The organism is Qipengyuania sp. CAU 1752, from assembly GCF_054482615.1.
On the sequence record NZ_JBTLRE010000001.1, the window covers coordinates 1517737 to 1573947 of the forward strand.

The 56211-nt window shown below is 60.3% G+C and carries 56 protein-coding genes, 1 tRNA gene and 1 pseudogene (2 of these 58 cut by a window edge); 18 read left to right on the plus strand and 40 right to left on the minus strand.

What is annotated here, in order from left to right; genetic code table 11:
- The 5 genes from ACXYL9_RS07410 to hppD form a co-directional block, all read right to left on the minus strand.
- A protein-coding gene (locus tag ACXYL9_RS07410; RefSeq protein ID WP_459038941.1) for an MFS transporter crosses the window boundary here: on the minus strand, positions 1-424 show its 5' end (the start). The gene continues 788 nt to the left of window position 1, outside the view; 424 of the gene's 1212 nt are visible here — the first part of the coding sequence; its start codon is at positions 422-424; its stop codon lies off the left edge, out of view.
- A 12-nt stretch (positions 425-436) separates the two neighbouring features.
- Positions 437-1348 (minus strand): mechanosensitive ion channel family protein, encoded by a 912-nt coding sequence (locus tag ACXYL9_RS07415; protein WP_459038942.1) that lies wholly within the window; start codon positions 1346-1348, stop codon positions 437-439.
- A 56-nt stretch (positions 1349-1404) separates the two neighbouring features.
- Complete coding sequence (locus ACXYL9_RS07420) at positions 1405-2544, minus strand: hypothetical protein (protein WP_459038943.1); 1140 nt, start codon at positions 2542-2544, stop codon at positions 1405-1407.
- A gap of 88 nt (positions 2545-2632) precedes the next feature.
- Entirely contained in the window at positions 2633-3205 is a 573-nt protein-coding gene (locus ACXYL9_RS07425; protein ID WP_459038944.1) for a VOC family protein, read from the minus strand.
- Positions 3202-4308: a 4-hydroxyphenylpyruvate dioxygenase gene (hppD, locus tag ACXYL9_RS07430; RefSeq protein WP_459038945.1), complete on the minus strand. Its 1107-nt coding sequence runs from the start codon at positions 4306-4308 to the stop codon at positions 3202-3204. The genes ACXYL9_RS07425 and hppD overlap by 4 nt, the downstream gene beginning before the upstream one ends.
- Here hppD and ACXYL9_RS07435 point away from each other — a divergent pair.
- The 3 genes from ACXYL9_RS07435 (at position 4307) to ACXYL9_RS07445 (ending at position 7475) form a co-directional block, all read left to right on the plus strand.
- Positions 4307-4861: an FtsB family cell division protein gene (locus ACXYL9_RS07435; RefSeq protein ID WP_459038946.1), complete on the plus strand. Its 555-nt coding sequence runs from the start codon at positions 4307-4309 to the stop codon at positions 4859-4861. The genes hppD and ACXYL9_RS07435 overlap by 2 nt on opposite strands.
- A 133-nt stretch (positions 4862-4994) precedes the next feature.
- Positions 4995-6080, plus strand: coding sequence for a pyruvate dehydrogenase (acetyl-transferring) E1 component subunit alpha (gene pdhA, locus ACXYL9_RS07440; protein WP_459038947.1), 1086 nt, complete (start codon positions 4995-4997; stop codon positions 6078-6080).
- A gap of 3 nt (positions 6081-6083) precedes the next feature.
- On the plus strand, positions 6084-7475 hold the full coding sequence (locus ACXYL9_RS07445; protein WP_459038948.1) for a pyruvate dehydrogenase complex E1 component subunit beta: 1392 nt from the start codon (positions 6084-6086) through the stop codon (positions 7473-7475).
- 27 nt (positions 7476-7502) lie between these two features.
- On the opposite strand, the gene ACXYL9_RS07450 is transcribed toward ACXYL9_RS07445, so the two are convergent.
- The 6 genes from ACXYL9_RS07450 to ACXYL9_RS07475 form a co-directional block, all read right to left on the minus strand.
- A complete protein-coding gene (locus tag ACXYL9_RS07450; protein WP_459038949.1) occupies positions 7503-8231 on the minus strand; it encodes a TadE/TadG family type IV pilus assembly protein in 729 nt (242 codons plus the stop codon).
- Positions 8232-8245: 14 nt separating this feature from the next.
- Positions 8246-8968 (minus strand): TadE/TadG family type IV pilus assembly protein, encoded by a 723-nt coding sequence (locus ACXYL9_RS07455; protein ID WP_459038950.1) that lies wholly within the window; start codon positions 8966-8968, stop codon positions 8246-8248.
- Positions 8965-10926, minus strand: coding sequence for a pilus assembly protein TadG-related protein (locus ACXYL9_RS07460; RefSeq protein WP_459038951.1), 1962 nt, complete (start codon positions 10924-10926; stop codon positions 8965-8967). Before ACXYL9_RS07460 ends, ACXYL9_RS07455 begins: the two co-directional genes overlap by 4 nt.
- Positions 10927-11017: 91 nt before the next feature.
- Positions 11018-11458 carry a TadE family protein gene (locus ACXYL9_RS07465; protein ID WP_459038952.1) on the minus strand — a complete coding sequence of 147 codons (441 nt, stop codon included), beginning with the start codon at positions 11456-11458 and terminating at the stop codon, positions 11018-11020.
- Positions 11455-11913, minus strand: coding sequence for a TadE/TadG family type IV pilus assembly protein (locus ACXYL9_RS07470; protein WP_459038953.1), 459 nt, complete (start codon positions 11911-11913; stop codon positions 11455-11457). The genes ACXYL9_RS07465 and ACXYL9_RS07470 overlap by 4 nt, the downstream gene beginning before the upstream one ends.
- Positions 11913-13481, minus strand: a complete 1569-nt coding sequence (locus tag ACXYL9_RS07475) for a pilus assembly protein TadG-related protein (protein WP_459038954.1) — start codon at positions 13479-13481, stop codon at positions 11913-11915. Before ACXYL9_RS07475 ends, ACXYL9_RS07470 begins: the two co-directional genes overlap by 1 nt.
- A 159-nt stretch (positions 13482-13640) precedes the next feature.
- On the opposite strand from ACXYL9_RS07475, the gene ACXYL9_RS07480 reads away from it, so the two are divergent.
- Both ACXYL9_RS07480 and ACXYL9_RS07485 read left to right on the plus strand, forming a co-directional pair.
- Entirely contained in the window at positions 13641-14294 is a 654-nt protein-coding gene (locus ACXYL9_RS07480) for an isoprenoid biosynthesis enzyme family protein (RefSeq protein ID WP_459038955.1), read from the plus strand.
- 44 nt (positions 14295-14338) lie between these two features.
- Complete coding sequence (locus ACXYL9_RS07485; protein ID WP_459038956.1) at positions 14339-14800, plus strand: EF-hand domain-containing protein; 462 nt, start codon at positions 14339-14341, stop codon at positions 14798-14800.
- On the opposite strand, the gene trmFO is transcribed toward ACXYL9_RS07485, so the two are convergent.
- Positions 14797-16164, minus strand: coding sequence for a methylenetetrahydrofolate--tRNA-(uracil(54)-C(5))-methyltransferase (FADH(2)-oxidizing) TrmFO (gene trmFO / locus ACXYL9_RS07490; RefSeq protein ID WP_459038957.1), 1368 nt, complete (start codon positions 16162-16164; stop codon positions 14797-14799). The two genes, ACXYL9_RS07485 and trmFO, sit on opposite strands and share 4 nt — an antisense overlap.
- A 77-nt stretch (positions 16165-16241) precedes the next feature.
- On the opposite strand from trmFO, the gene ACXYL9_RS07495 reads away from it, so the two are divergent.
- Complete coding sequence (locus tag ACXYL9_RS07495; RefSeq protein ID WP_459038958.1) at positions 16242-16904, plus strand: lysoplasmalogenase; 663 nt, start codon at positions 16242-16244, stop codon at positions 16902-16904.
- Here the strand turns inward: ACXYL9_RS07495 and ACXYL9_RS07500 are convergent.
- Positions 16885-17730 carry a TauD/TfdA dioxygenase family protein gene (locus ACXYL9_RS07500; RefSeq protein ID WP_459038959.1) on the minus strand — a complete coding sequence of 282 codons (846 nt, stop codon included), beginning with the start codon at positions 17728-17730 and terminating at the stop codon, positions 16885-16887. The genes ACXYL9_RS07495 and ACXYL9_RS07500 overlap by 20 nt on opposite strands.
- On the minus strand, positions 17727-20573 hold the full coding sequence (gene gyrA / locus ACXYL9_RS07505) for a DNA gyrase subunit A (RefSeq protein ID WP_459038960.1): 2847 nt from the start codon (positions 20571-20573) through the stop codon (positions 17727-17729). The genes ACXYL9_RS07500 and gyrA overlap by 4 nt, the downstream gene beginning before the upstream one ends.
- Before the next feature lie 303 nt (positions 20574-20876).
- Here gyrA and ACXYL9_RS07510 point away from each other — a divergent pair, with 303 nt between their 5' ends.
- On the plus strand, positions 20877-22262 hold the full coding sequence (locus tag ACXYL9_RS07510; RefSeq protein WP_459038961.1) for a hypothetical protein: 1386 nt from the start codon (positions 20877-20879) through the stop codon (positions 22260-22262).
- Between the two features lie 64 nt (positions 22263-22326).
- Here ACXYL9_RS07510 and ACXYL9_RS07515 read toward each other — a convergent pair whose 3' ends face one another.
- Genes ACXYL9_RS07515 through ACXYL9_RS07530 form a run of 4 tightly spaced genes read right to left on the minus strand, consistent with a single transcriptional unit; the run spans position 22327 to position 25005 of the window.
- On the minus strand, positions 22327-23052 hold the full coding sequence (locus tag ACXYL9_RS07515) for an NYN domain-containing protein (RefSeq protein ID WP_459038962.1): 726 nt from the start codon (positions 23050-23052) through the stop codon (positions 22327-22329).
- Between the two features lie 26 nt (positions 23053-23078).
- Positions 23079-23717 (minus strand): carbonic anhydrase, encoded by a 639-nt coding sequence (locus tag ACXYL9_RS07520; RefSeq protein ID WP_459038963.1) that lies wholly within the window; start codon positions 23715-23717, stop codon positions 23079-23081.
- Positions 23717-24025 (minus strand): P-II family nitrogen regulator, encoded by a 309-nt coding sequence (locus ACXYL9_RS07525; RefSeq protein WP_459038964.1) that lies wholly within the window; start codon positions 24023-24025, stop codon positions 23717-23719. The genes ACXYL9_RS07520 and ACXYL9_RS07525 overlap by 1 nt, the downstream gene beginning before the upstream one ends.
- Positions 24026-24027: 2 nt before the next feature.
- Entirely contained in the window at positions 24028-25005 is a 978-nt protein-coding gene (locus ACXYL9_RS07530) for a sodium-dependent bicarbonate transport family permease (protein ID WP_459038965.1), read from the minus strand.
- A 102-nt stretch (positions 25006-25107) separates the two neighbouring features.
- On the opposite strand from ACXYL9_RS07530, the gene lipA reads away from it, so the two are divergent.
- Together lipA and ACXYL9_RS07540 are read left to right on the plus strand one after the other, a co-directional pair.
- A complete protein-coding gene (gene lipA / locus ACXYL9_RS07535; RefSeq protein ID WP_459038966.1) occupies positions 25108-26061 on the plus strand; it encodes a lipoyl synthase in 954 nt (317 codons plus the stop codon).
- Positions 26061-26522, plus strand: coding sequence for a type II toxin-antitoxin system RatA family toxin (locus ACXYL9_RS07540; RefSeq protein ID WP_459038967.1), 462 nt, complete (start codon positions 26061-26063; stop codon positions 26520-26522). The genes lipA and ACXYL9_RS07540 overlap by 1 nt, the downstream gene beginning before the upstream one ends.
- Here ACXYL9_RS07540 and ACXYL9_RS07545 read toward each other — a convergent pair.
- The 3 genes and pseudogenes from ACXYL9_RS07545 to ACXYL9_RS07555 all read right to left on the minus strand — a co-directional run bounded on the left by ACXYL9_RS07545 (position 26483) and on the right by ACXYL9_RS07555 (position 28719).
- On the minus strand, positions 26483-26983 hold the full coding sequence (locus ACXYL9_RS07545; protein WP_459038968.1) for a CinA family protein: 501 nt from the start codon (positions 26981-26983) through the stop codon (positions 26483-26485). The two genes, ACXYL9_RS07540 and ACXYL9_RS07545, sit on opposite strands and share 40 nt — an antisense overlap.
- A complete protein-coding gene (locus ACXYL9_RS07550) occupies positions 26980-27552 on the minus strand; it encodes a hypothetical protein (protein ID WP_459038969.1) in 573 nt (190 codons plus the stop codon). The genes ACXYL9_RS07545 and ACXYL9_RS07550 overlap by 4 nt, the downstream gene beginning before the upstream one ends.
- Positions 27549-28719, minus strand: a pseudogene (locus tag ACXYL9_RS07555) (bifunctional 2-C-methyl-D-erythritol 4-phosphate cytidylyltransferase/2-C-methyl-D-erythritol 2,4-cyclodiphosphate synthase). The gene ACXYL9_RS07550 and the pseudogene ACXYL9_RS07555 overlap by 4 nt, the downstream one beginning before the upstream one ends.
- Positions 28720-28799: 80 nt before the next feature.
- Here ACXYL9_RS07555 and dusB point away from each other — a divergent pair.
- The 7 genes from dusB to hflX all read left to right on the plus strand — a co-directional run bounded on the left by dusB (position 28800) and on the right by hflX (position 37992).
- Positions 28800-29816, plus strand: coding sequence for a tRNA dihydrouridine synthase DusB (gene dusB / locus ACXYL9_RS07560; protein ID WP_459038970.1), 1017 nt, complete (start codon positions 28800-28802; stop codon positions 29814-29816).
- Complete coding sequence (locus tag ACXYL9_RS07565) at positions 29813-30886, plus strand: two-component system sensor histidine kinase NtrB (RefSeq protein WP_459038971.1); 1074 nt, start codon at positions 29813-29815, stop codon at positions 30884-30886. Before dusB ends, ACXYL9_RS07565 begins: the two co-directional genes overlap by 4 nt.
- Entirely contained in the window at positions 30883-32295 is a 1413-nt protein-coding gene (locus tag ACXYL9_RS07570) for a sigma-54-dependent transcriptional regulator (protein WP_459038972.1), read from the plus strand. Before ACXYL9_RS07565 ends, ACXYL9_RS07570 begins: the two co-directional genes overlap by 4 nt.
- A gap of 62 nt (positions 32296-32357) precedes the next feature.
- Positions 32358-34577: a sensor histidine kinase gene (locus ACXYL9_RS07575; protein ID WP_459038973.1), complete on the plus strand. Its 2220-nt coding sequence runs from the start codon at positions 32358-32360 to the stop codon at positions 34575-34577.
- A gap of 28 nt (positions 34578-34605) precedes the next feature.
- Positions 34606-35982 carry a nitrogen assimilation response regulator NtrX gene (gene ntrX / locus ACXYL9_RS07580; protein ID WP_459039876.1) on the plus strand — a complete coding sequence of 459 codons (1377 nt, stop codon included), beginning with the start codon at positions 34606-34608 and terminating at the stop codon, positions 35980-35982.
- A gap of 154 nt (positions 35983-36136) precedes the next feature.
- Complete coding sequence (hfq, locus tag ACXYL9_RS07585; RefSeq protein ID WP_459038974.1) at positions 36137-36673, plus strand: RNA chaperone Hfq; 537 nt, start codon at positions 36137-36139, stop codon at positions 36671-36673.
- 17 nt (positions 36674-36690) lie between these two features.
- On the plus strand, positions 36691-37992 hold the full coding sequence (hflX, locus tag ACXYL9_RS07590; protein WP_459038975.1) for a GTPase HflX: 1302 nt from the start codon (positions 36691-36693) through the stop codon (positions 37990-37992).
- A gap of 3 nt (positions 37993-37995) precedes the next feature.
- Here hflX and mazG read toward each other — a convergent pair whose 3' ends face one another.
- The 13 genes from mazG to ACXYL9_RS07655 form a co-directional block, all read right to left on the minus strand.
- A complete protein-coding gene (mazG, locus tag ACXYL9_RS07595; RefSeq protein ID WP_459038976.1) occupies positions 37996-38745 on the minus strand; it encodes a nucleoside triphosphate pyrophosphohydrolase in 750 nt (249 codons plus the stop codon).
- Entirely contained in the window at positions 38742-39893 is a 1152-nt protein-coding gene (argE, locus tag ACXYL9_RS07600; RefSeq protein ID WP_459038977.1) for an acetylornithine deacetylase, read from the minus strand. Before argE ends, mazG begins: the two co-directional genes overlap by 4 nt.
- A 127-nt stretch (positions 39894-40020) precedes the next feature.
- Complete coding sequence (locus ACXYL9_RS07605) at positions 40021-40194, minus strand: hypothetical protein (protein ID WP_459038978.1); 174 nt, start codon at positions 40192-40194, stop codon at positions 40021-40023.
- Complete coding sequence (locus ACXYL9_RS07610) at positions 40191-40958, minus strand: MBL fold metallo-hydrolase (RefSeq protein WP_459038979.1); 768 nt, start codon at positions 40956-40958, stop codon at positions 40191-40193. Before ACXYL9_RS07610 ends, ACXYL9_RS07605 begins: the two co-directional genes overlap by 4 nt.
- Positions 40955-41743, minus strand: a complete 789-nt coding sequence (locus ACXYL9_RS07615; RefSeq protein WP_459038980.1) for a TatD family hydrolase — start codon at positions 41741-41743, stop codon at positions 40955-40957. Before ACXYL9_RS07615 ends, ACXYL9_RS07610 begins: the two co-directional genes overlap by 4 nt.
- Entirely contained in the window at positions 41743-43314 is a 1572-nt protein-coding gene (gene metG, locus ACXYL9_RS07620) for a methionine--tRNA ligase (RefSeq protein ID WP_459038981.1), read from the minus strand. Before metG ends, ACXYL9_RS07615 begins: the two co-directional genes overlap by 1 nt.
- Entirely contained in the window at positions 43307-44260 is a 954-nt protein-coding gene (locus tag ACXYL9_RS07625; protein ID WP_459038982.1) for a DNA polymerase III subunit delta', read from the minus strand. The genes metG and ACXYL9_RS07625 overlap by 8 nt, the downstream gene beginning before the upstream one ends.
- Positions 44257-44895 (minus strand): dTMP kinase, encoded by a 639-nt coding sequence (gene tmk, locus ACXYL9_RS07630; RefSeq protein WP_459038983.1) that lies wholly within the window; start codon positions 44893-44895, stop codon positions 44257-44259. The genes ACXYL9_RS07625 and tmk overlap by 4 nt, the downstream gene beginning before the upstream one ends.
- The gene (locus tag ACXYL9_RS07635) at positions 44892-46049 is read right to left on the minus strand and encodes a D-alanyl-D-alanine carboxypeptidase family protein (RefSeq protein WP_459038984.1); all 1158 of its coding nucleotides are present in this window, start codon (positions 46047-46049) and stop codon (positions 44892-44894) included. The genes tmk and ACXYL9_RS07635 overlap by 4 nt, the downstream gene beginning before the upstream one ends.
- 32 nt (positions 46050-46081) lie before the next feature.
- Entirely contained in the window at positions 46082-47269 is a 1188-nt protein-coding gene (locus tag ACXYL9_RS07640; RefSeq protein ID WP_459038985.1) for a septal ring lytic transglycosylase RlpA family protein, read from the minus strand.
- Positions 47253-48218, minus strand: a complete 966-nt coding sequence (locus ACXYL9_RS07645; RefSeq protein ID WP_459038986.1) for a lytic murein transglycosylase — start codon at positions 48216-48218, stop codon at positions 47253-47255. The genes ACXYL9_RS07640 and ACXYL9_RS07645 overlap by 17 nt, the downstream gene beginning before the upstream one ends.
- Before the next feature lie 146 nt (positions 48219-48364).
- Positions 48365-49075, minus strand: a complete 711-nt coding sequence (locus ACXYL9_RS07650) for a sulfotransferase-like domain-containing protein (RefSeq protein WP_459038987.1) — start codon at positions 49073-49075, stop codon at positions 48365-48367.
- A gap of 35 nt (positions 49076-49110) precedes the next feature.
- Positions 49111-50028 (minus strand): aminotransferase class IV, encoded by a 918-nt coding sequence (locus ACXYL9_RS07655; protein ID WP_459038988.1) that lies wholly within the window; start codon positions 50026-50028, stop codon positions 49111-49113.
- A gap of 66 nt (positions 50029-50094) precedes the next feature.
- Between ACXYL9_RS07655 and ACXYL9_RS07660 the strand changes: the two genes are divergently transcribed.
- Positions 50095-50184, plus strand: a tRNA-Ser gene (locus tag ACXYL9_RS07660).
- 12 nt (positions 50185-50196) lie between these two features.
- Here the strand turns inward: ACXYL9_RS07660 and ACXYL9_RS07665 are convergent.
- From ACXYL9_RS07665 to ACXYL9_RS07690, 6 genes are all read right to left on the minus strand, one after another.
- The gene (locus tag ACXYL9_RS07665) at positions 50197-52050 is read right to left on the minus strand and encodes a cation:proton antiporter domain-containing protein (RefSeq protein WP_459038989.1); all 1854 of its coding nucleotides are present in this window, start codon (positions 52048-52050) and stop codon (positions 50197-50199) included.
- 30 nt (positions 52051-52080) lie between these two features.
- On the minus strand, positions 52081-52308 hold the full coding sequence (locus tag ACXYL9_RS07670) for a hypothetical protein (RefSeq protein ID WP_459038990.1): 228 nt from the start codon (positions 52306-52308) through the stop codon (positions 52081-52083).
- 59 nt (positions 52309-52367) lie between these two features.
- Positions 52368-53777 carry a dihydrolipoyl dehydrogenase gene (gene lpdA, locus ACXYL9_RS07675; RefSeq protein ID WP_459038991.1) on the minus strand — a complete coding sequence of 470 codons (1410 nt, stop codon included), beginning with the start codon at positions 53775-53777 and terminating at the stop codon, positions 52368-52370.
- Between the two features lie 168 nt (positions 53778-53945).
- A complete protein-coding gene (locus tag ACXYL9_RS07680) occupies positions 53946-54344 on the minus strand; it encodes an acyl-CoA thioesterase (RefSeq protein WP_459038992.1) in 399 nt (132 codons plus the stop codon).
- The gene (locus tag ACXYL9_RS07685) at positions 54337-54753 is read right to left on the minus strand and encodes a hypothetical protein (RefSeq protein ID WP_459038993.1); all 417 of its coding nucleotides are present in this window, start codon (positions 54751-54753) and stop codon (positions 54337-54339) included. The genes ACXYL9_RS07680 and ACXYL9_RS07685 overlap by 8 nt, the downstream gene beginning before the upstream one ends.
- Positions 54750-56039 (minus strand): pyruvate dehydrogenase complex dihydrolipoamide acetyltransferase, encoded by a 1290-nt coding sequence (locus tag ACXYL9_RS07690; protein ID WP_459038994.1) that lies wholly within the window; start codon positions 56037-56039, stop codon positions 54750-54752. The genes ACXYL9_RS07685 and ACXYL9_RS07690 overlap by 4 nt, the downstream gene beginning before the upstream one ends.
- Positions 56040-56191: 152 nt before the next feature.
- Between ACXYL9_RS07690 and ACXYL9_RS07695 the strand changes: the two genes are divergently transcribed.
- Positions 56192-56211, plus strand: partial view of a universal stress protein gene (locus tag ACXYL9_RS07695; protein WP_459038995.1) — the 5' portion only. Its footprint extends 430 nt past the window's final position; only the first 20 of its 450 coding nucleotides appear in the window; its start codon is at positions 56192-56194; its stop codon lies beyond the right edge, outside the window.

A 56211-nucleotide genomic window follows, 5' to 3' on the forward strand; every position in this document is an offset into this window, starting at 1 on the left:
TGACCTTGCCCAGCCGTTCGGCGGGAACGCGTTTCGAGGCGTAGGCCGGCAGCAAGTATGGCACGATAGTTACAAAGCCGAGCATGGTCGACGCGGCGACGAACACCGCGAAGCTCTGTGCCAGCGTCATTACGACCAGCGTCACCGTCTGACAGGCGGCGAGGATTATGGAGAGCGTGCGATTGCTGATCCGATCACCCAGCGGCAGGAGAAGGAAAATGCCGAGCGCGAGGGCGACCTGGTTGAGCGCCGGAACCAGGCCGATCTGCGCCGGCGAGACCTCGAAGTGAGCCGCAACATCAGCGATGATCGGATGGATGTAATATGCATTGGCGACCGTGATGCCGGTCAGTACCGCCAGCCATAGCTGATCGGTGCGACCAAGGCCGGGGGGGGGCTCTTCTGCTTGGTTTTCGTCACTCACCTGCGGCGGCTATCAGCTATCGTCGCTGCGCCCAAGCGGAACCGGTTCCTTGAAGGTGTGAGTGACATAAGGGAACGGAATTTCGATTCCGGCATCGTCCAGCGCCCGCTTGATGGCACGAATTACGCGGTCCTGTGTTTCCCACATGTCGCGCGGTTTGGAGCCTGCCCACCAGCGAACCTTGAAATCCACCGAACTGGAATTGAATTCGACCGCGAAGACATCGATGCCCTTTTCTACATCGATCGCCTCGACGCCCTCTACTGCCGTGCGAATGACCTGGGCAGCATGGTCGAGATCGGTATCGTAGGACACGCCTGCGACGATCTCGTGGCGACGCTGCGTCTCATCGGTAAGGATCTGGACCGGGTTTTTGAACAGCATCGAATTGGGGACCAGCGTAACCTCGCCCGACAGCTTGCGAACATATGTTTCGCGCAAGGTGATATGCTCGACCTTGCCAGTAATTCCTTCGCATTCAATTACATCGCCGATGCGCATTTTCTCGCGCAGCATGATCAGGACGCCGGCGAGGAAATTTTCGAATATGTCTTGGAAGGCAAAGCCGATGGCCACGGCCCCGATGCCGAGGCCGGCGATCATGCTGGCCGGGGTCAGGCCCGGCATGACGACGGTCAGGGCCACCATCAGGCCGACGATCCAGATTACCAGCCGGACGACCGTGTCGACGAGGTTCTTGAGGCTCGGCCGGATTTCGGACTTTCCCGTGATCCGATCGGCAATCTTGACTGCGAAACGGGCCACGAACCAGGTCAGCAGGAGTATCAACAGCGCGATGACTATATTGGGGAGCGCCCGGACCAACCCTTCGCCCATACTGACCAGTTGGTCCTGCAAAGTTGCCAGGGCGTTGACCGTCTGGTCGTAGGATTCACCCGAAGAGGTGGTAGTCGCTGTAGTCATGGATGCCCCGCTGCCGTTTTGGTCCTAACGAGGCTAGACCTTGAGTGTTCCGACCGTCAGCCGCCACCATTGCCGGTTTGCAGGACATAGACCGGACCGACGTCAACCGCTTCGCCAACGCCTTCAATCAGCAAACCCACTGCGGCGGTGCCCTTTTCGAGCTTGCGCGGGGCCTTCGTCACAAAGCGGACCAACTGCCAATTGGCTCCCAGCGCGATGGCGGTGCTGGACAGTGGGGCTGTGTCTCCGGCGGCAGCAAGGCTGACACCCAGAACGGCCTTTCCGTCGGCGCGTGCGGAAGTGACGGTCTTGGCCGCCAGCGCGACCAGAAGCTCTTCGCCTTCGGCGAGTTCCGCGGGTATGTCGATCACCACCAATACCTGGCCGGGCCGATCAGAAGATGTTGCTAAGCGTGTCGCCTTGCCGAGCCAGATTCCAGCTTCGTCGCGCTCCTCGAATGCGCCGCCCTCCGCAGCAACGGACCAGTCGCGATCAGTCGGATCATTGATCAAGGTGCCGCCGTCGCGCAGCGGAGCCGGCAATTCCGAACCCCTTGGCGCGGAAGGAACTGTCTTGGCTGCGGCGGGGGCGGGCTTGGGCTCGCCGACAATCGATCTGGCACCGGTGACCACGATGGCCTGACCGATCTCAAGAATCTGCTTAGTCCGTCCGAACTGCATCGCAACGATGCCGGTCTTGTTCTGCAGAGCCTGTTCGGCCTTTGCCGTCACCTCGTACCAGTCCCAATCGGTGCCGATCTCAAGGGTTTCCTCGCCAAACCCAGGGTAGGGTGGTGAGTCCTTCTGGAACCGAACCCGAAGCACACCCTTGCCATTTTCGGTCGCCGCCTCGACCGTGCGGGCATAAAAGCCAATCGTAACCTGCTCGCCTCGCTTCACCGTCCGGATCAGCGGGATGTTCGCTCCTGCTGTGTAGATGAACTCGCTGGCCTTGTTGACGTGAAACCGTCGGGCGGCGCCACCGGGGATCGTTTCATCCAGAAAGCTTTCTGCGTGAAATTCGGGGCCATAACTGTCCCAGTCGATCCGAGACGGGTCGTTTACGAGAGTGCCCGGAAGCTGGGCGTCAAGCGCTTCCAGTTCGTCTGACAGAGACTGCGCTTGCGTCGGAGAACCCGGCATCCCGAGCGCGAGCGCGAGGCATAGTGTCACGGCGACAGTGTTTTTGGAAAACATGAGGTCTCTCCCGGAAGACTGACTTCTGGGAACGTTAACAACGAGGGTTGACGAAGGCAAGCAGCCCCGGTGGTGCCTGCCTCGCCAATTAATCGACCTTGTTTTCCTTGCGCGCAATCTCGTGCAGCCAGTCGGCGTGGCGAGGCGCCTTCTTGGTCTTGCTCCATTCGTCGAGCATGACCGGTGCGACGCGTTTCAATTCGGCATATTGCTCGTCGGTGCCGATATCGGCGGCCAGCTCTACCCGGTGACCGTTGGGGTCGAAGAAGTAGATGGACTTGAAAATGCCGTGATGGGTCGGGCCGAGTACGTCGATGCCCTGTGCCTCGACATGCTCCTTCGCAGCCAACAGTTCCTCTTCCGATCCGACCCGGAAGGCGAGGTGCTGGACCCATTGCGGGGTATTTTCGTCACGTCCCATGTCCGGCTGATTGGGCAGCTCGAAAAATGCCAGGATGTTGCCGTTCCCGGCATCTAGGAAGACGTGCATGTAGGGATCGTAGTCGCCGGTCGAGGGCACGTGGTCCTCGGCAAAGGCGGTGGTGTAATCCATCCCCAGCACGCGGCCGTACCATTCGACCGTTTCCTTGGCATCCTTGCAGCGATAGGCGGCGTGGTGGACACCGCCCAGCTTGACGGGATGGTTGGTCTGATCGCTCACTCGGCCGGCTCCTTCTGGTCGACGTCGAGCACTCCGCGCTTGATCTGGTCTCGCTCGATGCTTTCGAACAGCGCCTTGAAATTGCCTTCGCCAAAGCCATCATCGCCCTTGCGCTGGATGAACTCGAAGAACACCGGGCCGACCTGTGCCTCGGCGAAGATTTGGAGGAGCAAGCGAGGCTGGCCACCCTCGGTGGTGCCGTCCAGCAGGATGCCGCGCATCTTCAGCTTGTCGACGGGCTCGCCATGCCCCGGCAGCCGCTCGTCGAGCATATCGTAATAGGTTTCAGGCGGCGCGGTCATGAAGGGGACACCGTAGTCCTTGAGCCGATCCCAGCAGCCAAGCAGGTCGTCGCAGATCAGCGCGATATGCTGGATGCCTTCGCCGTTGAATTCGCGCAGGAACTCCTCGATCTGGCCCTTGCCGCCTTCGCCTTCCTCGTTCAGCGGGATCTTGATCTTGCCGTCGGGCGCGGTGAGCGCTTTCGAAGTCAGGCCGGTATATTCGCCCTTGATGTCGAAGAAGCGAATTTCCCTGAAATTGAACAGGGTCTCGTAATAATCCGCCCAGTATTTCATGCGACCGCCATAGACGTTGTGCGTCAGGTGATCGATCAGCTTGAACCCGGCGCCTTCGGGGTATTTTTCGACGCCCGGCAGATACTCGAAATCGATGTCATAGATCGACAGACCTTCGCCGTTCTCGTCCGGATACCGATCGACCAGGTAAAGGATCGCGCCGCCTATGCCGCGGATCGCGGGGATGGAAAGTTCCATCGGGCCGGTTTCGACCTGGACCGGCTCTGCGCCGGCATCCATGAGGTGCTCCCAGGCTTCGGCCGCATTGCGGACACGGAATGCCATACCGCAAGCCGAAGGACCGTGTTCGCGGGCGAAATACCACGCCGCGCTATGCGGTTCGTAGTTGGCAAGCAGGTTGATCCCGCCCTGGCGCCACAGGTCCACGTCCTTCGAACGATGAGAAGCGACATGGGTGAAGCCCATCGCTTCGAACACCGGTTCGAGCTGACCTTTTTCAGGCGCGCAGAATTCCACAAATTCAAAGCCGTCAAGTCCTGCGGGATTTTCGAAAAGGTCTGCCATGGGTACTCCTGTCTGCATCAACTGGTTTCAAAAGAAACTATATCGCAAGTTGCGCCAGATTTCAAGTATGCGCCCGTTGTCGTCAGAGTGCACGAAGCATCAGCATTCACTGGCGAATCATGCAGGAATGGTGCACGGTTCGACTCGCGCCGGACTCGGCTCGTCGCAATTTTTGAAAGATGGCTTGATGCTGCGAATCAAAACTGATTCTGTCATCTGGATGACGCGAGAGGGACACCGCATAACCTTGCCAAGAGAGCAATTGACCCACGGGCTGGCGCTCGGCGCGTTGTTGCTCATGGCGGGATTGGCTCTTTTTGGACCTAGCGGCCTGCTGGCATGGGGTGAAAACCTCCAGTTGCTCGAGGAGCGAAAGACGCAAATTGCGATGCTGGCCGACGAACGCGATGAACTGCGCAAGAATGTCGATGCCCTGCATCCGGAGCGGGCCGATCCGGACAAGGTCGGCGAACTGCTCAAGAAAAATCTAAACGTCGTCCGGCCCGACGAGGTCGTGCTTGATCTTGCGCCGTCCGGCAAACCGGCTCACTAAATTCTCCCGCGCATAGGTATTTCCGTAGCGTCGAGCATGCGCAGGCGTTGCGCAGGCCGCGCGCTTGGCTCTATAGGCGCGCCAAGGCATCCACCCTGTCAGGTTGCCGCAAGATATTCGGAAAGGTTGCCCCTTGGCCAAAGCGAGTTCGCGCAAGACCCCCGCAAAGAAGAAAGCTTCTCCGGCACAGCATGACGATGATTTCGTCCTGCACAGCCTGCAGGACAAATTCGAGAAGGCCAAGCGCTACAAGGCAAGCGAAAAGGAGATGCTCGATTTTTACGAGCAGATGCTCCTGATCCGCCGGTTCGAAGAGCGTGCCGGCCAGCTTTATGGTCTCGGCCTGATCGGTGGCTTCTGCCACCTCTACATCGGCCAGGAAGCGGTTGCGATCGGTCTCCAGTCGGCGCTCGACGGTGACAAGGACAGCGTGATCACCGGTTATCGCGATCACGGCCACATGCTGGCTTACGGGATCGATCCCAAGGTGATCATGGCGGAACTGACGGGCCGCGAAGCCGGCATCTCCAAGGGCAAGGGCGGCTCGATGCACATGTTCAGCACCGAGCATAAATTCTATGGCGGCCATGGCATCGTTGGTGCGCAGGTGGCACTCGGCGGCGGGCTCGCATTCGCGCATAAATATCGTGACGACGGCGGATTGTGCCTGGCCTATTTCGGCGATGGCGCGGCCAACCAGGGCCAGGTCTACGAGACATTCAACATGGCGGCGCTTTGGAACCTGCCGATCGTGTTCGTTGTGGAGGACAACCAGTACGCCATGGGCACGGCGAGCAAGCGCAGCTCGGCCGAAACGCGGTTCTATCGCCGTGGCACCGCATTCCGCATCCCCGGCATGGAAGTGAACGGCATGGACGTGCTCGAAGTGCGCGCCGCCGCCGAGGTCGCCTTCAAGCATGTTCGCGAAGGCAACGGGCCGGTCCTGATGGAGTGCAACACCTATCGCTATCGCGGACACTCCATGTCCGACCCGGCGAAATACCGTACCCGCGAAGAAGTTCAGGACCAGCGTGACCACCATGACCCGATCGAAGGTCTCAAGAAGAAGCTGGTCGAATATGGCCAGAGCGAGGACGATCTGAAAGCCATCGACAAGCGCATCCGGGCACAGGTTGCCGAGAGCGCCGACTTTGCTGAAAATTCACCTGAACCCGGCCCCGACGAACTCTACACCGATGTCCTGGTGGGGGAGTATTGAGCCATGGCTATTGAACTCAAGATGCCCGCGCTCAGCCCGACCATGGAAGAGGGAACGCTCGCCAAGTGGCTGAAGAATGAGGGCGACACAATCGTGGCCGGTGACATCATCGCCGAGATCGAAACCGACAAGGCGACAATGGAATTCGAGGCAGTCGACGAAGGGACGCTCGGCAAGATTATGATCGATGAAGGCACCGAGAACGTAAAAGTCGGTACTGTCATCGCCATGCTGATCGGCGAAGGCGAGGACGCGTCCGACATTGAAGCCCCGGCCGCAGAAGTGAAACCGGTCGACGATGTGCCAGGGGAGGGCAAGGACGAAGGCCAGGACGAACCAGGTGGCGTGAGTGCTCCTGATAAACCCGCGCGCAAGCCGCAATCCGATCCCGCCATTCCCGATGGTACCAACATGGCCATTGTCAGCGTTCGCGAAGCGCTGCGCGATGCCATGGCCGAGGAAATGCGCCGGGACGAAACCGTCTTCGTCATGGGTGAGGAAGTCGCCGAGTACCAGGGGGCCTACAAGGTTACGCAGGGGCTGCTCGACGAATTCGGGCCCAAGCGAGTAATCGACACCCCGATCACCGAGTACGGCTTTGCCGGCATCGGTGCAGGCGCCGCGATGGGCGGCCTGCGCCCGATCGTCGAATTCATGACCTTCAACTTCGCCATGCAGGCGATCGACCACATCATCAATTCGGCTGCCAAGACCAATTACATGTCAGGCGGCCAGATGCGCTGTCCGGTGGTGTTCCGCGGACCCAACGGCGCGGCCAGCCGGGTCGGCGCCCAGCACAGCCAGAACTTTGGCCCGTGGTACGCCAGCGTCCCCGGCCTGATCGTGATTGCGCCTTACGACAGTTCCGACGCCAAGGGCCTGCTCAAGGCGGCAATCCGCAGCGATGACCCGGTTGTCTTCCTCGAAAACGAGCTGGTCTATGGTCGCAGCTTTGAACTGCCCGAGCTTGATGACCATGTCTTGCCGATCGGCAAGGCGCGGATCATGCGCGAAGGCAGCGATGTAACCATCGTCAGCTATTCGATTGCGGTCGGATGGTCGCTGGAAGCAGCGGACAAGCTGGCCGAAGAAGGCATCGACGCCGAAGTTATAGACTTGCGTACGTTGCGTCCGCTCGACAAGCAGACCGTGCTCGAAAGCCTGGCCAAGACCAACCGGTTGATCGTGGCCGAAGAGGGCTGGCCTACATGTTCGATCGCTTCGGAGATCTCAGCCATCTGCATGGAGGAAGGCTTCGACCATCTCGATGCGCCCATCCTGCGGGTGACCGACGAGGACGTGCCGCTGCCTTATGCCGCCAATCTGGAAAAGTTGGCGCTGATCGATGTCGCCCGTATCGTCGCGGCTGCGAAGAAGGTTTGCTACGTCGACTAGGGCCGGCGTCCGGCCAGCAGTCGCACGTCAGATTTCCTGCCAGTCCCAGCCGCCGTTGTCGAACCGGGGCGCAGTGGTGGAGCGATACTTGTCGAACTTGTCGCAGGTTTCGGCCGCGACAGGGTTCGACGGGTCTTTCTGATAGATTTTCGTCAGGTCGCGCTTGCCGCGCACGTTGAACGAGGATTCGACCCGGATGATCCGGTTTCTGATGACCGCGTCGGTGATGATTGGCTGGTACTCGTATTCGATTTCAACAAACATGACTGCATCGCCTGAAATGGCCATGACCTCGTCGCCCGTGGGTCCCATGCCCTTGAACGAGGGATCGCCTTTACCCTTTCCTGCATCGCCATAGGTAGAGCTGGCCTTGCGGAGACCCTTGCACCTTTGCCAATGGATGTATTGTTGGAGTTCATCGGGATCGTCTGGGTCGACTTCCTGGCTGCTCAAGACGACGCGTCCGTGCTCGAACAGGTCAAGCGAAGTCCCGAATTGCAGGTCGACGCCAACGAACAGGTCGATGATCTCATCCTCGTGGATCTTGCGGCTGTCGAGGGAGGAGGATTCCCCGATCCGTGTGGCATTGTCGGCCACCTGCATCGCGGCCTGGCTTACCTTCATGTGGGTGATGGCCAGGTTTGCCGATTCCAGCCCGTAAAGGCCCACCGTGAGAATGATCGGGGTCATCAATGCGAGTTCGGTGAGCGCAACACCGCTGGTGTCGCGGGCAAGCTTGGAAATCGCTTTCCGCATGAAAGAGCTTTTGACTAGCCGCACAAGATGATTCCCATCAGGCAAGGGCCGGAGGGTCCCTCCGGCGGAGGCGGGGGAGGGGGCGGCGGCGCGCTGCAAGTCGTGCCGATGCTGAAATTGCTGGAGCAGCTGTTGCCGTAATCCTCGAAGCCGGTGCACCGTTCGATCGGAGGGCTGCGATCATTCTGGCCATAGGGCTGATTGCGGAGAACGGTTACGCCCTCAATCTTGTTAGTCTTGGTCCAGCCCATCATGCTCGGCATGGGGAACAGTCGATCATATTCGATCGTGGCACGGAAAACGACCGCATCACGGGCGTTCCCGATCCCATCATCACCATTGTAATAATCGTGGACGCCATTTTCATTGGCATCTTCGTAGGGCTCGTCCTTGCTGCATTTTCCGTCTTCGTTGACATCGGTGTAGCGTTCCAGCTCGCCGATTTCGGTGTAGCTGCCGAAGTTGTGCCAAGTGAGCGTGACGGTCGAACCTGGCGAGATTCTCTCGACGCGATCCTCAAGCAGGTCGCGCATCTCGGTTCTCGTGGCTCCTTCCAGGGTAGAGTCGCGCCCGGCATCCTGCATCACGCCGCTGACCACGGTCTGGACATACATCCCGTGACCGAGTTCATAGAGGCCCATGAGCATGAACAGCACGGTTGGCGCGGCGAGTGCGAATTCGACTATGGTCGCGCCTTTTCGGTCGCGGGCAAGGGAAAGCAGCCAACCGCGCATCATTCCGTGATCCTCAAGTCACCGAGAGAATCCGCGATGTCTGTGAAAGCTGCATTCAACTGCGTGGAATCGCTCGCTTCGAAATAGCGTCCGTCGCCTGCGCATTCCTTCATCACCGGATTCAGCGTGGTGCCGAAGGCGATGACGAATACGCTGATGTTCATGTTCCGCGCCTGTCGACAGGCGATCAGATAGCGATCTTCAACCACCTCGGTGAGGCTCTTGGTGTCACCCGGCTTCCAGCGCCGCTGGTCAAGCGCATCGACGCCATAGGAGCCGTAGGCGATGTCATAGGGTTCGGTCTGACCGTCGGTCAGGAAGATGATCGCCCGGACAGTGTTGGAGCTGCCGAGGTTGGCATTCTCGGTGGCGAACAAGCCGTCGGGCGAGATCAGGCGAGCCGCCCAGATCATTCCGATATCGTGGTAGGTCGCGCCGAAGGGTTGGAGCGTGTCGAGATAGGTATTGAGCGCAGTCGCGTTCATTTCCGCCAATTTCGCCGCTTTTGGCGGGCAAACGGAGAACCACCAGGTGCCGGTCTGCACGAAGTTTTCGGTTGATGTAACTTCGGCCTTCGTGACCGAACCAGTGCCGTTTGAGCGGATCGAGCGGACATAGATAATGTCCTCGTAGCGTGGACGCCACTTGGTTTCGTTCCTGGACGGGTCGGGCACAAGGTTGATATCGAGATCGAGTGCTTTGGTGAGATCGACCGTGTCGGGGTCACCGATATTGTAGGTCGACCGCTCCTCTATGCAGGTTCCGACTTCGCTGCGCCAATTGGAAACGTCGCGCTTGATCGGCTTGTAATTGAACTGGAGCGTGGTGCTGTAATAGGGCTCGGTGATCTTCTGATAGGTCGACTTGTAGGCGGTGTAGGTGCGCCTCTCGATCAGGCAGGTCGTCCCTGATCTTGTGGTCCGGTAGTCCATGCCGTTTTGCAGCCGGTCATAATCGATCACAGTCCGGGTGCCGTCGGGATCGGTTACCGTCTGGGTGCTGGTGCCGGTCTGGGTGTCGTTTGTCACCAGCGTACCGGGCGGGGTCGCACCGTCACAGGTATAGGTGGTGGTGGTGGTCGTGGTCGGATTACTGCCGTTGTCCCCGCTACCGCCGCCTGTTGTGGTCGTTGTCGTGCGTGCTGTGGCTGGATAGGACGACAGCGTCTGCCAATCGGTCAACGTGCCCGAAACATGCTTCCAGTTAGCGGTATAGGTACGTGTCTTCACTTCCCTGTTGGTCTTGTCGAGCTCGCGTGACTGGTAAGACCAGTCGGTGACCATCCAATCGTCGCGCAGGAGATGGCCGACATTCACGTTGCTGGCATAGGGAACGAAGCCGTAACGTGTGCGCGTCCCGGCGCCCTTGGACCCTTCCACCTTGGCGTGGAAATTGCGGATCACCTGCTTGAGCGATTCAATGCGCGTCTGGCTATCGCCCGAATTGGTCAGCCGCATCGACCCAGTCACATCGAGCGCCATCATGATATCGACGTTGGGAATGCTGAGTTCGGCCTTGCAGGTCACTTCGATCGGAATGTCTTCAGCGCCGAACATCTGCATGACCACGGCTGGCACCTGGACGGCAGCCTCGCCGGACACCGCGAAATCTTTCTCGAGAAACATGGCGAAAGAACGACCCGTGGTCGCATATTCGCCGTCTTTGTAATTAATGTTGAAGAAGCGTGTGCCGATATCGGAGACCTTGGCCGGTATCTTGTCGTCCACGGACACACTGGAGCCCAAGTATTTGCGCGCCGCCAAGACGCCAGCGTCGCAGGCCTGTTGCAATCGCGAGCTGGCGAGGTAGGCGCGCGACATATCGACTGCACCGCCCACCATGGCAATCAGGGGAATGATCCCGGCCGCCATCAGCGCCAGCGTATTGCCGGCGCGGTCCCGCCCGAGCCGGGTGAGAAAGCCGCGCGGCCGATCAGTCGTAGGAGGCGAAAGGGATTTCATCACACTCTCGCGTCTAGTCGCAAGGCGTAAGGACATCCTGAATGGCGATGGTTAATTTGTTTGGATTTGCAGGCGCTCGGCGGCCCGCGGATCAGTCTATGACGAAGATCGGACGAGCGTGCGTCATCGTGGGGCTGGCCCAGCCCATGAAGGGCAAGACGGTTGGCACGGTATAGGCCAACGAGAGGCTGATCTCACGCGCACCGCTGACGCGTTGCGTTCCGGCATCCTGGATCGTCACTTGCAAGGCACCGCGGTCCAGGTTGAATGGTGAGCTAGTGGCAATGGCGATCGCTTCGGTTCGGATCACGGTATTGTCTGGAGTGTTATCGCGCTGGTATTCCACCGCTGCAAAACGCGCGGTTTCCGCCGAGACGCTGCGCATGGCGTTGAGCGCCTGCATCCCGATTCCGATCTGCAAAATGCCCAGCATAAGCGCGATGACGGCCGGGCCGAGAATGGCGAACTCGATCGCGACCGAGCCATCGCGGTTGCGGACAAGGCGCGAGATAAGGTCGGTCATAGCGATCATGATACCTGCACCGTTTTCGTTATGCTCAGCTGTACTGGCGAACCGATCCCGAACTCGGTCCAGGTCGGCGTGTAAGTATCGTTGATGACGATCTCGAGGAAAGTCGAGATCACTGCCGACGAGCCGCACGTTGTCTCGTCATCGGTCAGATCCTCGTCGTTGTCGCAGCGATACTTCTCCGCCAGCGTCACCTTGTTGTCTGCCAGCCCGGTGGATGTTTCGATAATATCCTCGATCGTATCGATATCACCCTGGTCATCGGGCGGGCTGGAAATGGCAATCGCGCTGGCTTCGGCAACCGCGGTTCGCAACTCGGTATTGCGAGCGACGATCTGGCTCGCCTCGAACCCACCAAGGCACATGATCACGAGGATCGGCGCGATCAGAGCGGTCTCGACGATCATCGCCCCGTCGCGGGCGCGCCAGAGGCGCTGCAAGGCGGTACCACTGTGCATCAGGCGACCAACCTGACCTGCGATTCGCGGGTCGAAATGTTGCTCGTCGGGGTGACGTTAACCGGACACAATGTCGTCAAATTGGCGGTACCCGTGATTTTCAGGGTTTTCGCCGCCAGTTCGAGGCACGTGCTCGAACCACGCATCGATCCCGAAATCGAGAGCTCGCTGTTGGGAGTATAGACGACACCGTTCATCACCGTATTGGTATTGCCGTTCAGCTTGTTGCCGGTGGCCGACGTCGAATTCGCATCCTCGAAGATCAGCATCCCGATCATCCGTTCGGCCTGGTCAGCAGCCACGCCGACAGCTGTCAGCTGGGCCACGGTGGTCATGGCCGTCAGGTTGATCCTGCCCCCGGTGATATCGATGCTCGCACCGTTTTTCAGGACGAACATCACGCCCGAACCTGTCAGCGAAGCGCCCGTCGCTGATAGCTTGAGGCTCCCCCCGTCAATCACATAGACCCCCGGGTCGAGGGACGTCGGACAAGCAATCACAAAGCTTGTGTAAGTGCCGGGCCGCATATTGGTGTTGCCGGCACTGTTATTGACCTTGTTGGCATAGCTTTTCGCGGTCTCACGGGTTTCTTTTTCCCACACCTTGCTGTTGCCGCGCCCACCGACCTGCGTGGAGCTTGTCGTTGTGGCGATCGAATTGGTCGGCTCGGTTGCGAACTGGACCCCGGTTTCGGTTGTGCTTGAAGTCGAACCCTGGCGAGGATTGGAATAGGTGATGGGTGTTGAACTGCCAGGGTTCGGCCCCTGCGAATAGCTGTAGGAGGTGGTGATCCGGATTGTTTCGTCTGCGGTCCAGTTCTGCGAGGCCGTTGCGCAGCTGAGCGAACGGGGCGTTGGATTGTCGGGCGCGGTCAGTCCTTCGTGCGGATCCGCGAGATCACCCATCCCCTCGACCACAACATCGCCACTCGAATGACCGTGGGCATCATCGACGCCGCCGCTGGTAATCGCGAATTCGAGGTCATAATTGCCCGCGCCGCCGTCGAAAGAAATGGCATCGCTCGCATCCGACAGCGCGCCCACACCACATTGTGCGGTCACGTTCGGACCGCCAGTGAACCATACAGCCTTGCCCGCAGAACTATCGAGAGCGAGGAGGCACGGCCTCCAACTTTCGGCTGGCTCGTGAATGGCAACCGCGGTCGCGCGGACGGTGGTGGCGCGGCCCAGGATATAGGCGCTAAACGCCAGTTCGCCGGTCGCACTTGCAGTAACCTGCACGGAGTTGTCGGTTCCGCCGTCGTAATCTTCGAGCGTGACCGTGGCACCGCTGTCAAAGGAATCTACCAGTTCGATATTGGACTGATACTCACGGTCGGCGCGATCGATGTAGCCTGATCCGCCAGGATCTTCCGCCTTCGCCCAAGCGCCTGCAATCGCGGCCTGGTCGACCGCGTGCTGCAATTCGCGCTTCCACAAATACCACTGTGCCGTATCGACTGCATAACCTGTACCGCCGACAAGGACGGGCATACCAAGCGCCACCAGCAAAGCAGCGTTGCCACTCTGCGAGCGGCCGAGCTTTTTGAAGAATGTGCGGATACCCATGGGGTCAAACCTTCTCAAATTGGAACAAGTCACACCTTGCACTTAGCGACACTGAGTAAGCGAGTTACGTAAGCAGACGGTTAAGATCGGCTTAGGAAAGGCACTTCGGACCCGTGCGAAGCTTGACTCGGCTTCCCCCGGCATCGGAAAGGTGCGGGCGTGGAAACCCTCGATCTTGCTTTGTTGCCTCCTCCGTTGCGCCTGGCTCTCGGCTATGCGGTGCCGGACTCGCGCCGGGCCATCGCCGCCGTGTTTGCGCTCGATTCCCGGCTCGCGCGGGCCGGGGCCGAAGCGAGCGAACCGATCATTGCGCAAATGAAGCTGGCGTGGTGGCGAGACCAGTTTGCCAAGCCACCTGCCGACTGGCCTCGTGGCGAGCCCCTCCTTGCAGAAATTTCTGCATTGGGACTCAAATCCGAACGTTTAATCGGGCTCGTCGATGGCTGGGAGGCGCTGATTACCGCTGAAAACCTCGACCCGCCCGCCTTGCAGGCCTTTGCCGCTGGCCGGGCGGCCTCATGGCTCGCCGTGGCGGAAGCGCTGGGCGAGGGCAACCATGCCGAGGCGGTGCTTGTGGCCAGTCGCCTCTGGGCCTTGGGAGAAATGGGAAGCCATCTCGAACCCGGTGGGCGCAACCTTGTCCGGTCGATGGAGTCCGACAACCTGCCAAGAGTACCACGGCTTCCGCGCAGCCTGCGTCCATTGCAGGTCCTCTCCGCGCTCGGCAGACGCGCAACAGCGCGAGGGCGTCCGTTACTCGACGGTGCTGCCGCACTTGCCCTTGCGCTTAGGGTTGGAATTTCAGGACGATAGGATAGGGTAACCGGCAGGGACGGCGCCTGGATAAGGGACGCACGATGAATCGCATGGTTCTCGGCGCGGTTGTCGCGCTGTTTCTCGCTGGTATCGGGGTTTTCTGGTGGCAAGGTCGGGCGGAAGTCGAAAAAGGTGCACCGCCCCCGCTTCCCGAACCGGTAGCAACCCCTGAGGCTGAGGAATTGCCCGAAGCCGATATCGAGGGGCTGGAAGGTCCGGCGCCGCCCGAAGCAAGCGAGCTGACCCGCGAACAGCGTCGGTTCTTCCGCTATGATCGCAACCGCGACCTGAAGATTACGCGCCGGGAAATGCTGTCCAGCCGCACTGATGCTTTTCGCAAGCTCGACACGGATGGCAACAACCTGCTGACCTTTGAGGAATGGGCCGTCACCACTGCGAACCGTTTCGATGGGGCCGATGCCGACGGCGACCGCGAGCTGACCCAGGCCGAATTTGCGACCACAGCACCCAAGCGGAGCCCCAAGAAACGCTGCAACTGCTAGGCAGGTACGCGTTCGAGCCCGGCGATCCAGGTACCAAGGTCTTCTTTCGCGCGCGAGGTATAGGCTTCCTTGCGCTGCTTCTTCTTGACCTCGTGCAGAGGCGGAAACAGTCCGAAGTTGATGTTCATCGGCTGGTATGTCTCGGCCTCGGCGTCACCCGTGATATGCGCCAGAAGCGCGCCCAACGCGGTGGTGCGCGGTGGTTCCCGCCAAGGGTCGCCCGCCAGTTCGGCCGCCGCCATCATCCCAGCCATGAGACCGACAGCAGAGCTTTCGACATAGCCTTCGCAACCGGTCACCTGGCCCGCAAACCGGATGTGCTCGCCTCCCTTCAATCGCAGCTGGCGATCAAGCACCATGGGAGAATTGAGGAATGTGTTCCGGTGCAATCCGCCAAGCCGCGCAAACTCTGCGTTCTCGAGCCCGGGAATGGTGCGAAACAGCTCGATTTGCGCGCCGTATTTGAGCTTTGTCTGGAATCCGACCATGTTCCACAGCGTGCCCAGCTTGTTGTCCTGCCTTAGCTGGACGACCGCATGGGGCCAACGACCCTGGGGAAATTCGGGCGTAGTATCGCGCGGATTATCAAGGCCGACGGGCTTCATGGGCCCGAACCGCAGGGTATCGACCCCGCGGGCGGCCATAACCTCGATCGGCATGCAGCCGTCGAAATAGGGGGTATCCTTCTCCCACTCGCGAAACTCGGTCTTCTCGCCGTCGAGCAGACCCTGGTGGAAGGCGAGATACTGCTCCTTGGTCATCGGGCAGTTGATATAGTCGCCGTCCTCGTTCGAGGCTTCGTTGCGCTTGTTCCAGCGCGACTGGATCCAGCAGATGTCCATGTCGATACTGTCGTGGTGGACAATCGGAGCGATGGCATCGAAGAATGCCAACCGTTCCTGCCCGGTCGCGGCAACGATGCTGTCGGCCAGTGCCTGCGCTGTGAGCGGGCCGGTGGCGACGATGGTGAGGCCGGTCTCGGGGAGAGCATCAACGCGTTCACGTACGATGGTGATGTTCGGATGCTCACCCAGCGTGCGCTCAATCTCGGCAGAGAAGACGTCGCGGTCGACCGCCATGGCGCTACCCGCGGGGACGCGGGCCTTCTCGCCTGCGCGCATTACAAGGCTGTCGAGCGCGCGCATTTCGTGATGCAACAGCCCGACCGCATTCTTGGTGTCATCGTCCGAGCGGAAGCTGTTCGAGCAAACCAGTTCGGCGAGCCCGTCAGTCTGGTGAGCCGGTGTCGTCTCGCCCGAACCGCGCATTTCCGACAGGCGCACGCGCACGCCGCGCTGCGCGAGCTGCCAAGCGGCTTCGCTGCCAGCGAGGCCGCCGCCGATAATGTGGACTTCATGGGTCATGGTTGGCGCAGTTAGGCTTGCCGCCCGGGTCCATCAAGCCCTAGCAGGGGGAGAGAAGGGCAGGGACGGGTACGCACATGTCAAAACACGCATTGATTGATCATCGCCCGTGGCTGTTGGCGAGCCTGGCAGCCGCGATCGCCTTTTACCTGCTGCGCGACAATCCCATTGGCGGGTTGTGGCTCATCATGCTCAAGGCCAGCGGCGTTGGCTTGCTGGCCGCCTATGCCTGGCGTCGTGGGGTAGGCGAGGATGGCCTCCTGCTGACCATATACCTGGCTCTGGGTGCGTTGGGGGATGCGCTGATCGAGATCGACCTTACCTATGGCGGCGCGGCCTTTTTCGCAGGACACATCGCTGCGATCGCACTTTTCCTGCGTCACCCGCGCGAAAACCCCACGGGCAGCCAGAAGGGAGCCGGGATTACGCTGTTGCTGTTTACGCCGCTCCTGTGCTGGCTGCTGTCGGGCAGTTTGCAGGTGGCGCTCTATGGCCTCGCACTGGGAGGGATGGCGGCGGCGGCGTGGTTGAGCAGCTTCTCGCGCTATCGCGTGGGAGTCGGGGCAGTGCTGTTCGTAGTTTCCGATCTGCTCATCTTCAGCGAGATCGGTCCGATCGATCTCGGACCGGCGCCCGAGCTGCTGATTTGGCCGCTCTACTATCTCGGCCAGTTCCTGATCGCGATCGGGGTGGTTCAAGCCCTGCTGGCAAAGCAGCTTTCTACGGCGTGGCAGCGATAGTCGTGCGGTGCAATTCGCGCCGGTGGCCTTCGTAGCCGCCGGTTGCCTTGTGCAGGACGGCGCGATTATCCCACATCACCAGCATATCCGGTTCCCAGCGGTGGCAGTATACGAATTCATCGCGGGTCTGCCATTGTGCAAGGTCTGACAGCAGGGCGAGTGCCTCTGACTGGTCCATCCCTTCGATGCCGATGATGTAGCCCAGCGTGGAATACAAAGCTTCCTCGCCGGTTTCGGGGTGAGGCCGAACCAGCGGATGGGTTTGTGTGCGATTGGCACTTTCGTCTGGGCGGATATCCATCGATCGTCCAGCGGCAACGTCCTTCTCTCCGTAAGTGCCGTCCGGTGCATAGGCGAGTTTGGCGCTGTGGATAGCGGTCAGCGAGCGCAAATAATCCTTTCGCTCGTCCGGCAATGCCGCAAACGCGCGCACCTGGTCAGCGAACAGCGTGTCTCCTCCCATGGGTGGAATGTCGACCGCCAACAAACAGGTTCCGGCAGGAGGGCTAGGCAGGAAGGTCCAGTCGCTATGCCAATTTTCAGCGAACAGTGGTGCCTTCTCGTCAGCTTCGCGACGGATTGCCGCGATGTGGCTGCGGCCCTCAATCGGCGCGAAGAACGGATCTTCGCCGAACCCGCCCATGGCGATGGTGAACCGCTCCAGCGCATCATCATCCATCCTCTGGTCCGCAAAGGCGAGAACGCGATGTTCGAGCCAGGATGCGCGAACATCGGCGATGGTGTTGTCATCAAAACCAGCGGCCAGGTCGAGGCCACGGATCGTGGCACCACAAGCCTGGCCGCTGGGTTCGACGGTGAAAGTCATTCAGGCGGTTCCTCGCCCTCATTGCTGTCGCGGTCCATGGTGGTTCCGGGCGCGGTTTCAGACGAATTTCGGCCGACCATCTCTTCCACGATTGCCTCTTCGGCTTCGTTCTCGGGCTCCGTCGTCTCGTCGATCAATGCCGCGCCGACGATTTGTTCTCCCTTCGCCACGTTGAAGATCCGAACGCCAGAGGACGTCCGACCCGAGATGGAATAGCCTTCGTGGTTCTCGAACCCGCCTTCGATCATGTGGCGGAATTCGATCGGCAGCCGGATCAGCTTGGCCTGGTCGGTCACCAGCATCAATTGCGAGCCATGTTTGACCGGGAAGCTGGCCACGACAGGGCCATTGCGATCAGGGTTGCTTTCGGGCGTGCCGATATTCGCCAGCCCCTGACCACCGCGACCGATTGTGCGATATTCATAGGCCGAAGAGATCTTGCCATAGCCGTTGGCAGAGAGTGTCAGGATAAACTCCTCGTTCTCCTCCATCGCTGCGAGCTTGTCAGTTTCCAGAGTCGGTGCTGTTTCGTTATTCTTCCAGACCGCCGAGCGCAGGTAAGCTTCGCGCGTTTCCATGTCCTCTTCGAGCCGGTCGAGTACAGCCATCGAGACAACCTTGGCGTCGTTCTTGAGCGTCATGCCACGAACGCCAATGCCGGTTCGGCTCTTGGTTTCGCGCGCATCGGTGGCGGCGAAGCGGATCGCCTTGCCAGCGTCGGAAGCGAGGAATATCTCCTGGCCTTCGCTGAGCAATTCCACACCTATCAGCCGGTCTCCGCTGCCATCAACGAAGCCCATGGCGTATTTGCCGTTGGTGGGCACATTGGTGAAGGCATCCATCGAATTGCGGCGGACCATGCCCTGTTCGGTCGCGAAGACGATATTGAGCGCGCCCCATTCTTCCTCGTCTTCGGGGAGCGGCAGGACGTTGGTCACCCGCTCGTCCTCGCCTAGAGGAAGCAGATTGACCATCGGCCGACCCTTGGTCTGTGGACCGCCTTCAGGCAGTTTCCAGACCTTGAGGCGATAGACCCGGCCGAGATTGGTGAAGAACAATACCGGGTTATGGGTGCTGGTGACGAACAGTTCGACGACAGCGTCCTCGTCCTTGGTTGCCATGCCGCTACGACCCTTGCCGCCGCGGCCTTGGGCGCGGAAGGTGGCGAGCGGAGTTCGCTTGATGTAGCCGCCATGGGTCACGGTCACGACCATGTCTTCGCGCTCAATCAGGTCCTCGTCCTCGAGCCCGTCCCACGCCGGGGCGATTTCCGAAACTCGCGGAGTGGCGTACTGCTCGCGGATTTCGACAAGCTCGTCGCGCAACACGCCATAGAGTTTCAGGCGGTCGCCCAGGATCGAGAGATATTCCTCGATTTCGTCGGCGAGTTCCTTGAGTTCGTCACCGATTTCGTCACGGCCCAACGCGGTCAGGCGATGCAGGCGCAGGTCGAGGATAGCCTTCACCTGCCGTTCGCTCAGGCTATAGGTTCCGCCTTCCTGGTCGGCGGTTGGTTCAATCGCTTCGATCAGCTTGATATACTGGGCGATGTCACCAATCGGCCACTTCCTCGAAAGCAGCTTTTCACGCGCGATCTGCGGATTGGACGATCCGCGGATCATGGTCACGACCTCGTCCATATTGGTCACCGCGATGACCAACCCGAGCAAGATGTGCGCGCGTTCGCGGGCCTTGTTCAGTTCGAACTTGGTGCGGCGGGTAATGACCTCCTCGCGGAAGGTGATGAAAGCGCGAATGATATCGCGCAGGGTCAGCACCTCTGGACGGCCACCCACGATGGCCAGCATGTTGGCCGGGAAGCTCGCCTGCGCCGGGGTGTAGCGCCAAACCTGGTTGAGCACGACCTCGGGCGAGGCATCGCGTTTCAGGTCGATCACGACCCGCACGCCTTCGCGCGAGCTTTCGTCGCGAATGTCGGAAATGCCCTCGATCCGCTTTTCCTTGGCGGCGTCAGCGATTTTCTCGACAAGACCCGACTTGCCGACCTGGTATGGGATGGAGGTAAAGACGATCGACTTGCGCCCTTCGCCCCTGCCGCTGCCTTTTTCCTCGATCTCGTGCCGTGCGCGCATCAGGACCGATCCACGGCCGGTGGTGTAGGCAGATCGTGCGCCGGACTGACCGAGGATCAGTGGCGCGGTGGGGAAATCGGGACCAGGGACATACTCCATCAGTTGTTCGCTAGTGATGGCCGGGTTCTCGATGAAGGCGAGGCAACCGTCGATCACTTCGCCAAGATTGTGCGGTGGGACATTGGTCGCCATGCCGACGGCGATACCGCCGGCGCCATTGACCAGCAGGTTGGGGAACCGCGCTGGCAATACCTGCGGTTCTTTCAACGAGCCGTCATAGTTGTCCGAGAAGTCGACCGTGTCCTTGTCTAGATCGTCGAGAAGGGCGTTGGCGACCTTGGCCAGACGCGCCTCGGTATAGCGCATCGAAGCCGGCGGATCGGGGTCCATCGAACCGAAATTGCCCTGGCCGTCGATCAACGGGACACGCAGCGACCAATCCTGCGTCATGCGGGCTAGCGCATCGTAGATCGCGCTATCGCCGTGCGGGTGATAATTGCCCATCACGTCGCCGACGATCTTGGCGCTCTTGCGATAGGGGCGCCCGGCGACGAAGCCACCTTCCTTGGATGCGAACAGGATCCGGCGGTGGACCGGTTTCAGGCCATCGCGGACATCGGGCAGGGCCCGGCTCACGATCACGCTCATCGCGTAATCGAGATAGCTCGTCTTCATCTCATCGACGATGTCGATGCGTTCATATTCGCCCATTGGGGCGGGCGGGGGCAGGGTATCTGTATCGTCGCTCAAAATCGTTCCGATCCGCTGGAAATGTGCGGGGTTGTTTCGCTGGTCAGGAGGCTAGGGGAAAGGCCCCATTCAGGCCACTCGCAAGGCCTCCAGATGGGGTCTTGTTGCGCCTTTTTCCACATTTACCTACAAGCGGACCAGAGAATACCGGCTGGAAAGCTGACAGGGCCATTCAATAGCCGTTCAGTGCGCATCCCTTACAAAGGGTGGCAATCAGTGGCGAAGGGGGTTGCCCGCGCGTTTTTTAACGTGCAGCCGCTGCCAGCAGTCAGTTTTGAACCATAATAATCGGGAGACACGCATATGCGTTCTATCACTCGCACTTCCGCCCGACCGGGCACTTCTATCGCCTTGGCCGTGGCCATGCTTTGCGGCACCGCAATTGGCGCCGTCGCCTTTGAATCGCCCGCCCACGCGCAGGACGAGAAGAAGGCCAAGCCGAAACTCTCCAAGGCATTCCAGAAAAGCTATTCCGGATTGGCCGCGCAGGTAAATGCAGAAACGCCCGACGAGGCCGCCATTCGCGCCGGCATTCCGGGTCTGTTGCAGAGTGTCGATACGCCCGATGATCGTAATTTTGCCGGTAACCTGCTCCTCACCGTGGGAAGCAAGTTCAGCGACCCGGCGCTCCGCTTGCAAGGCATCGACCTGATGATCGAAAGCGGCCAGGACAACGACCGCGTCGGCCTGTTGAGCTACGCCAAGTATCAGATCCACATGGAGCAGAACAATTACGATGCCGCACGCGCCTCGTTGATCGCCGCCCATGACGCAGGATACAGCTTTGAAGGTCGCCTTGCCGATGGCTCGACTTCATTGGTGACCTCTGGCGATTTGCGCCTGATGGCTGCTGAAACCTATTTCGAAGAAGATCGCTACGCCGAAGGCCTGGCTGACCTCAAGTCGTGGCTTGGATCGCGCGTTGCAGCTGGCCAGCCGATCGAAGAGCGCTGGATCCGTCGCGGCTTTGCGACTGCATTCAACAACCAGCTCGGACAGCAAGCGGCCGACTATGCCGAGATGTTCCTGACGCACTACCCGTCGACCAATGTCTGGGCGGATGCGGTGACGGTGCAGACGGGCTTCTTCGACTACGATTCGCAGGAAGTGCTCGACTTGATGCGTCTGGCTCGCCGCACCGGTGTACTTTCCGGTTCGCGTCTTGCCGACACCACTATGGCCCCTGATCGCCTCGATCTCATCAAGGGTTCGATGATCCGGTTCTATCTCGATTACGTCGAGGCTGCCGATTACCGTCGCCTGCCCGGCGAAGTGAAGAACGTGTTGGAAGAAGGTATTGCAGCTGGTGTGCTGAGCTCCGGTGATGTCACCATTGCCGATACACTGTCGGCAGCACGTGGCCGGATCAATACTGACAGGGCCGATCTGCCGGCACTCGAACGCGATGCCCGCCGGTCAAGCTCGGTCAACACCGTGATGGCGGCAGGCGACGCCTTCCTGAGCTATGGCGAAGCGGCCAAGGCGGAAGAGTTCTTCGCCAAGGCGCTGACGATGCCGGGTGTCGATACGCCGCGTATCCAGATGCGCCTCGGCATCGCCCAAGCTGATCAGGGCAAATTTGCCGAGGCCAAGGCAACGTTCGATGCCATTACTGGCAAGCGCGCGCAGATTGCTTCGCTGTGGTCGATCTATGCCGAGAACAAGATGGCAGGGAATGCCGGCGCGTAAGCAACCGATTTCCTAACAACCATGACGGCGCGGGCAGCAATGTCCGCGCCGTTTTCTTTGGCAGCTAACGGAGACGTTTGACCTTAGGCGAACTGCCCGTGTGGTCGACGTCGAATTGGTCGAGTGACTTGAACAGGTCCGACAGCCGTGTGAATCCGTAGTTGCGGACATCGAAGCTGGATCGATTGCCTGCAATTGCACCGACTTCGCTCATATAGGCGTAGCCATTCTCGTCGCGATTGGCCGCCTTCAGGGCGGTACCGAGAAGCTCGACGAGATCCTCGTCGATCTTGCTCTTCTTTTCCCCCACATTGCCTTTGGTCTTGGCAGGCTCGTCAGATGCCCCGCGGATCAGCGCATCGATATCGATGAACCGGGTACAGGCGGTCTTGAAAGCTTCGGGGGTCTTGGTCTTGCTGCCGAAGCCGTAAACAATCAATCCATCCTGCCGCAGGCGTGTAGCCAGCGGGGTAAAGTCGCTGTCCGAACTCATGATACCGAAGCCGTCGACCTTGCCCTGGTAGAGCAGGTCGATCGCATCGATGGTCATCGCCATGTCGGTCGCGTTCTTGCCTGCCGTCAGGTCGAACTGCTGCTGCGGCCGGATGCCGTATTTATGGGTAATCTTGTCCCAGTGCTGAAGGTTGTTCTTTGCAAAATTCCCGTAGGCCCGCTTGATATTGACCTGGCCCAGTTCGGCCATCACGGTCAGCACGGGGTCGATGCCCTTGGGTGTGGTGTTATCTGCGTCGATCAGCAGGGCAATGTTTTTGAGTTCGATGTCAGACATCGGTGTTTTCTCCGCAGGCACGTAATCTATTCGACGGGCTCGAACTGACCGTTCTCGGGGTTCAGAAGCCGCAAGATGCCATCGGCAATCGCAAAATGTGCACCACGCAAAACGAGCGAGTTCTGGGCTATCTTCTCGGCAACGAAGGGGAAAGTCAGCAAATTGGCGAGGCTCACCTTAACCGCCTCGAGTTCCATCGCCAGCTCCGCCTCTCGGGTGTCCGTTCCGTAAGTTTCCGCCACCGGAATGCGCGCTTCGTCGAGCAAGCCGATCCATTGCTGAACAAACCCGCCCTGACCAGGAGATGCATCCTTCATGGACTGGGTCAACGCTGCCTTGCACCCGCCGCACAGTCCGTGACCCATGACGAGGATTTGTCTCACTTCAAGGGTCTGCACGGCGAATTCGAGCGCTGCCGAAACACCGTGCTGGCCCGGGGTGGTCTCATAGGGAGGAACCAGGGCGGCCACATTCCGGACCACAAAGACTTCGCCCGGATCCACGTCGAAAATTTGCGCCGGTTCGACCCTGCTGTCGCAACAGCTGATGATCATGAGCTTGGGATGCTGGCCCTCTTTCAGCCGTTCGAAACGGTCCCGCTGGACGGGGTAAATATCCTGCCGGAACCTCTTGTATCCCTCTAGTATCTTGGCAAACTCTGGCATCAGAAGCGCTCTCCTCGGATCACCTCAACATCCCACATCGTCAGCAGCAGTCTGTGGCTGGTAAGAATCGGGGCAATGTCTTCGGCGAGGATCATTGCCTTTTCGTGAGGCGCGATGGTGAGGACGACAACCTTGTCGGTTCCCGTAACCCGCTCTTCGCGCCAAAGTCCGTCGCGACCCTTGCCCGACGTTACAGGCATAACGGTCCAGCCCGTGATGTCCGCGCGGTCAATCGCGTCGGTCACGGTCTTCAGCAGGGCGCTATCCGTAAGGATCTCGATCCTTTTGCGAACGACAGTTTCAATCATTTCTAACCAGTTCCTCCGCCGGCTAACATGGATGAGAGCGCACCGATCAAACCGATGTTGATCAGGACATTGAAGGGGAATGTCACGCTGAGAGACATGGTCAGATAAATGCCCGGGTCCGCTTCAGGCAGTGCCAACCGCATCGCGGCGGGAACAGCAATGTAGCTCGCGCTGGCACAAAGAACGCCGAGGGCTGCGGCCGATCCCGCATCGAGGCCAATAGCGGCCCCCAGCGTGGTGCCAAGAGCCCCGTTCACCAGTGGCAGCATGATGGCAACCGCGACAAGGCGCCATGTCAGGGACCGGGCGTCCATAATCCTGCGTGCTGCGATCAACCCCATATCAAGCAGGAAGATGCAAAGAGCGCCCTTGAACCCCGCTTCGAAGAACGGGCTGACCTCGGCGAACTTGTCGGCCCCGCCGATCATCCCGATTGCAAATGCGCCAAGCAGCAAGACGACCGAGGCATTGAAGAAGACTTCATGCAGGAGTTTACTTTTCGATTGGCCGCTGTCCGATCCCAGCCCGCGAGCAAGGAGCAGTCCAGTGAGGATCGCGGGCGTCTCCATGGCAGCCATAACGGCGACCATGTAGCCACCCGGGGGCGTTCCTTGCAATTCGAACACCTCAACCGCAGTCACGAAGGTCACCACACTGACCGATCCGTAATGCGCGGCTACCGCGCCCGCATCTATGCGAGAAAGTTTCGCGAAGCCCTTGAGAACGCCGTAGGCTACGATTGGCAGAAGAAAACTCGCGCCGATCCCAGCCGCCAGGGCAGCCAGCACGGTACTGTCGATTCCTGACTTCGAAACGGCTACGCCGCCCTTCAGACCAATCGCTGCCATCAGGTAAAGCGATAGGCCTTTTGCGATCGCTTCAGGTATTGCGAGATCGGACCGGGCAAATGCAGCCAGCAATCCCAAAACAAAAAACAGGATCACCGGGGAGGTGAATGTCTGGAAGGCGCTGAAATCCATGGCGTGGCTGCTAGCGGAGCTTTCTGGCCAAGACAATATTATCGCATCGACCACCGTCGGGTATTGTTGCGTGTTGGGCGGGTGCCGACTAAGTGGGCCTGCATGAACGATCTCTCCTCAGCTCCCGACCCCCAGGGCGAACGGCCCGCTCGCCAGAGGAAGCCCGACTGGATCCGCGTCAAGGCTCCGGTCAGCAAGGGCTATCACGAGACGCGCAAGCTGATGCGCGACCTCGATCTTAATACCGTGTGCGAAGAAGCGGCCTGTCCCAATATCGGCGAGTGCTGGGAAAAGAAGCACGCCACTGTCATGATCTTGGGCGATGTCTGCACCCGCGCCTGCGCATTCTGCAACGTCAAGACCGGCATGCCGCGGATCGTTGATCCAATGGAGCCGGAGAACGTCGCCATTGCTGCCGGCAAGATGGGCCTCGAGCATATCGTCATCACCAGCGTCGACCGCGACGATCTTCCCGACGGTGGCGCCAGCCAGTTCGTCAAGGTCATCAAGGCGCTGCGCCGGGAGACCCCTGGCACCACGATCGAAATCCTGACGCCTGACTTCCGCAACAAGATGCGCCCTGCGATCGAGGCAATCTGTGAAGCCGGCCCGGACGTTTACAACCACAACCTCGAGACCGTCCCGCGGCTGTATCCGACCATCAGGCCGGGCGCGCGCTACTACGCATCGCTGCGTCTGCTTGAGGAAGTGAAGGCGCATGACCCGTTGATCTTCACCAAGTCGGGCATCATGCTCGGGCTGGGTGAGCAACGGCTCGAAGTGCACCAGGTCATGGACGACATGCGCAGCGCCGATGTCGATTTCATCACCATGGGCCAATATCTCCAGCCGACGCCGCGTCACGCCACGGTCGAGGACTTCGTCACGCCAAAGGCTTTCGATGCCTATGGCGCGATCGCACGGGCCAAGGGGTTCCTGCAGGTCGCATCAAGCCCGCTGACCCGTTCCAGCTACCATGCCGGGGATGATTTTGCCGCGATGAAGGCCGCGCGCGAAGCCAAGCTGGCGAAGGAGCTTGCGAGGGCCAAGGCCTGATGCCCGGCATTCGCGACCAGCGCCACCTCACCTACTCGCCCGAGCAGATGTACGACCTGGTGGCCGATGTCGCACGCTACAATGAATTCCTGCCATGGGTCGTGGCGACAAGGGTGCGCAGCGATAGCGAGACCGAGATGGTTGCCGACATGGTCGTTGGCTTCAAGACCCTGCGCGAACGCTTTACTTCGCGGGTAGAGAAGGAACGGCCCAATCACATTCGTGTGCACTATGTCGACGGGCCGCTACGCGATCTCGACAACCAATGGCACTTCACGCCCGACGGGGAGGGCGGCTGCATCGTCGATTTCTGCGTCGACTTCTCGTTTCGTAACTTGGTTTTCGAGGCGCTGGCGGGGCAATATTTCGACCGCGCATTTCGACGTATGGTCGAGGCCTTCGAAGACCGCGCCGACGAACTTTACGGAAGTAGCAACTCGAGCGCACAAAGCGTCGCCTGACGGCGGATTTCCGCGCGCCCAAGGTCGCCGAAACTCTTGAGCTCACCTTCAGGTTCCCCACCTTCGCCGCGCTTGACCCGGGCGAACACCACAGTGCCGACCGGCTTGGTGGCAGTCCCGCCATCGGGTCCGGCGACCCCGCTCACCGCCACCGCGACATCGGCCTTGCTGTTTTTCAATGCACCTTGCGCCATTGCCCAGACACAGGCGATCGACACCGCCCCGAAAGTTTCGATAATGTCGCTTGATACTTCCAGGAGCTCCATCTTTGCTTCGTTAGAATAGGTCACGAAGCCGCGATCAAACATGGTCGAAGATCCGGGGATTTCCGTGAGCGCGCCTGCCACCAGCCCGCCGGTACAACTTTCTGCCACCGCAACCATTCGGCCTGCTGCCGCATTGGCTTCCACCACGCGGCGCGCCAATGTGTCGATGTCATCGGGCAGCAGGCTATCTGTCATTTCGTTGGGGTAGCCTGCGCGCCATTGCCAGCGCGAGCCTTTTTTCGCGCCAAGGCAGCGTCGCGTTGCTTCTCACGCTCGACCATATTGTAGACGAATACAGCCAGCTTGCCGTAGTTTTCTGCCGGCAATGGATCGAGGATTTCAAGACCGCGTTCGAGGTCGCTGCACAATTCTGGCTTCATCTCACCGACGACCATGGAGGTGATTAGACCATTGACGAAAGGCCGCAGGGCATCGTCGGGAAGGTTCGACATCATCGAGGCAGCGCGGTCGTTGCCCCCATCCTTGGCCGTCGCCATCTGCATCACAACCACTTTTGCCTTGGGCCAGTACGCTGCCGAACCGCTAGTGAATTTCGTGCTCAACCGGTCTGCATTGCGCAGTACATAGCCATTTTTCTGCAAATGCGGGCGGCATCCGGCGATGTAACCAGTGAACATGTGAGGCAGCGCGTAACGGGTAGCTGCCTCGACCTGCACCGGATCAAGATCCGGTGCCTTGGCATTGGCGGCAGGTGTAATGGCGAGCAGGCTCGCGCAAAGGCAAAGGGGGAGGGCGCGTTTCACTGGTTGGACTCCTGCTGTTCGGCCGAAAGGACTGTCGCGATTGCCTGAGCGGCAATGCCTTCGCCGCGACCGGTAAATCCGAGCCGTTCTGTGGTTGTGGCCTTGACCGAGACCTGAACGATGTCAACGTCCAACAATGTAGCAATTCGCTCGCGCATCGACTCTCGGTGGGGGCCGATCTTGGGCGCTTCGCAGATGACGGTGAGGTCGACATTGCCGATCCGGTAGCCAGCCTGTTTCACCAGCCCAGCTGCGTGTTCGACAAAGGCAGAGGATGCTGCCCCCTTCCACCGGTCCTCACTGGGCGGGAAATGCGTGCCGATATCTCCCGCCGCGATCGCGCCGAGCAGCGCATCCACGATGGCATGCAGCGCCACGTCTGCATCCGAATGGCCTGCAAGGCCCTTCTCATGCTCGATCCGGATACCGCCCAGCCAAAGCTCTTCTCCCGCAGCAAGACGATGAACATCATATCCCATGCCTACCCTGACCGGCAGTGCCTCAACCATCGAAATCCTCCGCGAATGTGAACTTGCGCAAGGCTTCCGAGCCTTCAACCAGGACCACCGTTCCGCCATTCGCTGCCAGCACCTGTGCGTCATCACCAGCTGTTGTGGGGCCCGTCCAAGCCCCATGGGCCTTGTGTATGGCAGCAAACCGGAATGCCTGTGGTGTCTGCACCCTCCTGAGGGACTCTCGTTCGGCGGTACCTGTCATTAGGTCACCCTTTGCAATCACCAGGCTATCGACCACAGGGAGGACAGGTATGGCCCCGGTGTGATCAGTCAGGGCAAATAGCAGGCTTTCAAGGATCGCCTGGGGCAAGTCAGGGCGCGCAGCGTCGTGGATCAGGACCCGTTCGGGTTTTCGCGTCGCCAAGCGATCGAGCGCCGCGGCCACCGAAGCTTGTCGTGTCGCGCCGCCGGTGACCAACTCGACACCGGGAATTCCCTCGAGCGACTTTCGTGCCTGGTCGTCAAAGCCCTGGGGGATCGCTATAACCAGCGGATTGGCACCCGCTGCCGAAAGCGTTTCGACAGAGTGCCGCAAGACCGGCTTCCCACGCCACGACGCGAACTGCTTGGGCAAGTCCTGTCCAGCACGAAGTCCCTTGCCGGCGGCAACCACGATGGCGGCGAAGGAGGGAAGGGGCGCGGGCGAACTCATCGCTGAACCCGCTACCGCCTTGCGCAGCGGGCTGCAATCCACTAGTGGCTGCACAAATTTTGAGCATATTGCACCGCAGCATGAACAGCCTTCCTCCGCCCCCTCCTCTCAAGCCGATTTCCGTCGGGCCGGTCGAGATCGCCACGCCTGTCGTGCTGGCACCGATGACGGGCGTTACCGACCTGCCGTTCCGTACGCTGGTGCGTCGTTTCGGTTCGGGGCTCAACGTGACCGAGATGATCGCCAGCGAGGCCGCCATTCGCGAAACGCGGCAGTCGGTCCAGAAGGCTGCCTGGGACGAAAGTGAAGACCCGGTCTCGATGCAATTGGTCGGCTGCGACCCGGCATCCATGGCCGAGGCTGCCAAGTTGCAGGAAGGCAATGGCGCGGCCATCATCGACATCAATTTCGGCTGCCCAGTGCGCAAAGTGGTCGGACAACTCGCTGGCAGCGCGCTGATGCGGGAGGTTCCGCTGGCGACGAAGCTGATGGAAGCGACCGTTAACGCGGTGAATGTTCCGGTCACGGTCAAGATGCGGATGGGCTGGGACCACGCCAGCCTCAACGCGCCTGAACTGGCGCGCATTGCCGAAGATTTGGGCGTGCAGATGATCACCGTACATGGCCGCACCCGCAACCAGATGTACAAAGGTCACGCTGACTGGTCCTTCATCCGCAAGGTCAAGGAAGCGGTATCGATCCCGGTCATCGTCAATGGCGATATCTGTGGGGTTCCCGACGCGGCCAAGGCGCTTGAGCAATCGGGTGCCGACGGTTTGATGATCGGCCGCGGTGCTTATGGTCGGCCTTGGTTGCTCGCACAGGTCATGCACTGGTGGCATACCGGTGAAATGCTCGAAAGCCCGAGCTTCGACGAGCAGTACGAAACGCTCGTCGAGCATTACCAGCGGATGCTCGACCACTATGGCCGCGATGCCGGCACCAAGATCGCGCGCAAGCATCTGGGCTGGTATACCAAGGGCATGCACGGCTCGGCCGAGTTCCGCAATTTCGTCAATTTTATCGACGATCCGGACCGCGTCCTGGGCGAAATCGAACGCTTCTACGAACCGTTTCTCCGGCGCCGCGCCGCATGATGGCAAACCCGGCGCCGCCTGACGCACAGGCGCAGGTCGCCGGGCTTGTTTTCGCGCTGATCCTGCTCGACCACACCGGGCGCATCGTCCAGGCAAATCCGGCAGCGGAAGACTTGCTGGGCCAGAGCGCTGCGCGTCTTGTCGATCGGCAGTTTCTTTCGCTGGTCGATATCGTTGACGAACGTGTGCTGGATCGGTTTGCAGAGAAGGACGTGGCGATGACGGCGAGGGGCCTGCCGATCTGCACGGCGGCGGGAGCAAAGCATGTCAACCTGACCATGTCGCCCGTGGCAACACATCCAGGCTGGCGGGTGGTGACATTATCCGATGCAGGCCAGGCGGATCTCGATCGCACGTTTGAACACGATCTTCCGGCTGCGCCATCGGTTCTCGCCCACGAGATCAAGAATCCGCTCGCTGCAATTCGTGGCGCGGGCCAACTGCTGTACCGACGTTTGCCGCAGGCCGACCGCTCTTTTGCCCGCATCATTGGCGAAGAAGTCGATCGCATAACCCGGCTGGTCGACCGGATGCAGGAATTGGGACGCAGCAGGGCCGAGCCGATGGAATCTGTCAATCTGCACGCAACGATCCGGGCCGCGTTGACGCTCGTCCGCTCGGCGGATGACGAGGGTGTGACTTACGTCGAGGAGTTTGATCCGTCGCTTCCGCCGGTCTGGGCGAGCCCGGATGCACTGCGGCAGGTCCTGTTCAACTTGCTGAGCAATGCCCGTGATGCCTGCCGCGCGGTTGAAGGGGGAGGCCAGGTAACCGTGCAAACCCGCTTCGTCAGCGGCCATGTCATGAACCTTCTGCGACCGGGTCGCGCGGTGCGTCTGCCGATCGAGCTCGTCATTGCCGACAATGGGCCTGGCATCGACCCGACGATCCGCGACCGGGTATTCGAACCGTTCGTCACTTCGAAAAAGGGCGGACAGGGGCTGGGCCTTGCCCTCGTGCGCAAGCTTGTGGGCGACATGGATGGCCGCATCGCACACGAGCGGGACGAAAGCTCCGGCTTCACGCGCTTCCGCATCAATCTCGCCATCGCATCGGAGAAAAAAGTGTGAGTGACCCTGTCCTACTTGTCGAGGACGACAATTCCATCGCCGCGGTCATTGTCGGGGCGCTGGAAGACGAGGGCTACGAGGTCGATCGCTGCGCGACAATTGCCGCTCGTGACAAGCTGCTGGCCGCCGGAAATTATGCTGCGATGTTGACCGACGTGGCTTTGGAGGACGGCGACGGGATCGCCTCGCTGGCGCAGGTTCGCAAATTGCACGCGGCTATGCCGATCATCATCCTTTCGGCCCAGAACACGCTTGATACGGCGGTCAGGGCGAGCGAGAATGGCGCCTTCGAGTATTTTCCCAAGCCATTCGATCTTGATGAACTGATCCGCGCCGTTCGCCAGGCTGCGGGAGCTTCGAAGGCGGCAGGGCCGCGCAACTCCGACGACCAGGGTAACCTGCCGCTGGTCGGCCGGAGCAAGGCGATGCAGGGCGTATTCCGGATGATTACCCGGGTCCTGCGCAATGATCTGACCGTGCTGGTGCTCGGCGAGTCCGGTACCGGCAAGGAACTGGTTGCCGAAGCCATTCACCAACTCGGCAAACGGAAGACCGGGCCATTCGTCGCGGTCAATGCGGCAGCGATCCCCCGCGACCTGATCGAAAGTGAGCTGTTCGGGCACGAGAAGGGCGCATTCACCGGCGCGATGGGGCAGTCGATCGGCAAGTTCGAGCAGGCAAATGGCGGCACCCTGTTTCTTGATGAAATCGGCGATATGCCGATGGAGGCCCAGACCCGCCTGCTGCGTGCCCTGCAATCGGGGCGCATCCGCCGCATCGGCGGACGACAGGATGTGGCTGTGGACGTACGCATTGTCGCGGCGACCAACCGTGATCTCGCCCCGATGATTGCCAACGGACAGTTTCGCGAGGATCTCTACTACCGCCTCAATGTGGTCCCAATCAATCTGCCACCCTTGCGAGAAAGGCGGGAAGATATTGGCGCGCTGGTGAGGCATTTCCTGTCGCTGGCCGAGACCGAGGGATTGCCGCAACGCCACATCGAGCCGAACGCCATCGCATGGCTCGAGCAGCAGGCTTGGCGGGGCAATGTGCGTGAGTTGCGCAACGTGGTCTACCGCTTGGCGCTGTTGTCGCGGAACGAAACGATTGATGTCGACCTGGTCGAAGAGATCTTGGGAGCGGAAAACGAGGGTAATCAGTCCACCCGATCGAGCAGCGTCGACCAGTCGATGCAGGACTGGATTGCGGAACACCGCCCGCAACCGGGAAGCCTCTATCGCGCAGCTTCGGCGGCGTTCGAAAAGCCATTGTTCGAGCACGCCCTGCGCGAGACACAGGGAAATCAGCTTCGTGCCGCACAATTGCTAGGAATCAATCGTAACACCTTGCGCAAGCGTCTCGGCGAACTGGGCATCGACGCCGAAGCGTTCTCGGGCCGAGGTTAGTTGCGCAAAAGCAACAGAAATGACTTGCACGAGTGCAACACCATCGTGGTAAATACGCCACGATGAGTCAGGAGAACAGCACGATTGAACGCAGCCCGCGCTGGTGGCGACAATTCATCGTCATCTCGCGCCGCGTCAACCTCTTCCTTTGGCTCGAATTGGCCTGCATCGCGGCATTTGCGGCGATGATGGGGTTGACCTGGTATACCTTCTCCAGCGCACCGCCTGATGGCCAGATGCTGCCGACGCGACAGGTGACTAGCCTGCTGATCGGCACATTGGTGCCGTCGATCGCTCTGCTCGTCCTTCTTGGGCGGCGGTTGGCCCTGCGCCGCGCCGCCGGCAGCACTGCGCGTCTCCACGTCCGGCTCGTGTTCCTGTTCTCACTGATCGCGGCGGTGCCAACGCTGATGGTGGCAGGTTTTGCGGCATTCCTGTTCCAGTCTGGCGTCGATTTCTGGTTTTCCTCGCAGTCGCGAGGTGTGATGGAAAACGTCAACCAGTTGGCCGAAGGCTACTACGCGCAGAACCAGGTCGGGGTGGCGCAGGAAACGCAGGCCATGGCAAGCGACATGCTGTTCCTCCTCGAAGGGAGGCAGCCAGCAGAACTCGCCAGCCAGGATTTCATCGACGACTACACTTACCAGATGCAAGCGCGCGACATCGCGGAATCAGCGATCTTGCAGGCTTTTCCCGGCGGACGGATCAATACGGCGGTCGCCATCGGCCTTGTTGAAGGCAACGATCCCCGAAAGGTAACCGCCGAAGCGCTGGAACTTTACCGCCGGGGCGAGACCCAGGCGGTCTTTGCCAGCTCCGAAAGGATCGAAGCGGTTTTTCCGATCGATCGATCGGCCGGGGTATTTCTCTACAATGCGCGCACCCCAGAATCGTCGTCGTTTGCGCAATGGGACCAGGCGCGTCAGATCGTGGATTCCTACCAGGCGCTGACGGCCAGGGCGCGCGCCCTGCAACTGCGATTCAATCTCGCCCTGTTCTTTGTCAGTCTCGCTCTGGTTGGGCTAGCGGTGTGGTTTGCACTGCGCTTTGCTGACCGGCAGGTCGAGCCGCTGACCGATCTCGTGGCAGCTGCGCGGCGTGTAGGGGCCGGCAATTTCTCGCTCCGCGTCGAAGGTCGAACCAGGGGCGACGAGATTGGCCTGCTCAACCGGGCTTTCAACCGGATGACCGCACAGATCGAGAAGCAGACCGACGCGCTGCTCAACGCCAATCACGAGCTTGCCGATCGCCGCCATTTCATCGAGACCATTCTTGAGTCCGTGACCGCAGGGGTGATCTCGACCGATGCCGACGGTCGCATCCTGCTGATGAACAGCTTCGCCAAGGATATCCTGCTGGAGAAGGACGAGCCGTCGTTGCGCGGTCGTTCGCTGGAGGAATTTGCCCCGCAGATGGCGCAACTGGCCGAAGGTAATGTGCCGAGCGGAATCATCAATTACTCCAAGGGAGCCGAACTGCTGACACTAGCGGTCAAGCAGACCCCTGCCTCAGGCGGCCATGTGATCACCTTCGAGGACATCACCCGCCAATTGCTCGACCAGCGCCAGGCAGCCTGGTCTGATGTCGCGCGACGGATTGCCCACGAAATCAAGAACCCGTTGACCCCCATCCAGCTTGCGACCGAGCGGCTCAAGCGCCGCTACCGCGACCAGATCGAAAATGATGCTGATCTGTTCGACGAACTCACTTCGACGATCGTCAGGCAGGTTGGTGCGCTACGCACCATGGTCGACGAGTTTTCGTCCTTTGCCCGCTTGCCCGAACCCGTATTTCGCGAAGAAGACGCGCTCGACCTGCTCAAGCAATCACTGTTCCTGCAGGAAGTCGCGCATCCTTCAATCGATTTCGCATTATCCCATGACGAGGATGGCCCACTGCGATTGGCCTGCGATCGCCACCAGTTCGGCCAGGCCCTGACCAATGTCCTCAAGAACGCTGCTGAAGCGGTCGAGGCTCGTGCACGTGAAGCCGGTGATGATTTCCGCGGCCGGATCGGGGTCGAACTAGAAAGCAGTGACACCGCGATCAAGATTGCCATCGAGGATAACGGGATTGGCCTGCCGCAAGATCGCGAACGGATAGTCGAACCCTACATGACGACGCGCGAGAAAGGCACGGGGCTTGGTCTCGCGATCGTCAACAAGATCGTCGAGGAGCATGGCGGCGACATGACCTTCGCTGCTGCCGAAAGCGGCGGCACCCGTGTAACCCTGAGTTTTTCCCGCAATCCCGTGCAGCCTGAAAGCAAGGCGGGCGAATGACTTGTCCCAGACCCAAGGAGATGCCGTGATGGCGCTCGATATCCTCATAGTCGATGACGAACGCGACATTCGCGACCTGGTCTCCGGCGTGCTCAGCGACGAAGGCTATGAATGCCGCACAGCCGGCGATAGTAGCAGTGCGCTTTCGCAGTTCGACGAGCGGCGTCCGAGCGTTGTCCTGCTCGACGTCTGGCTTCATGGCAGCGCGATGGACGGGCTGGAGGTTCTCGATGTCATCAAGGAGCGTGAGCCCGACATCCCCGTCATCATCTTTTCCGGCCATGGCAACATCGACACCGCCGTATCTGCCGTCGGCCGCGGGGCTATGGACTTCATCGAAAAACCTTTTGAGGCATCGCGGCTGCTGCACCTGGTGGCGAGAGCCACTGAAACCCAGCGCCTGCGGCGCGAGAATGTCCGCCTGCGCGAAGGCTTCGGCACCGGAGAGGCTTTTACCGGCAATTCCTCGGTCATCAATCAGGTCCGGGCGACCCTCAAGCGTGTCGCAAACACTGGCAGCCGGGTGTTGATCACCGGGCCTGCTGGAGCGGGCAAGGAAGTCGCTGCGCGGCTCCTCCACAGCTGGTCGCCTCGCGCCGACCATCCCTTTGTCTCGGTCAACAGCGCCCGCATCACCTCCGAGAGGTTCGAACACGAACTGTTCGGCGAAGAAGCTGCGGGCAAGCTGGTTCGGCCGGGGCTGCTGGAATTGGCCGATGGCGGAACGCTGTATCTCGACGAAGTGGCCGACATGCCGCTTTCAACGCAGGCGCGGATCCTGCGGGTCTTGACCGAGCAGAGTTTCGTGCGGGTCGGTGGCTCGCGCCAGATCGGCGTCGATGTGCGGGTCGTCTCTTCGTCCGCTCGGGATTTGCAGGAGGAGATCGATGCCAAGCACTTTCGCGAGGACCTGTTCTATCGTCTCAATGTGGTCCCGGTGACGATTCCATCGCTGGCTGAGCGGCGAGACGACATACCGGCGCTGGCCGAGCATTTCTTTACTCGGTACGCTGCCGAACAAGGCATACCCGCGCCCACGATCAGTGAAGAAGCCATGGCGGCCCTGCAAGCCTACGACTGGCCAGGAAATGTTCGCCAGCTCCGCAACGTCGTCGAACGCACGGTCATTCTTTCTCCGCGCGACCGGATGGAGGAAGTACAACCCGACATGCTGCCCAGCGAGGTGACCAGCGGAAAGCTTGGCGGGGCGACCGGAATGACCAACTTGATGGGAGTTCCGCTTCGCGAAGCCCGGGAAAGCTTCGAGCGCGAGTATCTGAGTGTGCAAATCCGGCGCTTCTCGGGTAATATCTCCAAGACGGCGAGTTTCATCGGCATGGAGCGTTCGGCACTGCACCGGAAGCTCAAGATTTTGGGTATGACCGAGCGCAAGAACGGCGAATAAGCGACGATCATTGCGCCGCATTTTGACAATCTGATTGAATCGGAGCGTCGTGGCCTCCATACTTGTTACTAGTATTGCCGGCATGTGGCGGTGGTGGTCCGCATGACCAGATCGCGGTTCCCTCTATGGGGACCGCCAATAAAAGGAGGCAGCTATGTCCGATGGTAACACCCTTTCAGCGCGTACCAAGCCAAGCGATAGCGACGGCAAGCAAGCCAAGCTGGGTAATCTGCAGGACGCGTTTCTCAACCTTCTTCGGCGCGAGAAAACTCCGGTCACGGTTTTCCTTGTCAAAGGAGTCAAGCTCCAGGGAATCGTAACCTGGTTTGATAATTTCTCGATGCTGTTGCGCCGCGATGGCCAATCGCAATTGGTCTACAAGCACGCCATCAGCACGATCATGCCAAGCCAGCAGATCGACGATGCGCAATTTGCCAGCCAGGACGGCAACAAGAAACAGCGCTTGCTACAGGATGTTTTTCTCAGCCGGGTCCGCGATGCTGAAGTCCAGGTTACAATGTTTTTGATCAACGGTGTGATGTTGCAGGGCCGGATCAGCGCCTATGACCTGTTTTGTGTCCTGCTGGAGCGGGATGGCTATGTCCAACTCGCCTACAAGCACGCCGTGTCGACCGTACAACCAGCTAGCGCGGTCGATCTGACCGACTGGGAAGAGGATGACGACGCCTGAGCTTTGATGATGACCTGATGGGCGAAGTCTCGCGCGGTGCGCGGGCTCTCGTCGTGTGCCCTGATATTCGCAAGGAAAGCTACGACCTCGATACCGAGGCGCGGCTCGAGGAGATATGTGGGCTGGCGATGGCGATCGGTATCGAGATCGCCGAGAGCTATGTGCTGCCTGTGCGTGATGTTCGACCAAACACGCTGTTCGGTTCGGGACAGGTCAAACGGATTGCTGCCGATTGCGAATTGCATGGAGCTGAACTGGTCGTCGTCGACGGCGCGCTCTCGCCAATCCAGCAACGCAATCTTGAGGATAAACTTGGACGCAAAGTTATCGACCGGACCGGTCTGATCCTTGAGATTTTCGGCGAGCGTGCTGCAACCGCCGAGGGACGACTGCAGGTCGAGCTAGCGCATCTCGACTACCAGCAAAGTCGCCTCGTGCGCAGTTGGACCCACCTTGAACGCCAACGGGGCGGCTTCGGCTTCCTTGGCGGGCCGGGCGAGACCCAGATCGAGGCTGACCGCCGGATGATCCGTCAGCGCATGGGCCGCCTGCGTCGCGAACTGGAGCAGGTTCGCAAGACCCGCAGCCTGCACCGTGACCGGCGGGGGAGGGCACCGTGGCCTGTGATCGCGCTGGTTGGCTACACCAATGCTGGCAAGTCCACCCTTTTCAATCGCCTGACCGGGGCGGATGTGATGGCCGAAGACCTGCTTTTCGCCACGCTCGACCCGACCATGCGGGCCATCACTCTGCCAGGGATCGAGAAAGCCATCCTGTCCGACACAGTCGGCTTCATCTCGGACCTGCCAACCCAGCTTGTCGCGGCGTTCCGCGCTACCCTCGAAGAGGTGACCGGGGCCGATATCATCCTGCATGTGCGCGATATAGCCAACCCTTCGAGCGGGGCTCAAAAGGCGCAGGTGCTGGAGATACTTACCGATCTGGAGGTCATCGATCGGGAGGACGGCGAAAGCACGATCCCGATCATTGAAATTTGGAACAAGTGGGACCAGCTTTCGCCAGAGCGAGCGGAGGAATTGGCTGGCGTGGCGAAGGATGCGTCGGATGTGATCCCGCTGTCGGCGACATCAGGCTGGAATGTGGATTTCTTGCAGGAACGGCTCGGTCTTGCCCTGACCGAGGCTGCCAAGACCTGCGAGTTCGTCCTGGCGGCAGGGGAGGGGCGCAAGATCGCCTGGCTCCATGCCCATGGCGAAGTATTGTCCGACGATGACGCGGGCGAGGGTGACGACGGTCCGGAGAGACGCATCGTCGTGCGGCTTAACCCGAAGGAACTAGGACAGTTCGAGACGCTTTGATATCTATTCTTCGGCCTTGACGGCTTGCCACAGTGCTTCCTGCTGGTCGAGCGAGAGACTGGCAAATCCACCTTCCGCCTTGCTCTCCATTCCACGAAAACGCCGTTCGAACTTGTCGTTCGCCGCGCGCAGGGCGTTTTCGGGGGCGATGCCGTAGGCGCGGACAAGATTGACCGCCGCGAATAGCAGGTCGCCGGCCTCTTCCTCGCGCTTGGCTTCCGGCGCCTCGGCCAATTCCTGCATTTCCTCGCGTAACTTATCTGCCGGGCCTTGCGTGTCGGGCCAGTCGAAGCCTGTGCGGGCGGCGCGTTTCTGCAGTTTGTCGGCGCGCAGAAGCGCGGGGAGGGCGCGTGCCACCCCGTCCATCGCGCTAGTCGAACCCTTGGCGTCGCGTTCGCTCGCCTTGAGTTCCTCCCATCTCCGCTCCGTCATGGTGCCGCCGCCGTCTCCGAAGATATGTGGGTGGCGAGCTTCCATCTTGTCGGAAATCGCTTTCGCCACGTCACCGAAAGAGAATTGGCCGCCTTCCTCGGCCATTCGAGAATGGAACACGACTTGCAGCAGAAGGTCGCCCAGTTCCTCGCGCAATTCATCCATTGCGCCACGCTCGATGGCATCGGCAACTTCGTATGCTTCTTCAATCGTATAGGGGGCTAAAGTGCTAAAATCTTGCGCAAGATCCCATTCACAGCCGCGATCGGGATCGCGCAATGTTGCCATGATGGAGAGCAAGCGGTCGAGTTGCGCGGTCATGTCAGTTCCCTTGCCAGATTGGCCATGAAACGTGCACCCCGTTCAAGCTGTTCGATGGCAATCCATTCGTCAGGTTGGTGAGCCTGCTCGATCGAGCCGGGGCCGCAGATTACCGAGGTGAACCCTGCGCGCTGGAACTGGCCGGCTTCAGCCGCATAGGAAACCTGCGCTGCCGGGCCATTGTCGCCAGTCAGCTTGCGGATGAAGGCTACCGCTTCTTCGTTTCCGCATGGTGTCAGGGGTGGGGCGCTGCTGCGCTGGCTCAATTGCACCCCGCATTCAGGAAAGCGCGTGGATAGCGCTTCATCCAGCGCTTCGCACCGTATGCGAAACGGTGTGATGATTTCCTCCGGATTTTCGTCGGGCGGACAGCGCAGGTCGAATACGAATCTGGCTTTTCGGGCAAGGATGTTTGCCGCTGTTCCACCATGCATCGTACCAATTGTCAGGGTCGCCTGTGGTGGTTCGAACCCGTTAGTGAGATCGGCCCGATCCTTGAGCTGGCGGGCGAGGGCAAGAAGTTCTCCCATCAATTCTGCTGCGATCATGTTGGCCGAGATGCCGTGATCGACCAAAGAACTGTGCGCCTCGTGACCTGTCACCTCGACTTCGAAAATGCTGATGCCCTTGTGCCCGACTATCGGGCGCATGCTTGTCGGCTCACCGATAATGGCCATGCGCGGTTCGGGCAGTTCAGCCCGCATCGAGTCGATCATGGCCGGAGCCCCCAGGCAGCCGACTTCTTCGTCATAACTGAAGGCCAGGTGGACCGGGCTCGCCGCGTCGCGAAACAGCGGCACATGCGCTAGCGCCAATGCGATAAAGCCCTTCATGTCAGCGACACCGCGTCCGATTAGCCTGCCGTCGCGCTCGATGACTTCCCACGGATTGCTAGTCCATGGCTGTCCATCCACCGGGACCACATCGGTGTGGCCGGAAAGGATGACACCGCCATCGCGCATCGGTCCGACGCTGGCGTAGAGATTGGCCTTGGTGCCTTCGGCGTTTTCGATCCGGCGTGACGAAACTCCATGGTCGCGCAGGAATTCTTCAACCCATCCGATCAAAGCCAAATTGCTGTTGCGCGATGTCGTGTCGAAGGCGACCAGAGTTTCGAGGATTGGACGGTAGGACAGTGGCTCAATCATGCGCGTATTCTGCATCGATTTGGTCGAGTGGGGAAGCCTAGGATCCGTGTGAGACCAACAATCACAGAATGATAATATATATTATGTTAAATCATACTAGGGTCCGAGGGAGCCCTTCTGCCTGACGTTACGCCAGTTCGAAGAAGCTGATGAAAAACACTACGGCGGCAAAGATGCAGCCCCATATCAGCACCATCCTGATGCCGGACTTCCAGTCCAGCCGATAGGATGCCAGCGCACTTGCAGCCAGGACCAGGAAGCCGGTCAAGGCAACCATCTGGACGATATCGTATTCACTCATGCTTCCACCTCAAGCCCGTCATAGCCGACGATCACGTCGTCGGGCACTTCATCGCACAAGGTCTGATAATCCATGCTCTTGTCCATGTGTGTCAGGATGAGCTTACGTGCGCGGCTACGTTGTTTGAACTCCAGCGCCATGGCGAGATTGGCGTGAGTCGGATGTGGATCTCGTCTCAGGCAGTCGCAAACGAGAATATCGACCTCGTCAAACAACTCCACCATCTCACCGGTGATTTCGCTGAAATCTGTCGCATAACCAATTGTATCTCCGCCACTTTCGAAGACGAATGCCGTGGACTCCGTCGGCCCGTGAGGCATTTGACACCAGTCCAGGCCGAAACCGGCATGAAGGCGCTGGTTCTCCAGCGTCTGCAGCGTCACGACCGTTGGATAGCCATATTCCCCGGCGAATACATAGCTGAATCGCGACTTCAGGCGACGCGCAGTTTCCGGACTGGCGAAGCCCGGAATGGGTGCCGCACGGCCATAGCGCAAGGAGCGGAGGTCATCGATGCCGTGGCAATGATCGGCATGATCATGGGTCCAGAACACACCATCGATGCTGTCGATACCATTGGATAGGAACTGCGCGCGCATATCAGTCGATGTATCGACCAGAAGTCTTTGACCTTGCTTGTTTTCTACCAATATCGAGACACGCGAGCGACGATTGCGGGGTTCCTGCGGGTCGCACTCGCCCCAATCGCCGTCGATGCGGGGTACCCCTGTCGATGTGCCGGTGCCGAGCATTATAACTTTCATGCTGAGGCCCCCTCCCCGGCTCGTGTGAACAGCGCATGGAAGTTTCGCGTAGTATCGTCCGCGAGTTTCTCGAGCGGGACCTGGCGCAATTCGGCCAGGAATGTCGCGGTGTCGCGCACGAAAGCGGGCTCGCACGGTTTGCCGCGATGCGGGACCGGAGCAAGAAATGGACTGTCGGTTTCGACCAGCAATCGATCGGCTGGCAAATCCTTTGCAATCGCCTGCAAGTCCTTGGCGTTCTTGAAAGTCACGATCCCTGAGATCGAGATCGTGAGCCCCATATCGAGGACCTTGCGGGCAAAATCGGCCGAGGCAGTGAAACAATGGATTAGGGCCGGGAAGGTGCCTCTGGTCATTTCTTCGGCGAGGATCTGCGCGGTGTCGTCCTCTGCATCGCGGGTATGTATGATGACCGGCAGCCCAGTCTGACGCGCAACTCCTATATGCATCCGGAACAGCGCCTTCTGCACCCCGCGATCGGACTTGTCATAATAATAGTCGAGCCCCGTCTCGCCGATCCCGATAACTTTGTCCTGCTCGGTTGCCGCGAGCAACCTGTCGCGTCCGAGATCTTCGTGTGCGTCCGCTTCATGCGGATGGATCCCCACGCTGGCCCATACATCGGGCTCGCGCTGCGCGGTGCCGACTACGGCGTCCCACTCGTCGATCCGCGTCGAGATATTGAGCATGCCGTGCACACCTGCTGACCGGGCCCTGTCGAGCACGGCCTGCTGATCCTCGACCAATCCCTTGTACTGCAAGTGACAGTGGCTATCGATCAGCATCAGCCGTCCTCATTCTCCGGAAGTTCAAGACGAGGGAAGAGCGGTGTCGGCTGGTCGATAGAAAATCCTTCTGAAACCAGCTGGTTGAACCACGCCTCTCCGGAAAGATGTTCGTAGTTTCGGCGGTCTGGGGGAACGCCGATCTGATCAAGCAGCGCTGCGGCTTTGGTCGGAATGACGGGCTGGATTGCGATGGCCAGGTCGTGGATGGCCAGCAACAGCGTCTGCAACGCCGCCTTCATCCGGTCTGGATCGGTCTTCTTGAGCGCCCAGGGAGCCTGCTCGTCGACATATTGGTTGCAGGCGTAGACCGCCTTCATCCACTCATCGATGCCGAAGGAAAACGCCAGTCGATCGAATTCTTGCGGTAGTGTTTCGCCGCATGCTGCCAGCACGGTTGCAAGCAGTTTCTTGTCTTCGCCCCGAGCCTCGAATTTTTCCAGCTTTCCGTCCATGTTCTTGTGAATCATGGACAAGGTCCGTTGGGCCAGATTGCCGAAACTGTTGGCGAGCTCGGCATTGGCGCGCGTGACAATCGCCTCCGGCGAATAGCTGCCGTCCTGACCGAATGCCACTTCGCGCATCAGGAAATAGCGCAAGGCATCGACCCCGAACTTATCCGCCAGCGCGAGCGGATCGGTGACATTGCCAAGCGACTTGGATTCTTTTTGCCCGCGGTTGAGAAGGAATCCATGGCCGAAAACCTGTTGCGGGACCGGGAGTCCGGCGCTCATCAGGAATGCAGGCCAGTAAATTGTATGGAAGCGGACGATGTCCTTCCCGATCAGATGCAAGCTGGCAGGCCAGAATTTGCGCCACAGCTCGGAATCGTCGGGATAGCCAAGCCCGGTAATGTAATTGGTCAGCGCATCCACCCACACATACATCACGTGGCCGGTGTCTTCGTCGCTAGCGCCCGGCACCTTGACGCCCCAGTCGAAGCTGGTGCGACTGACCGAGAGGTCGCGCAAACCCTGCTTCACGAAAGCGACCATTTCATTGCGCCGGCTCTCAGGCTCCAGAAAACCAGGTTTCTGCAGGAGGTCGAGCAAGGGCTGTTCGTATTTCGAAAGCCGGAAGAACCAGCTTTCCTCGACGGTCCACTCGACTGGCGTTCCTTGCGGGGAAAGTTTCTCCTCCCCTTCCCCGGCGACCAATTCGCTTTCGTCGTAATAGGCTTCGTCGCGAACCGAGTACCAGCCTTCGTAGCGGTCCAGGTATAGATCGCCCTTGGCCTCCATCGCTCGCCAGATAGCCTGGCTGGCACGGTGGTGATCTTCGTCTACCGTCCGGATGAAGCGATCGTAGCGCACGTCAAGTGCGTCACACATAGCCTTGAAATATCCGGACATTTCATCCGCAAGCGCGCGCGGCGCAATACCTTGCTCCTCCGCCTTGCGGGCCATCTTGAGGCCGTGTTCGTCAGTCCCGGTCTGGAACCGGACTTCGCGGCCGCGTAATCGCTGAAAACGGGCTATGACATCGGCAGCAATTGCCTCGTAGGCATGGCCGATGTGCGGGCGACCATTGGGGTAACTGATCGCGGTGGTGATATAAAAGGGTTCAGACATTGGCGCGCTCCCTATGCGGCGCAGCCGATGCGAGCAAGCTGCCGATTTCCATAGCCAGGAAGCTCGGGTCGTAATTGTAGGTCGGGGCCTGCCCGCCAAGAGCGACCAGATCCGCATGCGCATCGGCCAATGCAGCAAGGCCAGCTTCCGGGGTGCTGGCCATCTGCTCGGCCATGATTGATCGCGCGATTTCGAAGGTCGCTTGCAACCGCTCGCGGTCAGGCCGCGCGCCGATGGCGGCGGAAAGCTTCCCGCGAAGGCTGAAATCCGGGTCACCCGACGCGATGATGTCGCGCATCAGCACCGCAACGCTGGCCAGATCCTGTTCTAGAAAGGCCAGCGCGGCTCCGGGTGAGCCGCCAGCTGCTGCAATTGCAGCCTGCATGGCAACTCGATCGATTCCCGCAGATTGCCCTGCCAATATCTCTTCGATTGCAGCATCGCTCAACGGAGCGAATCGGATGATGCGGCAGCGCGAACGGATCGTGGGCAGCAGACGTGCCGGGCGATGGGTTACCAGCAGGAAGTACGTGCCCCTAGGTGGTTCTTCGAGGCTCTTTAGCAAGGCATTCGAAGCACTCTTCTCGAGATCGTCGGCAGGATCGACAATGACGGCGCGGTGTTCGCCCAAGGTGGGGCGCGTTGTGAGCCGCCGCTGCATCTGCCGGATTTGGTCGACGGTAATGTTGCGCTTGCGCTGGAAAGGCTTGCCGTCGGCGCGCTTACGCTCCTCCTTGTCATCCTTCGGCGATCGGTTGAGAATAATGATGTCCGGGTGTGCGGTTGCCTCCGGACCTCCCCCAACCAGCTTGTGCGCGGCCTCCAAGGCAAATTCGCGCTTCCACAGCCCCTGCCTTCCGGCCAGGATCCACCCGTGATGCATCCGCGGTCCGCTAAGTGCAGCGTCCCATTCCCTCCATGCCGCTTGGTGCCCCGGCCGCATCATGATTGCCCCTCGAGAAGGGGTTCGACAGCTGCCCAGACCTTGTCCTGAACCTGCTGGACCGAACCGTTGCCGTCGATGACAACGAAACCGTACTGGTCTTCTTCAGCGAGTTTCCGGAACGCTTCCGCGACACGGTTGTGATATTCAGGGCTGCGTCCGCCGATCGCATCGCTGGCACCTCCATCGCGCTGGGCGAGACGTTCGGAGATCAGCGTTGCATCGACGTCGATGAGGATAGCGAGATCGGGGCGCAAGCCATCGCTGCCGATCGCGTGCAGCGCCTGGATGCCGAGGTCGCCCACGGATCCCGCCCCGCCCTGGTAGGCCCGGCTCGAATCGACGAACCGGTCGCACACTACCCATGCGCCGCGTTCGAGCGCAGGCCGGATCAGCCGCTCGACATGGTCGGAACGCGCAGCGGCAAAAAGCAGCGCTTCGGCCCGCGCTCCCCATCCCTCTCCAGGCGGGTCAAGCAGAAGCGCCCGGATCGCTTCAGCACCGGGTGTGCCACCCGGTTCGCGAGTGAGCACGACCTCTCGCCCAGATTCACCGATTTTCTCGGCCAGCAGGCGGGCCTGGGTGGACTTTCCCGTACCTTCGCCCCCTTCTAACGCGATGAAGCATCCGCGGCTCATGCGAAAAGCCCAACGAGAGCATTTGTGATCCGCTGGAAGAAGCTGGCTTTCTCGACATCTTCTCCGGCCACCAGAGGTACGAAGGACGGAGGCATTCCCTCGACGTTGATCTGTAGCTGAGCAACTTGTTCACCCATCTTGACCGGAGCACGCAAGGGACCTTCATACCGGATAGCCAGGGTGACCGCGCTCCGTGCATCAGACGGAATAGCAACGTGTATCGGGTGTTCGGCCAGTAATGATACCGCGCGCGTGTTGCCGTCCTGGACACGTGCCTGCGCCACCTTTGTCGACGTGGGGAACAACGGCTTCACGTCGAAGGCGTCGAATCCCCACTCGATCAAGGCCCGTGCCGACTGATCGCGTATCCGCTCTTCGGACGCACCGGCCAATACCAGCAGCAGCCGACGACCGCCGCGCTCGGCAGTGCCGAGAAAAGTATAGCCGGCTTGGTTGGTATAACCGGTCTTGATGCCATCGGCCCCTTCCACGCGTCCTGTAAGCGGTTCGTGATTGTCCTGCGCCACGCCATTGGTGACCAGGCCACGATGCCCGAAATATTGGGCGAACCGGCGTGGGTGTCCAGTTACAATGGCCTTGCCGAGCCTGACCAGATCACGCGCGGTGGTGAAGGTGCGCCCTTCATCGGGCCAGCCATTTGGTGTGCCGAAACGGCTTTGCCGCATTCCGAGTGCGCGAGCATTTGCGTTCATCAGATTGACCCAATTGGCAACCGATCCGGCGGCCCCTTCCGCCAACACGATCGAACCATCATTGGCTGAAACGGTGGTGATCGCCATCAGCAACTGGTCCACGCTTGCCTCGTCCCCGGCCTTGAGAAACATGGTCGAGCCGGTGCGTTGCCATTTCTCGGCCGCGCTGTCGGAAAACACGAAAGACTGGTCCGGCGAAATCTTGCCTTGTTCGAACAGCTCGAACGCGGTGTAGGCTGTCATCACCTTGGTGACAGATGCCGGGACAAACCGCCTATCAGGAGCACGGGCATAAAGGGTCTGCCCGCTCGAAACATCGACAAGCAATGCGATCGGGATGTTGGAGTCTACCGGCGCTTCGCGCGCTGCGATTGCCGGGTGAGCGGTTCCCCACAGCACCAGCGCTGCCAATCCGAACAGATTTCCCCAGAATGACTTCACTATCGCTCCCGCCTATCGGCGGAGCCGATGGCCTATCCTGCTGAAAAGACGCGTGCGTCGCTATAACCCGCCGCCCGCACCTTGGCGAGCGCTGCCTCGGCCTGTCCACGGGTTGCGTAGGGGCCGGTGCGAACGCGGAAATACTTGCCGGATTGCATCACGAACCCGCCATCGAGGCTGCCAGCCAACCGTTCGGCACTGGCCTTGCTGGAAAATGCCGCTGCCTGAACCACGAAAGCGCCTTCTACCGCACGTCTGTCTGGGGCCGAAGCGTCAGGCACCGGGCGCGTGGCCCCGAGTAATTTCTCAGGCTGTGCGGGCTTGGAGGTCTGGGTGCCAGAGAGAGTGAAGCGCTGCACCTCGGGCGTCGGCGCGACAAGAACCGGGGTAGTCACCGGTGTTGGCTGCCCTGCCTTTGCTGGGGCTTTCGCTAGGGCCAGCGGTGGCAGGGGATATGCCCTGTTTGGCTCGCGCTGCGATTCGAAAACCGTATCAAAGGTCTTGGGTGCAGCAGCTTGAGCAGGCTGAGCTTTGATGACGTGCTGCGGGTCAGCTGAAGGCTGGGCAGCGGTTGATGCCGGCACATCGACCTGCGCATCGGCCATTGAACCGACCCGGGGACTAGTAGACCCAGCCAGGCTCGCCGCTCCCGTCGCGGGAAGCTTCTTGCGCAAAACCGCCAAGAGCGGCTCAGGTGTATCGAGACGCGCTGGAACAGCACCTCCGGAACGTAGTTGGGCGCGCTCGAATTCCTGCGGATTGACCCGCCGTACGCGGACCGGCGCTCCATTGGCGACGCCGAGTTCCGCACTTGCGCCAGCAGATAGGGCTACGAGGCGCTGCGAAGTCATCGGCCCTCGGCGTTCAACCCGCGCCAGAACGGTGCGACCGGTCTCAAGCGATGTCAGCTCGACATAGCTAGGTAGCGGCAACGTCTTGTGAGCGACGGATATGCCAGATCCACCCTCCCCGTCGAAGCTGGCATAGCCAACCGCATCATAGCTGTAGGTATCCTCGGGAGTGTAGATTTGCCCGTCAACGCTGAACGCTTCGCCGAGCACCTGCGGATAATCCGCTTCAGGTCCGGCCGTGGCACGTACACCTTCAATACCATCAGCACTGGCGAGGTCTTGCCGAGCCGTTCCGCCTGCACAGGCGGCAACCATCGCACTCAATCCGAGGGCAATTGCGGCTTTATGGACATCATTGGGCAATCTCATCGGCTAACAGCCCCACACTCATAGCGTAGTAATTGGAGCAGTTATATTCGAGGATAACTCGATAATTTGAGGTTAAGAGCCATGCGCGGGTGCCCGGTCCGTCGGGCTGGAACACCGATGTCAGCGTGTCTTCGGGCAGGTAAATCTGTGGCTGGACCCCGAGGGCCCGCCATTCACGCACGGTCTTCCATTGACTGTGCCGCTCGTGGACTCGCGGGCAGACTGGCGCGACAAGTTCAGTCCCATAGGCATCGACGTTGAAGCCGGACGGCAACGAAGCACGGACGCCCCATGGCTGTCCCGTCCGCCAGCCCGAATCCTGGAAATAGCGTGCGATAGAGGCCAGCGTATCGGCCCGATTGTAGAAGATATCAGCACGACCATCGCCATCACCGTCGGTTGCCAGGCGCAGATAGACACTTGGCAGGAACTGCGGGTTACCAAAGGCCCCTGCCCAGCTGCCAACCAGGTCGGACCGGGAATAGCCCTTGTCGGCAACCTTCATCAGCGCCACGAATTCGTCGGCGAACAATTCGCGCCGTCGTCCTTCCCACGCCAGAGTGGCGAGCGAGCGGGAGAGATCGAAATCTCCCCTGTAACTGCCGTAATTGGTTTCATGCCCCCAGATCGCCATCAGGATTTCCGCTGGCACGCCGTATTGTCCTTCGATCCGGCGATGGAGTGACCGGGTCGAGGCAAACATGTCGCGGCCCTTCGCAATGCGGGTCGGATTGACGTGGGTATCGAGATAGGGCTGCATCGCAGGGTAGCCCGTGCTGGTTGGAGTGCCCGGTTGGCCTCGATCAAGGCGGATCACCGTAGGATTGGGTGTCAGGCCAGCTGTCATCCTTTGCAGGGTAGCCTCGCTCACGCCTTCCGCCCTCGAACGCGCAATAAGCAATTGCAGATAGGCGTTGAACTCCATGTCCTGCGCGGAGACGGGGGCCATGGGCGCAGTAAGGGCAAGCGCTGAAAGCGAGAGTAGGAAATGTCTGAAAGGCATGGATATCCTTGTGTCACCTGGATGGCGAAACGCCAATGTCACTAAACGCGCTTTGCGACGAAAGGTTCGCACAGAGCGAGCGGCATGTTCTTTTACGGTCTTATCGCCCACCTTTTGAGTGCCTCGTAATCCTGACGGCAGCTTTCTGCGATAGCTTGGAACGATTGATCGAGGCTGGGCACAGATTCGGGGGGCGCGCCAAAACCGGTCGAGTCATTGACTGCGTCATACCAGTGTGTCCCCCAGATACCATCCTGCGCATGCGGCCCCCTGGACCAATGAAGCATGGAAGAATCCCACGGGATATCAAGTGCATGGCATAGTTTTGAAAGAACAGTTCGAGGATTCGTGAGAATATCAGTGCTATCGACGACGGGCGCCTGGGCTCCGGTCATCGCGCAAATCTTGTCAAAGTACTGGCGTTGCCTGGTCACACCGAGATGGTCGGCCGTGATTGCCTGGCGCTTGTTGGCATAGCTCGCTGCGACATGGACTGGATCGCGAATAAGGAAAGCGTGACGCATCTGCGGAAAATCGCCAATGCTTATTGGTCCCTCCATGTGATGTGGCATGTGCTTTTGATACCAGATCGGGCTCCCATCAGGAGCCGCGCCGCGCAGCGTACGGGCCACCGAACGCCAGTCACAGTCCATGTCGGCGATGACCTTATCAGCCATAGGTTGAGGGTCACCGGTTTGCTTGAGATACGCGCCATAAAAAGGTTCGTCGCTGACACAGGTATCGGCTCGGCTGGAGAAGCTGCGCATCATCGCGGTGGAGAGGTTGCGTGGCCCCGACCACATTGCAATCCTAATGGTTTCAGTGGCTTGCGATGACGTCACGACGCCACTTCGCTATCCATCAGTGCTTTGTAGCCAGCCTGCAATCGCTCAACCATCGGCCCCCTGCTCCGAGTTAGCTGGCGGCCGTCAACCTCTGTCACCGGGACCACTCCGGCGAAGGTGCCAGTTACGAAGGCTTCGTCCGCGCCATACACATCGGTCAACGAGAAGTTCTTCTCGAACACCGGGATGCCTTGTTCGCGGCAGATAAGGATGACATTGGCCCGGGTGATCCCGCCAAGACAGTAGTCGCCGGTCGAAGTCCACACTTCGCCCTTGCGCACGATAAAGAAATGGGTCGAGTTGCAGGTCGCGACGAAACCGTGCGGGTCCAGCATCAATGCCTCGTCGGCACCTGCCTGCGCCGCCTGGATGCAGGCGGTGATGCAGTTAAGCTTGGAATGCGAATTGAGCTTCTGGTCCTGGACGGCTGGATCCCCGCGCCGGACATGGACTGTGAAGAGGCGGATACCGCTTTCGATCGTGCTAGGCAGCGGAGCCTTGTACTCGGGAATGATCACGATCGTTGCAGGTGAGATGACGACGCGCGGATCCTGATAGGGGGTCGAGCGGATGCCTCTGGTAACCATCAGGCGCGCATGGACGCCCTCCGCCTCGCGCATGGCATTGGCGTCAATCGTTGCTTCCAACCGCTCGATCAGGGCTTCGCGATCAAGCCCGATATCCAGCGCGATGGCCTTCGCGCCTTCGAACAAGCGGTCGAGATGCGCGTCGAGGAACGCGAACTGACCCTTGTGGAGCCTCAGCCCCTCCCAGACGCCGTCGCCGAGCATGAATCCGCTGTCAAACACCGAGACAGTTGCCTCCTCTCGGGGAACCAACTCGCCATTGACGCTGATCACGATGCTCTGGTTGCGCGGGTCGGGCGCGAAGTCATGGGTGCCTTTTGCCATGATCCGATAGTAGGCCGCTGAAGCCGCGTGACAATAGCGCTTCAGGACGCTAGCCAGCCTCGCAGCGGACAGGTGGCAGAGCGGTTGAATGCACCGGTCTTGAAAACCGGCAAGGGTGCAAGCCCTTCGTGGGTTCGAATCCCACCCTGTCCGCCAACTTTTCCTTCTTCACCTGCGTTTCATGATCTGGTCCATCATGTCGCGCAGCTTGGGGTCCCATTCGCTCCGCAACTCCTTGAGCCGGGCGATCAGTTCATCGTTTTCCCACGCTGGGACATCGATGCGATAGACGTCGGCAATTTTCTCCATCGATGAGCGATCCATTTCCTCGAAAGCATCCGACATTGCCTGTGCGTTCTGACGATCGTGGCCCAGGGCCTCGAACGCAGAGCGCCCGATCCGGATGGCTCCATCATAGGTTTCGCGAATGATGTCGCGGCAGCCGAGTGCCCACAGTTTATAAACGTGGTCGCGGTCAATAGCACGGGCGATAACGTGGACATTTGGGTATGTCTGGATGACATGTTCCACCAGCCGGTCGATCTGATCTTTCTGGTCGAGCGCAACCACGATCAGCTTGGCATTGGCGATACCGGCGCTGGCCAATAGATCAGGTCTGGTGGCGTCGCCGAAATAGGCCTTGGTGTCGAATTTCTCGAGATTGGCGATGTGACGTGAATCATAGTCGATCAAGGTTGCGCGGTAGCCCGCGGCATTGAGCATGCGGTCAACAATACCGCCAACCCGCCCGCGTCCGGCGATGATGATATCGTTGTTTTCGTCGATCGCATCGGCTTCGCGCTCCTCATCCGTCTCGTAGCGCGGGACAATCACCTTTTCATAGATGATGAACAGCAGCGGGGTGATGAGCATGGAAAAGGCCACGACCAGCAGCAGGAGGCTCGCCAGCTCTGTGCCGAGCACTGCATTGCCGAGCGCGAAGGAAATCAGCACGAAGCCGAACTCCCCAGCTTGCGCCAAGCTCAGCGTAAACAGCCAGCGGTCCTGTTCGCGCAAGCTGAAGGCGCGGGCGATCAGGAACAGCACCAGCATTTTGGTGGCGAGCACAACGCCGGTCCAGAACAGCACTTCGCCAAGTTGGTGGCGGAGCTGGCCGAAATCGATCCCTGCACCCACGGTGATGAAAAACAGGCCGAGCAGCAGACTCTTGAACGGGTTGATGTCGGCCTCAAGTTCGTGCCGGAACTCGCTATTGGCGAGTACTACCCCGGCAATGAATGCGCCTAGCGCCGGTGACAGGCCAACCAGCGTCATCAGCAGCGCAATGCCGATCACGAACATCAGGGCAGCGGCAGTAAACAGCTCGCGCAGCTTGAGATCGGCGATGGTGCGGAACACGGGCCGCGTTAGATAGACGCCGATCAGGATAACGAGGCCCACCGAACCGACAGTCGCCAGGCCCGCCAGCCATGTCGGCAGATCTTCAACGAGGTTGAGACCGCCATGGCCGTGTGCACTCTCCCCGCCCTGCGCCACGGCGGCCAATTCGGGCAGTGCCAGCAGCGGCAGCAGCGCCAGCATGGGGATGACCGCGACATCCTGCACCAGCAGGACGGAGAAGCTCGCCTCGCCTCCCTGCGTGCGCATCAGGTTCTTCTCATTGAGCGTCTGCAGGACGATGGCGGTCGAGGACAGCGCAAGGATCATGCCGATGGCGAGCGCGGTCTGCCACGGATTGCCGCTGACATAGGCTATGCCGGCCAGCACAAGCGTTGTCGCCACTACTTGCGCCCCGCCAAAGCCAGCCAACCGGCGACGCATCGCCCACAATCGTTTGGGTTCAAGTTCGAGGCCGATGATGAACAGCATCATCACCACGCCGAACTCGGCGAATTGCTGCATCTGCGCGACATCGACATTGAGCACGCCGAGCAGGGGGCTCAGCGCCATGCCGGCGAGCAGATAACCGAGCACCGTGCCGAGCCCGAAGCGGGTCGCCAGCGGCACGGCCAATACCCCTGCCACCAGCAGGCTGAATGCGAGGACCAGGAATTCGCCCATCCCCGCGGCTTAGCGGGTCAGGCCGCCCGGTCAATCTTTGGCGGAACTGTCATCCTTGGGTGCTGGATTGACGACCGACCCCCTGGCGCTCTTGCTCTTGTCGACGAGCGAGCCGTCGTGCCGTTTCTCGGCCGGATAATCCTCGGCATCGACGGAGGACTGGTTCTCCAGGGCGTTGTGATCCTTGATCACGCGACTGTCGTTCTCATCGGCAGCGTCATCCTGGATCACCGGGTGGGTCTTGCGGTCATCGGTCATGGCATCATCCTTTGCCTGACCAACGCGCAGCCCTTGCTCGGCGTTCCAGAAGCCGACCGTCAGATATGCAGCGCGCGTCCATAAGCCGACAGCACGCTTTCGTGCATCATTTCGGACAGGGTCGGGTGCGGGAAGACGGTCTGCATCAGCTCGGCCTCGGTAGTTTCGAGCTGCTTGCCGACGGTATAGCCCTGGATCAACTCGGTCACCTCGGCCCCGATCATGTGCGCGCCCAGCAGTTCGCCGGTCTTGGCGTCGAACACGGTCTTGATGAAGCCTTCGGCCTCGCCCAGCGCGATGGCCTTGCCATTGCCGATGAAGGGGAAGTTGCCGACCTTCACTTCGTGCCCGGCTTCCTTGGCCTTGGCCTCGGTCATGCCGACGCTGGCGATCTGCGGGTGGCAATAGGTGCAGCCCGGGATGTTGTTACGGTCGAGCGCGTGCGGATGGACGTCCTTGTTGCCCAGTTCCTTGGCGATAGCCTCGGCGGCGGTGACACCTTCATGGCTGGCCTTGTGCGCCAGCCACGGTCCCGGCGTGCAATCGCCGATGGCCCACAGCCCCTTGGATTTGGTGCGACCATAGGGATCGATCTGGATAAAGCCGCGATCCATTTCTGCGAGCTTTTCCAAGCCGATATCTTCCGTATTGGGGACAATGCCGATGGCGACGATGCAGTGGCTAAACTGCTGTTCTGTGACCGTGCCGTCCTTGCCCTTGATCTTGGCCTTCACGCCTTTGGCATCGGATTTGATATCCTCAACACCAGCGCCGGTCATGATCGTCATGCCCTGCTTGGTCAGGCTTTTCTCGAGGAAGGTGGAGACATCCTTGTCCTCCACCGGAACCACCCGGTCGAGCATTTCGACCACGGTAACTTCCGCGCCCATATCGTTGTAAAAGCTGGCAAACTCGATTCCAATAGCGCCGCTGCCGATAACCAGAAGTTTGGTCGGCATTTCGGGCGGCGTCATGGCGGTGCGATAGGTCCACACCCGCTTGCCGTCGGCCGGGGCGAAGGGCAGGTCGCGCGCGCGCGCGCCGGTGGCGACGATGATGTGCTTGGCGGAGAGCTTTTCTTCGCCCTTCTCGCCCTTCACCGTCAGGCTGGTCGGGCCGGTCAGTCTGCCCTCGCCCATGTGCACGGCGATCTTGTTCTTCTTCATCAGGTGCGTGACGCCCTGGTTCAATTGCTTGGCGACGCCGCGGCTGCGCTTGACCACGGCCTCCAGGTCGGCCTCGATCTCTTTCGCCTTTAGGCCGTAATCGCCCGCATTCTGCATGTAGTGGAAGATCTCGGCCGAGCGCAGCAGCGCCTTGGTCGGGATGCAGCCCCAGTTGAGGCAGATGCCGCCGAGCAGTTCCCGCTCGACAATCGCGGTCTTGAGGCCAAGCTGCGAAGCGCGGATCGCGGCGACATAGCCGCCGGGTCCGGAGCCGAGAACGATGACGTCGTAACTTGCTGACATTGATCGATTACCCTCTGGAATGTCCTACAGGATGGAACACATGGAACACTGTCCTAGCGTTGAAATCGCGCCGCTGGCCGGAGCGGCGAAAAAGACGGATTTGGGTGCTGTCCTGACGGCCCTGCATGGCCGCCGCATTGGCACAGGCGCGCTGGTGTAGGACAGCGCTCACGCCGCGCCGCCCGAAGCAGATTCGGCCGCGATGCTGACCGGACGGGGCCGGTCATCATCGCCCAGCACCACGAATTTGAAAATGCCTTGCGCCACCTTGGTCGTCGCTTCGCTATTACGGGTCCGGGCGACCGCCTCGGCCGCAATGGTGAGCGAAGTGGTGCCGGTGGTGGTCACCTCGCAATAGACCGAAAGCTCGTCGCCTACCGCCATCGCACCGGGAAAGGCGAAATCGCTGGCCGAAACAACTACTGCCTTGCCCTTGCCCAATTGGCTCGCAAGCGAGCCCGCGCCCAGCGCCATCTGGCTCATCAGCCATCCGCCGAACACCCCGCCATAGGGGTTGAGATCGGTTGGCATGGCGGTGACGCGAATTTGGGGGGAGCGGTCAGGCATTAGATTTCCCAACCGTGCTAGTGCGCCATACCAGCGCTGCGATTGCACCCGACAGAAGGCCTAGGCCGCTCCAAGCGAACCACTCGAAAGGCTGCACACCAGATCGCAGGTGATGGCTCAAAACCCAGACAGTCCCAAGCGTTCCCCCGAACAGGGCCGCAATAGCTGTAAAGCCCAGACTCGAACCGTAAACATCCATGCGCCTCAAGCCAATGAAGCTCGCAACTGCAAATAGAGTGCAGCCGATGGCAGCGATCAGAATTGCCAAACCCCAAACCACGAGCATTGAACCAATGTTTCGGTCAGCGGGGTTCTCGAAGTAAGCTACTGCCCCGATAATTACCGCCAAAAGCGTCCCTGACGCCATCACAGCCATTGTGAACCTTGTGACCTTGATCGCGAAGTTCAAACCACCAGCCCCATTGGGTTTTCGCAGAGCTGCTTGAACGCCTCCATCAACTGCGCGCCGTCCGCGCCATCAATCGCGCGGTGATCGAAGCTGCCCGTGGCGCTCATAACCTTAGCGGGCACGATCTCTCCGTCCTCAACCCATGGGCGCTGCTCGCCCGCGCCGACCGCGAGGATCATCGCCTGCGGCGGGTTGATCACCGCGTCGAACTGCTTGGTGCCGAACATGCCGAGGTTGGAGAGACTGGCAGTGCCACCCTGGAATTCCTGCGGCTGCAACTTGCCTTCTTTGGCCTTGCCCGCGAGTTCCTTCATCTCGGTGCTGATCTGCGCCAGCCCCTTGCGGCCTGCATCGCGGATGATCGGCGTGATCAGGCCCGAAGGCGCGGCCACCGCGACCGAGATATCCTGCCGCGAATATTCGTACAACTCGTCGCCCTGGAAGCTGACATTGCACTTGGGCACGCGCTGCAGCGCGCGGGCCAGCGCCTTGATCAGCAGATCATTGACCGACAGCTTCACGCCGTCCGCCTCGAGGCTGGCGTTGAGTTCGCTGCGCAGCTTGAGCAGCGCGTCGAGCCGCACATCCACGGTGAGGTAGATATGCGGGATGGTCTGCTTCGCTTCGGTCAGGCGGCGCGCAATGACCTTGCGGACATTGTTGAGTTTCTGCGCTTCGTAGGGTGCATCCAGATCGCCGCCGAGCGTTGCAGGCTTGGGAGCCGGAGCCGCGCTGTCCGTCTTCGCCGGAGCCGCGCCCGGCTTGGCGTCTTCCACGTCCGCCTTGATGATCCGGCCACCCGGACCACTGCCGGTGACGCCCGAAAGGTCGAGGCCCTTCTGCTCGGCAATCCGCTTGGCCAGCGGCGATGCGATGATGCGGTCGCCGTCGGTCTTTGGTGCGGGCGTTGCTGCCGCTGCGGGTGCCGGTGTCGGCGCAGGCTTGGCGGCGCTGTCCTTGCTCTCGTCCTTCGCCTTGGCGGGGGCCGGAGCCGGAGCCGGAGCGCTGCCGCCCGATGCGCCCTTGGCGTCCTCGATATCCTCGCCTTCTTCGGCCAGGATCATGATGACTTCACCGACCTTCACGTTCTCGGTGCCTTCCTCGACGAGGATCTGCGCCACTGTGCCTTCGTCGACGGCTTCGAATTCCATCGTCGCCTTGTCGGTCTCGATCTCGGCCATCAAATCGCCGGCGCCGATCGTGTCGCCGACCTTGACGAGCCATTTGGCGAGCGTGCCCTCCTCCATCGTGGGCGAAAGGGCGGGCATCTTGATCTGGGTCGGCATGGGTCGCTGTGGATCCTTGGGCTTTGAAGGCTTGGTTGCCGCTACGCTTTGGCCAATTTGGCGCGCTGCGGCAAGGTTCTTGCCCAAAACTTGCAACGCATACGATTTCAGCGGATACCCGCGCCCGTGGGGACGCCGAGGGGCCTGAATACATGCAAGCATTTCTGGTAAT

Coding starts and splice junctions, on each gene's coding strand:
- ACXYL9_RS07615 (WP_459038980.1), bottom strand. CDS start 41,743: ATGCTGATCGATAGCCACTGTCACTTGCAGTACAAGGGATTGGTCGAG.
- ACXYL9_RS07520 (WP_459038963.1), bottom strand. CDS start 23,717: ATGCCAGAGTTTGCCAAGATACTAGAGGGATACAAGAGGTTCCGGCAG.
- ACXYL9_RS07485 (WP_459038956.1), top strand. CDS start 14,339: ATGAATCGCATGGTTCTCGGCGCGGTTGTCGCGCTGTTTCTCGCTGGT.
- ACXYL9_RS07455 (WP_459038950.1), bottom strand. CDS start 8,968: ATGATGCGCGGTTGGCTGCTTTCCCTTGCCCGCGACCGAAAAGGCGCG.
- ACXYL9_RS07525 (WP_459038964.1), bottom strand. CDS start 24,025: ATGATTGAAACTGTCGTTCGCAAAAGGATCGAGATCCTTACGGATAGC.
- ACXYL9_RS07500 (WP_459038959.1), bottom strand. CDS start 17,730: ATGACTTTCACCGTCGAACCCAGCGGCCAGGCTTGTGGTGCCACGATC.
- ACXYL9_RS07460 (WP_459038951.1), bottom strand. CDS start 10,926: ATGAAATCCCTTTCGCCTCCTACGACTGATCGGCCGCGCGGCTTTCTC.
- ACXYL9_RS07605 (WP_459038978.1), bottom strand. CDS start 40,194: ATGAGTGAATACGATATCGTCCAGATGGTTGCCTTGACCGGCTTCCTG.
- tmk (WP_459038983.1), bottom strand. CDS start 44,895: ATGAGCCGCGGATGCTTCATCGCGTTAGAAGGGGGCGAAGGTACGGGA.
- dusB (WP_459038970.1), top strand. CDS start 28,800: ATGAACAGCCTTCCTCCGCCCCCTCCTCTCAAGCCGATTTCCGTCGGG.
- ACXYL9_RS07435 (WP_459038946.1), top strand. CDS start 4,307: ATGGGTACTCCTGTCTGCATCAACTGGTTTCAAAAGAAACTATATCGC.
- trmFO (WP_459038957.1), bottom strand. CDS start 16,164: ATGACCCATGAAGTCCACATTATCGGCGGCGGCCTCGCTGGCAGCGAA.
- ACXYL9_RS07470 (WP_459038953.1), bottom strand. CDS start 11,913: ATGCACAGTGGTACCGCCTTGCAGCGCCTCTGGCGCGCCCGCGACGGG.
- ACXYL9_RS07645 (WP_459038986.1), bottom strand. CDS start 48,218: ATGGCCCCCGTCTCCGCGCAGGACATGGAGTTCAACGCCTATCTGCAA.
- ACXYL9_RS07650 (WP_459038987.1), bottom strand. CDS start 49,075: ATGTGGTCGGGGCCACGCAACCTCTCCACCGCGATGATGCGCAGCTTC.
- ACXYL9_RS07415 (WP_459038942.1), bottom strand. CDS start 1,348: ATGACTACAGCGACTACCACCTCTTCGGGTGAATCCTACGACCAGACG.
- ACXYL9_RS07680 (WP_459038992.1), bottom strand. CDS start 54,344: ATGCCTGACCGCTCCCCCCAAATTCGCGTCACCGCCATGCCAACCGAT.
- lpdA (WP_459038991.1), bottom strand. CDS start 53,777: ATGTCAGCAAGTTACGACGTCATCGTTCTCGGCTCCGGACCCGGCGGC.
- ntrX (WP_459039876.1), top strand. CDS start 34,606: ATGGCGCTCGATATCCTCATAGTCGATGACGAACGCGACATTCGCGAC.
- ACXYL9_RS07495 (WP_459038958.1), top strand. CDS start 16,242: ATGTCAAAACACGCATTGATTGATCATCGCCCGTGGCTGTTGGCGAGC.
- ACXYL9_RS07565 (WP_459038971.1), top strand. CDS start 29,813: ATGATGGCAAACCCGGCGCCGCCTGACGCACAGGCGCAGGTCGCCGGG.
- ACXYL9_RS07540 (WP_459038967.1), top strand. CDS start 26,061: ATGCCCGGCATTCGCGACCAGCGCCACCTCACCTACTCGCCCGAGCAG.
- hppD (WP_459038945.1), bottom strand. CDS start 4,308: ATGGCAGACCTTTTCGAAAATCCCGCAGGACTTGACGGCTTTGAATTT.
- ACXYL9_RS07655 (WP_459038988.1), bottom strand. CDS start 50,028: ATGGCAAAAGGCACCCATGACTTCGCGCCCGACCCGCGCAACCAGAGC.
- ACXYL9_RS07545 (WP_459038968.1), bottom strand. CDS start 26,983: ATGACAGATAGCCTGCTGCCCGATGACATCGACACATTGGCGCGCCGC.
- ACXYL9_RS07665 (WP_459038989.1), bottom strand. CDS start 52,050: ATGGGCGAATTCCTGGTCCTCGCATTCAGCCTGCTGGTGGCAGGGGTA.
- ACXYL9_RS07530 (WP_459038965.1), bottom strand. CDS start 25,005: ATGGATTTCAGCGCCTTCCAGACATTCACCTCCCCGGTGATCCTGTTT.
- hfq (WP_459038974.1), top strand. CDS start 36,137: ATGTCCGATGGTAACACCCTTTCAGCGCGTACCAAGCCAAGCGATAGC.
- metG (WP_459038981.1), bottom strand. CDS start 43,314: ATGTCTGAACCCTTTTATATCACCACCGCGATCAGTTACCCCAATGGT.
- ACXYL9_RS07625 (WP_459038982.1), bottom strand. CDS start 44,260: ATGATGCGGCCGGGGCACCAAGCGGCATGGAGGGAATGGGACGCTGCA.
- ACXYL9_RS07450 (WP_459038949.1), bottom strand. CDS start 8,231: ATGCGGAAAGCGATTTCCAAGCTTGCCCGCGACACCAGCGGTGTTGCG.
- ACXYL9_RS07445 (WP_459038948.1), top strand. CDS start 6,084: ATGGCTATTGAACTCAAGATGCCCGCGCTCAGCCCGACCATGGAAGAG.
- ACXYL9_RS07475 (WP_459038954.1), bottom strand. CDS start 13,481: ATGGGTATCCGCACATTCTTCAAAAAGCTCGGCCGCTCGCAGAGTGGC.
- ACXYL9_RS07610 (WP_459038979.1), bottom strand. CDS start 40,958: ATGAAAGTTATAATGCTCGGCACCGGCACATCGACAGGGGTACCCCGC.
- ACXYL9_RS07640 (WP_459038985.1), bottom strand. CDS start 47,269: ATGAGATTGCCCAATGATGTCCATAAAGCCGCAATTGCCCTCGGATTG.
- ACXYL9_RS07420 (WP_459038943.1), bottom strand. CDS start 2,544: ATGTTTTCCAAAAACACTGTCGCCGTGACACTATGCCTCGCGCTCGCG.
- ACXYL9_RS07515 (WP_459038962.1), bottom strand. CDS start 23,052: ATGTCTGACATCGAACTCAAAAACATTGCCCTGCTGATCGACGCAGAT.
- ACXYL9_RS07465 (WP_459038952.1), bottom strand. CDS start 11,458: ATGATCGCTATGACCGACCTTATCTCGCGCCTTGTCCGCAACCGCGAT.
- ACXYL9_RS07670 (WP_459038990.1), bottom strand. CDS start 52,308: ATGACCGATGACCGCAAGACCCACCCGGTGATCCAGGATGACGCTGCC.
- ACXYL9_RS07690 (WP_459038994.1), bottom strand. CDS start 56,039: ATGCCGACCCAGATCAAGATGCCCGCCCTTTCGCCCACGATGGAGGAG.
- hflX (WP_459038975.1), top strand. CDS start 36,691: ATGGGCGAAGTCTCGCGCGGTGCGCGGGCTCTCGTCGTGTGCCCTGAT.
- ACXYL9_RS07510 (WP_459038961.1), top strand. CDS start 20,877: ATGCGTTCTATCACTCGCACTTCCGCCCGACCGGGCACTTCTATCGCC.
- ACXYL9_RS07575 (WP_459038973.1), top strand. CDS start 32,358: ATGAGTCAGGAGAACAGCACGATTGAACGCAGCCCGCGCTGGTGGCGA.
- mazG (WP_459038976.1), bottom strand. CDS start 38,745: ATGACCGCGCAACTCGACCGCTTGCTCTCCATCATGGCAACATTGCGC.
- argE (WP_459038977.1), bottom strand. CDS start 39,893: ATGATTGAGCCACTGTCCTACCGTCCAATCCTCGAAACTCTGGTCGCC.
- lipA (WP_459038966.1), top strand. CDS start 25,108: ATGAACGATCTCTCCTCAGCTCCCGACCCCCAGGGCGAACGGCCCGCT.